We start from the raw sequence: 56027 nt of genomic DNA on the forward strand, positions 1-56027 counted from the left end.
GGCGGACGCTCGCGCCCAGTTGGGCGGCGTCGAGGGGATCGAGATCGTCCCTGGCGCCTTTGGCGACATCTGGCTGCGCGACACCGGCCCGATCTTCGCCAAGCGGCCGGACGGCGACGTCGCGCTGGCCTTCCGCTTCAACGGCTGGGGCGGCAAGTACCAGCTGGCGCACGACGACACCGTGGCCGCCCAGATCGCCGAGGCCTCGGGCGTCCCGCTGGTCGCCCACGACTTCATCCTGGAAGGCGGCGCGGTCGACCACGACGGCGAAGGCACGGTGCTGACCACCGGCCAGTGCGTGCTGAACGCCAACCGCAATCCCGGCTGGACCGACGCGAAGGCGCAGGCCGCCTTCGCCCAGGCCTTCGGGGCGCGGAAGGTGCTGTGGCTGGGCGAGGGCCTGGCCAACGACCACACCGACGGCCACGTGGACAACCTGGCGCGCTTCGTGGCGCCGGGCGTGGTCGCCTGTCCGGTCGCCTTCGGCCGCGGCGATCCCAACGCGGCGGCCTACGATGACGCCGCGCGCCGGCTGCAGGGGATGACCGACGCTTCGGGCCGCAAGCTGGAGGTGATGCGCATCCCGTCGCCCGGCTGGATCGATGGCGATGAAGGCAAGGCCGCCCCGGCCAGCCACATGAACTTCCTGATCGCCAACAAGGCCGTCATCGTCCCGATCTACGCCGAGGCGCCCGGCCGCTTCGCCGTCGAGGCCCTGGAGCACCTGTTCCCCGGCCGCGAGGTGATCGGGCTTCCGTCCCACGCCATCCTGACCGGCGGCGGCTCCTTCCACTGCATCAGCCAGCAGGAGCCCGCCTGATGCCGCGCACGCTGACCGCCGCCGCGATCCAGGCGCCCTTCGGCCTGGACCTGGCGGCCAACATCAAGGCCGTCGAAGGCCACATCCGCGAGGCCGCCGCCCGCGGCGCCCAGGTGATCCTACCGCCGGAGCTGTTCCAGGGGCCCTACTTCTGCGTCGCCCAGGAGGAGCGCTGGTTCGCCGAGGCCCATCCCTGGCGCGAGCACCCTTGCGTCACGGCGCTGGCCCCGCTGGCCGGCGAACTGGGCGTGGTGCTGCCGATCTCGATCTTCGAGCGCGAGGGGCCGCACTACTTCAACAGCCTGGTGATGGCCGACGCCGACGGCTCGCTGCTGGGCGTCTATCGCAAGAGCCATATCCCCGATGGGCCGGGCTACATGGAGAAGTACTACTTCCGGCCCGGCGACACTGGCTTCAAGGTCTGGGACACCCGCTTCGGCCGCCTGGGCGTCGGCATCTGCTGGGACCAGTGGTATCCGGAGGCCGCGCGCGCCATGGCGCTGATGGGCGCCGAGGCGCTGTTCTATCCCACCGCCATCGGCTCGGAGCCGCACGATCCCAGCCTGGACACCGCCGCGCCCTGGCGCCGCGCCATGCAGGGCCATGCGGTCTCCAACGTGATCCCGGTGATCGGCGCCAACCGCACCGGCTTCGAGGCCTGGGACAACTATCCGAACGGCGGCCAGCTGTTCTACGGCTCCAGCTTCATCGCCGACCACCGCGGCGACCTGGTGCAGGCCTTCGGGCGCGAGGACGAGGGCGCGCTGGTCGCCGAGTTCGACCTCGACTTCCTGAAGACCCACCGCGCCGCCTGGGGATTCTTCCGCGACCGCCGCCCGGACCTCTATGGGGCGCTGACCCAGGGCCGGCCGGCTTGATCGAGACTGAACGCCTCATCCTGCGCGGCTGGTCGGACGCCGACCGGGAGCCCTACGCCGACATCATGATCGACCCCGAGGTTGGCCGATGGCTGGGCGGGCCTTTCAGCCGCCAGCAGGCCTATGAGCGGGTCGACCGCTTCACCGCGAGCCTCGCGGAGACCGGGCTGGGGCGGCTCGCCATCGAGCGCAAGGCCGACGGGCGGCTGATCGGCCATTGCGGTCTGGCGTCCTCACCCGTCGTGGAGGACATCCCACAGGGTCTGGAGATCGGCTGGGCCCTGGCGCCCGACGCCTGGGGCTCAGGCTATGCGGTCGAGGCGGCGCGCGCCGTGCTGGCCGACGGCTTCGCCCGGCCGGGCGTCGAAGAGATCTTCGCCTACACCGGCGAGACGAACCTTCGCTCCCAGGCCGTGATGCAGCGGCTGAGCATGCGGCGCGCCGCCGACCGCGACTTCGATCACCCGTCGCTGGCGACGGACCACCCGCTGCGCCGGCACATCGTCTATGTGGCGAAGCGGCCCTAGGACCGCAGCACCGTCAGGCCGTTCTTGATCACGGTGGCGTTGCGCGCCTGCACGCGGGCCTCGAACGAGATCTCCTTGCCGTCCTTCCAGAGGTCGACGGTGATCGTGTCGCCGGGGAAGACCGGGGCGGAGAACCGCGCCTGGTGGCTCGCGATCTGGTCGGGGTCGTAGCCGGTGATCGCCTGCAGCACCGCGCGGCAGGTGATGCCGTAGGTGCAGAGCCCGTGCAGGATCGGCCGCGGGAAGCCCGAGCGCTTGGCGCTTTCCGGATCGGAGTGCAGCGGGTTGCGGTCGCCGTTCAGCCGATAGAGCAGGGCCTGGTCCTCGCGGGTGGCGATGTCCACCGACAGGTCCGGCTTGCGGCCGGGGATCGGATGCGGCTCCGGCTGACCTTCGGATGGGCCGCCGAACCCGCCGTCGGCGCGGCAGAAGCTGGAGCCGGTCAGCGTCGCCACCAGGGCGCCGCTCTCGTCCTTCCAGGTGGTCTGGTTCAGGAGCACCGCGCCCTTGTCCTTCCCCTTGTCGAAGGCGCCGATGGTGCGGCTCTCGGTGGTGAAGGTCCCGCTGGTGGGCAGCGGCTTGTGCAACTCCACCTTCTGCTCGCCGTGCACCAGCATCAGGTAGTTGGGCTGGCTGGGCCGATGGCCCTCCTTGGTCGGCAGCGCCTCGCCGCGCCCGGCGCCGGAGGCGAGCACCGTGGCCGCCGTCGGCACCACCTTCAGGCCCTTCTCATAGACGAAGGCCAGCTCGGTCTCGTCCATCGGGTCGTGACCCAGACCGATGCCGAGCGCGTAGAGCATCACGTCCTTGTCGCCGTAGCTGAAGGTGCGCGGCTTGGCGCCCTGCTCCAGCACGTCGGGATAGAAAATGGGCATGGCGATCTCCTCAGGAACCTATGGGGTCGGCTCTGTCGGCCGTAAGAACAATGCCGGGATCAAAGCCCCTCGCCCGGAGCGGCGCAAGCGGCCAGGCAGGCGATTTGCGGGCCGGCGGCTGATCGGCTAGAGGAGGCGACTTCCCGCGCGGACGGCATCCGGCCCGCGGCTCCTCCTCGACCTCGAAGGCGCGATATGACGACCACCGCCACGTCCGGCATCTCCGGCAACGTCCTCTTCTACCAGCAGCCCGAGCCGCTCTCGCCGGAGACGCATCGCGGCATGGGGGTGAAGAACATGGACGGCCCCTTCGGCTTCGCGAAGGTGGGCCATGCCGTGCCGCTGACCGTGGGCGAGTTTCCGCCGGCGGTCGCCACCGGCCCGATCATCTTCGTGGGCGAGGAGAAGCTGCCGATCCTGGTCATGGGCCTGAACGCCGGCCACAACATCTACGTGCGCGACGACGGCCTGTTCGAGGCGGGCGTCTACATCCCGGCCTACGTGCGCCGCTATCCGTTCATCTTCGCCAACGACGACCAGGCCAAGCAGATGGTGTTGTGCGTCGACCGCGCCGCCGAGTTCATCGTCGACAGCGGCTGGGACATGCCCTTCTTCGAGGCGGACGGCCAAGCCAGCTCGTACACCAAGAACTGCATCGACTTCTGCAACAGCTTCGAGACCGAGCGGCAGCGGACTGCAAGCTTCGTCCAGCTCCTGAAGGATCTCGACCTGTTCGAATCCAAGGTCGCCAGCTTCACCCCGGCGAACCCGGACGGCACGCCGGCCGAGCCGCAGAAGATCGCGGAATATTTCGGGGTCTCCGAGGAGAAGCTCGTGAAGCTGCCGGCGGAGAAGTACATCGAGCTGCGCGACAACGGCGCCCTGCCGCAGATCTATGCCCACCTGGTCTCGCTCCTGGGCTGGGACCGGCTGGTGGCGCTGACCCTGGCCCGCCAGGCGCAGCAGGAGATCGCCGCCAACGCCTGAAGCGGCGGCCTCAGCGGGCGAAGACGCTCCGCGTCAGGCACGAGAAGACCAGCCGGCCGGCCTCGTCCAGGAGGTCGTGCTGGGCGATGACGATGCCCTTGCCCTCGCCCACCGGGTCCTTGGCCATGATGGTCATGCGTCCGCGCAGCAGCTCGCCAGCCGGCGGATTGCGCACCCAGCGGAGCGCATCGACCCCCAAGCGCTTGGTCTGCGGCCAGTCGGTGTGGGCCACCGCGTCCAGCCGCGCCCAGATCGCATAGACCATGGCGTCCGGCGCGCCGCGCTCGGCGGCCCAGCCGGGGGTGAAGCCCTTGATGAACTGGGCCAGCGTCTCGGCCTCAATGGCGGCGGCGCCCAGGGACACCACCTGGCCGATCTGGATATCGTCGAAGGACGCTGGCACGGCGCGCGATTCCCCAATGGATTCGGCGATGATGAGGCCGCTCGCGAGCGCAAGTCGAGCCTCGCTTTGCGCCGAGGCCCAAGGCAGGCCATATAGCCGCCCATGACGTCGGGGAAGATGAGCGGATGATGCGGATCCTGGCAGGTCTGGCGCTGGCCTTGGTCATGGCGCTCCAGATGGCGGCGTTTCCGGCGGCGGCGCAGCCGGAGGGCCTGGCCAAGCACGTCACCGCCCAACTGGTCGCCGACCAGCAGGGCGTCGCCCCCGGCGGGACCGTCCGCGTCGCGCTGCGCCAGCAGATCCAGAAGGGCTGGCACACCTATTGGCGCAACTCCGGCGACAGCGGCGAGGCCACACGGATCAAATGGGACCTGCCGGCCGGCTGGCAGGCGGGCGACTTCACCTGGCCCGCGCCCCGGAAACTGCCGGTCGGCCCGCTGATGAACTACGGCTACGAGGGCGAGGTGCTGTTGCCGGTGGCGATCACCGCACCCGCCTCGGCCAAGGTCGGCGACAAGGTCACGCTGAAGGCCAAGGCCTCCTTCCTGGTCTGCGCCGAGATCTGCGTGCCGGAGGACGACGACCTCAGCCTGACCCTGCCGGTCACCGCCGGCCCCGCCGCGCCCGACCCGACCTGGGCCAAGCCGATCGCCGACACCCTGGCCGCCGCGCCCAAGCCCGCGGCCCTGGCGGCGGTCTTCCAGCCCCGGCCCGGCGGCGTGGCGCTGGCCATCACCGGCGCGGCCCTGAAGGGCGCGGAGTTGGCCCAGGCCTATTTCTTCCCCTTCGACTCCACCGTCATCGACCACGCCAAGCCGCAGGCGATCGAGCGCGGCCCCGACGGCCTGACGCTCACGCTGGCGCCCGGCTACGGCTTCCAGGGCGGCAAGGCCCCGGCCAGCGTCGCAGGCGTGCTGGAGGCCGGCGGCAAGGCCTATGAGCTGACCGCCGCGCCGGGCGCGCCGCCGCCGGGGGCCTCGGGCCTCGGGCCGCCGGCCGCTGAAGGCCAGGGCGGCGACAACCTGGGCCTGGCCGCGGCGGCGCTGTTCGCCGTCCTGGGCGGGCTGATCCTCAACCTGATGCCCTGCGTCTTCCCGATCCTGGCCATGAAGGCCGCGTCCCTGGCCGGCCACGGCGGCGGCGAGAGCCACGCCGAGGCGCGGACGCAAGGGTTGGCGTTCGGCGCGGGCTCGGTGCTGACCTTCCTGGCGCTGGCCGGCGGACTGATCGCGCTGAAGGCGGCGGGCTCGGCCGTGGGCTGGGGCTTCCAGCTGCAGTCGCCGCCGGTGGTGGCGGTGCTCTGCCTCCTGATGCTGGCGGTGGCGCTCAACCTCTCCGGCCTGTTCGAGGTCGGGACCTCCCTGCAAGGCGCGGGCTCTGGCCTGGCGAGCCGGGGCGGCGCGCTGGGCGCCTTCTTCACCGGCGCGCTGGCGGTGGTGGTGGCGGCGCCCTGTACGGCGCCCTTCATGGGCCCGGCGCTCGGCTGGGCGCTGACCCAGCCGCCGGTCGCGGCGTTGGTGGTCTTCCTGGCGCTGGGGATCGGCTTCGCAGCGCCGTTCGTGTTGGTCGCCTTCGCGCCGGGCCTGCTGTCCCGCCTGCCGAAGCCCGGCGCGTGGATGGAGCTGTTCCGCAAAGCGCTGGCCTTCCCGATGTACGGGGCGGCCGCCTGGTTGGCCTGGGTGCTGGCTCAGCAGGCCGGCGCGGACGACCTCGCCAAGCTGTTCGCCGCCGCCGTGGTGGTGGCGTTGGCTGCCTGGCTCGCGGGCCTGGCCCAGCGCCGCGCCGCCCTGGGCGGCAAGCCGGTGATCCTCACCGCCGGCGCGGGCGTCCTGGCCGCCCTGGCGGTCGCCACCGTGGTCTGGCCGCAGGACGAGGCCGCCGAGCTGCAGACCGAGCCCTACAGCCCCGCCCGCGTCGCCGCCCTGCGCGCCGAGGGCCGGCCGGTGTTCGTCAACTACACCGCCGCCTGGTGCGTCTCCTGCCAGGTCAATGACAAGGTGGCGCTGTCGACCCACGCCGTCGCCCAGGCCTTCGCCCGCCATAAGGTCGCCTATTTGAAGGCCGATTGGACCAAGCGCGATGGCGCTATCGCCGCCGAACTGGCCAGCCATGGCCGGGCCGGCGTGCCGCTCTACCTGGTCTATGGAACCAACGGCGGCGAGGGCGTTATCCTGCCGTCGATCCTGACGCCCGACATCGTGGTCAAAGCCGTCGAGGCCGCCGACCGCCACTAGAGTATAAGGAGCCTTGCGATGATCGCCCGCCGCTCGCTTCTCGCCGCCGCCGTCTGTCTGGGACTGGCCGCGCCGGCCTTCGCCGAGCCGCAGCTCGGGCAGCCCGCGCCGCCGTTCAAGGCGCTGGACGCCCAGGGCCACGAGCGTTCGCTCTCCGACTTCGCCGGCAAGACCGTGGTCCTGGAGTGGACCAATTCCGGCTGCCCCTACGTCGGCAAGCACTATGGTTCCGGCACCATGCAGGCCCTGCAGAAGAAGGAGACTGCCGAAGGCGTGGTCTGGCTGACGGTGTCGTCCTCGGCGCCCGACATGCAGGGCTATTTCACCGGTAAGACCGCCCAGGCCTGGGCGGCCAAGGAGCATTGGGCGGGCACCGCCATCCTGCTCGACGGCGCCGGCAAGATCGGCCGCGAATACGGGGCCAAGAACACCCCGCACATGTTCGTCATCGATAAGGCCGGCCGCATCGCCTACATGGGCGGCATCGACGACCGGCCCTACGCCGATCCCGAGAGCCTGAAGGGGGCCAAGCCCTATGTCGCCCTGGCGCTAGCCGACCTCAAGGCCGGGCGGCCGGTGGCCACACCGGTCTCGCAACCCTATGGCTGCAGCGTGAAATACAACTCGGCCGAATAGGCCTGAGCCAAATTCGAGGGAAAGCGCTTGTCCGACCTGACCGCCGCCTGGGCGCGCCTGACCGAAGCCGCCAAGGCGGCGGGGCCGCGCCGCATCGCCTCGCTGTTCGACGCCGAGCCGGAGCGTCTGAAGCGCCTCGTCGTCGAGGCCGCGGACCTGGAACTCGACCTCTCCAAACAGCCCTGGTCGCTGGCCGACCTCGACGCCGCCCTGGCGCTGGCCAAGGCCGGGGGCGTCGAGGCCGCGCGCGAACGGTTCTTCGCCGGCGAGCCGGTCAACAGCTCCGAACACCGCGCCGCCCTGCACATGGCGCTGCGCGCGCCGCGCGGGTCGGATTTCAAGGCGCAGGGCCAGCCAGTCTCCGGCGAGGTGGAGGCTATGCGCGGCCGCATGGCGGCCTTCGCCAATGGCATCAGGTCCGGCGCGCACAAGGGCGCCACTGGCAAGCCGTTCAGGAAGCTCATCCACATCGGCATCGGCGGCTCGGATTTCGGCCCGCGGCTGGTCTGGGAGGCGCTACGGCCCCTCGATCCTGAGATCGAGGTCCGCTACGTCGCGAACGTCGACCCCGCCGACCTGGCCTTCGCCCTGCATGGCCTGGACCCCGCCGAGACCCTGGTGGTCGTCGTCTCCAAGACCTTCACCACCCAGGAGACCATGACCAACGCCAAGGCGGCCCGCGACTGGCTGCGCGCGGCGCTCGGGCCGGCGGGCGACGCACACCTGGTCGCGGTGTCCGCGGCGCTGAAGGAGACCGCAGCCTTCGGCGTGCCGGACGAGCACGTCTTCGGCTTCGGCGACTGGGTGGGCGGGCGCTATTCGGTCTGGTCGCCGGTGGGCCTGTCCTGCGTGATCGGCCTGGGACCCGAAGCGTTCGAGGCCATGCTGGCCGGCGCGGCGGCGATGGACGCCCATTTCCAGAGCGCGCCGCTGGAGCGCAACGCGCCGGCGCTGCTGGCGCTCGCGCACATCTTCAACCGCAACGGCCTCGGTCGGCCGGTCCGCGCCGTGGTGCCCTACGCCCAGCGCCTGCACCTCCTGCCCACCTACCTGCAGCAGCTGGAGATGGAATCGAACGGCAAGCAGGTGACCGCGCTGGGCCAGCCCGTCGCCCACCACACCGCCCAAGCGGTGTTCGGCGACGCCGGCACCAATGTGCAGCACGCCTTCTTCCAGCTGATGCACCAGGGCACCGACGTCATCCCCACGGACTTCATCGCCGTGCGCCACGCCGCCGAGGGCGATCCGGCGGCCCAGCGGATCCTGCTCTCCAACGTCATCGCCCAGGCCGAGGCCCTGATGGTCGGCAAGAGCGAGGCGGCCGTCCGCGCCGAACTGGCCGCCAAGGGCCTTCCCGCCGCGGAGATCGACACCCTGGCTCCGCAGCGGACCTTCCCCGGCGATCGGCCTTCGGCCTTCGTCCTGATGGACCGGCTGGACCCGCAGCATCTAGGCGCCCTCCTGGCGCTCTACGAGCACAAGACCTTCGTCGAGGGCGTGCTCTGGGAGATCAACAGCTTCGACCAGTGGGGCGTGGAGCTGGGCAAGACGCTGGCCACCCGGGTGCTCGGCGAACTGGACGGCGGCGCGGCCGGCGCCCACGACCCGTCCACCGCCCGCCTGATCGGGAAGCTCAAGGGATGAGCGGACCGAAGGTCACGGTCTTCGACAACCTCTTGCCGCCGCCGGAGCACGCCGCCGTCTGGGCGTTCCTCAACCAGGGCGGCTGGACCTACGGCGGCTTCTCCGCCCAGGGGCCGGAGGCCGACCGCTACTTCTACAAGCACTTCGCCGGCTACCGGAACGACGGGCGCGAGGCGCGCGACCTGGCCGCCATCGAGACGGAGCTGCTGGCGACCGCCCCGATCGTGGGCGAGATGTGGAAGGCCCTGCGGAAGGGGCCGTTGCAGGGCCAAGCCCTGTCGCGCTGCTACGCCAACGCCATGTCCGGCGGCGTCGAGGGCGGCCTGCACCTGGACTCCAACATCGAGAGCCACCTGACCGCCATCTACTATCCGCATCCCGCCTGGGAGCCCGACTTCGCGGGCGAGACCCTGCTGTTCAACGCATCGGGCGACGAGATCGTGGCGGCGATCTATCCGAAGCCGAACCGGCTGGCGATCTTCTCCGGGACCATCCCGCACGTGGCCCGGCCCATGTCGCGGCGGCGTTCGGACCTGCGCATCACCCTGATGTTCAAGACCATGCCGGCCGACGCCGGCCCCGCCGGCTGACTTCCTTTGTTCACGATCCTTCGCTATAGCCGCCGCCCATGAGCGGTTCCGCGCACCATCAAGGCCACCATCGCCATCCGACCTTCGCGGGTCCGGACCGGGATCGCTTGGCTTAAGAGCGTCCCTTCCGAGCCCCGCCGACGCGGACGGGGCTCGATCATCGGCCTCGTCCGTCGCTTCCCTTCAACCGGACACGACCATGGACGATCCAACTTCCCCAAAGCCTTCCTTGAGCAGCGGCCCGCCAACGGCTAAGCGCGGGCCCATGACCGACGACGCCGTTCCTTCGAGCCCCGCCCGGCCGCAAGCCCGCTCGCCGCGCGGCTTCATCGACCGCCGCGCCCGCGACCTGGCGGCCGAGCGGAAAATCCTGTCCGCCGTGGCCGAGGTCTATGAGCGGCACGGCTTCGAGGCCCTGGACACCGGGGCGTTCGAATACGCCGATGCGCTGGGCAAGTTCCTGCCGGACGCGGACCGGCCGAACGAGGGCGTCTTCGCCCTGCAGGACGACGACGACCAGTGGATGGCGCTGCGCTACGACCTGACCGCGCCGCTCGCCCGCTTCGCCGCCCAAAACTGGGAAAGTCTGCCCAAGCCGTTCCGCCGCTACGCCTTCGGGCCGGTGTGGCGCAACGAGAAGCCGGGCCCCGGCCGCTACCGCGAGTTCTGGCAGTGCGACGCCGACACCGTGGGCTCGGCGCGGCCGGAAGCCGACGCGGAGATCATCGCCATGGCGGTGGCGGGCCTGGAGGCCGCGGGCCTGCCGGCCGGCTCGGCGGTGGTGAAGATCAACAACCGCAAGCTGCTCAACGGCCTTATGAGCGCCGCGGGCGTCGCCAGTGAAGCGCAAAAGCTCACCGTGCTGCGCGCGGTCGACAAGCTGGACCGCCTGGGTCCGGACGGGGTGCGCCTGCTGCTGGGCGAGGGGCGCAAGGACGAGTCCGGCGACTTCACCAAGGGCGCGGGCCTGAGCGCGGCGGCGGCCGAACGGGTGCTGGCCTTCACCGCGGCCGGGGCGGGTGACCGCAGCGCGACGCTTTCGGCGCTCGCCAACGTGGTCGGAGGATCGGCGGAGGGCGACGAGGGGCTGGCGGAACTGGCGGCCATCGACGCGGCGCTGAGCGGCCTGGGCGTCGGCCCCGACCGCGCGGCCTTCGATCCTGCGGTGGTGCGTGGACTGGAATACTACACCGGCGCGGTCTTCGAGGCGGAGCTGCTCCTTCAGACGACGGACGAGCGCGGCCAGCCGATGCGGTTCGGCTCGATCGGCGGGGGCGGCCGCTACGACGACCTGGTGGCCCGCTTCACCGGCGAGCGCACGCCGGCCACCGGCTTCTCCTTCGGCGTCACCCGCCTGGCGGCGGCGCTGAAGGCGGCGGGCCGCGACCTGGCCGCCGATGCGCGGGGGCCAGTGGTGGTGCTGGTGCTCGATCAGGCGCGGATGGCCGACTACATGGCCGTGGCTGGCGAGCTGCGCGCCGCCGGTATCGCCGCGGAGGTCTACCTCGGAACCTCCGGCATGCGCCCGCAGATGAAGTATGCGGACAGACGGCTCTCGCCGGTCGCCGTGATCATCGGCGGCGATGAGTTCGCCGCCGGAACGGTGACGTTGAAGGACCTCGATCTTGGCCGCGAACTTGCCGCCGGGGTCACCGACAACGCCGCCTGGCGCGCCGAGCGCCCTGGCCAGCTCACCGCGCCCCGCGCCGAGCTGGTCGCGGCCGTGCGGCGCATCGTCGACGCCCAAGCGGGCGGAGGCGCGGCGTGAGGGTCGAGCCCGCCGTTCCGTCCGCGGCGCTGGCGGCGATCCGTGACGCGCTCGCGCCGGCCAGGGCGACGCCGGTCGATGCGCCGATCCTGCAGCCGCTCAACCTGCTGCTCGACCTCGCCGGCGAGGCCATGCGCGCGCGGCTCTTCGTCGTGCAGGCCGAGGGCGGCGCGGAGACCTGCCTGCGCCCCGACTTCACCGTCGCCGTGGCGCGCCAGCACCTCGAGGGCGGCGCGGCGTCCGGACGGTACATCTACGAAGGCCCGGCCTTCCGCTCCGCGCCCAAGGGCGAGCGCGCCGAGGAGTTCCTGCAGCTCGGCGTGGAGCTGTTCGCGCCGGCGGGCGGATCGACGGTTGAGGCCGACGCCGAGGTGGCGGGCCTCGCCTGGCGCGCGGCGGCGGCCGGTGGGCGCGAGGACCTGACGCTCTGGCTGGGCGACGTCGGGCTGTTTTCGGCCTTCATCGCCTCGCTGGGTTTGCCCGAGGCGTTGGCCGCGCGGCTGACCCGGGTGGCCGGCCGGCCGCGCCTTCTGGCCGCCGAACTGGCCCGCGCAGGTCACGAGCCCGCCGCGCGCGGCGGCGGCGAGCTGGCGGCCCTGCTGGCCGACCTGCCGCAGGCCCGCGCCGCGGCCTTGCTGGAGGAAGTCTGGGCGTTGGCCGGCGTCGAGCCGGTGGGGGGGCGCGGGCCGGGCGAGGTCGCCGCACGCCTGGTGCGCCGCGCCGCCGAGGCCGAGGCGCCGGCGCTGACCGAGACTCAGGCCGCCGCCATCCACGCCTACATGGCGATCAGCGCCGCGCCGGCTGAGGGCCTGGACGCTGTGCGACGCCTGGCGGGCGCGGGCGAGGCGCTCTCGGCCGCCCTGGCCGACTGGGACGCGCGGCTGGCGACGCTCGCCGACATTCCCGCCGCGCGGATGCGCTTCGCGCCGGCGCTTGGCCACGCCTTCGACTACTACGACGGCCTGACCTTCGAGGTGCTGAGCGACGTCCTAGGGCCGGATCGGCCGGTGGCGTCGGGCGGCCGCTACGACGGCCTCCTGGCGCGGCTCGGCGGGCCGGCGCAGGCGCGGGCGGTGGGCTGTGTCGTGCGGCCCTGGCGCGCCTTCGCGGGAGGCGAGGCGTGAGCGAGACCGAGCTGATCATCGCCATCCCCTCGAAAGGCCGCCTGAAGGAACAGGTCGAGGAGTGGCTGGGCGACTGCGGCCTGGACCTGGCGGTCAGCGGCGGCGCGCGCGGCTACCTGGCCGGCCTGAAGGGCCTGCCGGGCGCGCAGGTGCGCCTGCTGTCGGCCGGCGACATCGCCGAGGCCCTGGGCGCCGGTGAGGCGCACCTCGGCGTCACCGGCGAGGACCTGCTGCGGGAGCGTGGCGACCTGGACGCGCGCGCCCTTCTCCTAAGACCCCTGGGCTTCGGCCGCGCCGACTTGGTGGTGGCCACGCCGAAGAGCTGGCTGGACGTCGACACCATGGCCGACTTGGAGGAGGTGGCGCACGACTACCTCGCACGCACCGGCCGGCGCATGCGGGTGGCCACCAAGTACCTTGCGCAGACCCGCAGCTTCTTCGCCCGCCACGGCGTGGTCGACTACCGGATAACCGAATCGGGCGGCGCGACCGAGGGCGCGCCGGCTTCCGGCGCGGCGGAGCTGGTGGTGGACATCACCACCACCGGTGCGACTCTCGCCGCCAACGGACTGAAGGTGCTGTCGGACGGCCTGATCCTGAGGAGCCAGGCGCAGCTCGCCGCCAGCCTGAAGGCCGTGTGGAGCGCCGATCATCTGGCCACGGCCGAACGCCTGCTGCGCACGGTCGAGGCCCGAGCCGCGGCGATCGCCAGCGCCACCCTGGTCTGGCCGGCCACCGGCGCGGCCGCCGAGACGGCGGCGGTCGAGCGCCTGGTCGCCGATGGCGCCCTGCGGCGGCCGAACGGGTTGATGATCGAGGCCGGCCGCGCGGCGGGGGCGGCGCAGGCGCTGACCGCGGCGGGCCTTGGCCCCGTGACGGTGTCGCGGCCGGAATTCGTCTTCGAGGTGGAGAGCCCGGCGTTTACCGCGTTGAAACACCGAGTTCTTTGACTGACTCGTCAAAAATCGGCCCAGAATTCCCCTGGCTCGCGAAAAACTGATCGCATCTTGCCGATTGGGGCCGGTGCGGGCGTTGACTCGGGTCAAAAATTGCCCTCTCTTCCCTTCGCGAGAGGCACCTAGGCGCAAGACCTTGGATCTCCGGCGTTTCGGGGAGGAAACGCCCGCTCTATCGGAGCGACTGCTCAAAATAAGGCCCGTTGCGATTATCCCCCGCAACGGGCCAAAATTTTGCCCCCGGTCATATTTTGACGGTTTCGTCAGAAATCACCAGATCCGCACCCGATCGGCCGGCGCCACATACATGGCGTCGCCCGGCTTGACCCCGAAGGCCGCGTAGAAGGCGTCGATATTGCGCATCGGCACGTCCACCCGCGCGCGCTCCGGCGAGTGCGGGTCGGAGACCAGCAGCTGACGCAGCGCATCGTCGCGGGTCTTGCCGCGCCACACCTGGGCCCAGCCCAGGAACACCCGCTGGTCGCCGGTCAGGCCGTCGACGATCGGCGCCGGCTGGCCGTGCAGGGAGGCGTGGTAGGCGTCGAGCGCCAGCAGGAGGCCGCCGAGGTCGGCGATATTCTCGCCCATGGTCAGGTCGCCGTTGATCCTGGCGCCCGGCAGCACCTCGAAGGCGCCGTATTGCTTGCCGAGCTTGACCGTCTCGGCCTCAAACTTCTTGGCGTCTTCCTCCGTCCACCAATCGGTCAGCCGTCCGGACCCATCGTAGTGGCGGCCCTGGTCGTCGAAGCCGTGGGTTGTTTCGTGGCCGATCACCCCGCCGATGGCGCCATAGTTGACCGCCGGGTCACCGTCCGGATCGAAGAACGGCGGCTGCAGGATGGCGGCCGGGAAGACGATCTCGTTGCCGCTCGGGTTGTAGTAGGCGTTGATCGTAGGCGGGGTCATGCCCCACTCGGCCTTGTCCACCGGGCCGCCCAGGCGTCCCACCCGGAAGTCCCAGTCGAAGGTCGAGGCGCGGTTGATGTTGCCGTAGAGGTCGTCGTCCTTGACGGTCAGGCCGGAATAGTCGCGCCACTTGTCCGGGTAGCCGATCTTGACGGTGAAGGCCGCCAGCTTCTCCAGGGCCTTGGTCTTGGTGGGCTGGCTCATCCAGTCCAGGCGCTCGATGCGGCCTTTCATGGCGGTGCGGATGTCGTCCACCAGGGCGACCGCCTTGGCCTTGCTCCCCGGCGGGAAGTAGGCGTCGACGTAGACGCGGCCCAGGGCCTCGCCGATCTGGCCGTCCACGACGTTCACCCCACGCTTCCAGCGGGGCCGCTGGCTGACCTGGCCGGTCAGCGCCGTGCCGCGGAAGGCGAAATGGGTCTCGTCGAAGGGCTTGGAGAGATAGGGCGCGGCCTGGTCGACCAGGGTGAAGGCCTGCCAGGCCTTGAGCGTCGCCAGCGGCGTCTTGGCGTAGATCGCCGCGATCTTCGGGAAGGCGGTGTTTTCCTGGGCCACGACCCGGGCCGCCTTGGTCAGGCCCGCGCCGGTCATGAAGGCGGACCAGTCGAAGCCCGGCGCGAGGTCGGCGAGCTTCGCCGTCTCATAGGGGTTGTACATCTTGTTGTCGTCGCGCTGCTCGGCCTTGGTCCAGGAGGCCTTGGCGATCTCGGTCTCCAGGGCGACGATCGCCTTGGCGTTGACCGCCGGCTGCGGCCAATGGGCGAGCGTCAGCATCTTGCCGACATAGGTCTCATAGGCGGCCTTCTGCTTGGCGAAGCTGGCCTCCAGGTAATAGTCGCGGTCGGGAAGGCCGAGACCCGCCTGGTTCAGATAGACCGCGTAGTGGTCCGGGTCCTTGCCGTCGACCTGGACGGACGCCGCGAAGATCGAGCCGCCGAACACCTGCAGCGACCGGCCCATGGCGCGGGCCACATCGGCCTTGCCGGTCTCGGCCTTGATGGCGGCGAGGTCGGCGGCCAGCGGCTTGGCGCCCAGGGCGTCCACCTTCGCCTCGTCCATGAAGCTGCGGTAGAGCGCGCCCACCTTGCCCTGGTCGCCGGCCGCGCCGCGGTCGGCGGCGGCCTTGTCCAGGAGGACGTGCAGGCGGGCCTGCGACAAGTCGTTCAGGACCACGAAGGCGCCGAAGCTGGTGCGGTCGGCGGGGATGACCAGCGTCTTCTCATAGCCGCCGTTGGCGTACTGAAAGAAGTCCTGGCCAGGGGCCACAGAGGTGTCGCGGCCGGCGAGGTCGAAGCCCCACGCTCCCAGGCGCGGCGCCTTGGACAGGTCGGGCGCTGGCGCGGCGATGGCGGTCTGAGCCGGGGCGGGCTTGGCCGGGGCCTTGGCCTTGACGGCTTTCTTCTTGGGGGCGGGCGCCTTCGCCGGAGCCTGGGCCGTCGTCTGGTCCGGGGTCGGCGGCTCGGCGAGCGCCGGACCGGAGGCGAACAGGGGGGCGAGCAGGGCGGCGGCGGCAGCCGCGCCGAGCCAATGGGTCTTCATCTTGCAGAGGCTCTTTCGAGAGGTTGATGTGACGTGACCATGCCCCGCAAAGGCGGCGCGAGGGTGTTACATTTTGGTCAGGAACTGGGGTGGCGGGAGACCACGCGACGAGCGGTCCGCCACGCGCGTCTAGCGGTTCGCCCCGGGCGTGGGCGCGGCCACGGGCGGCGGGCCCATGCCGGCGCTGACCACGAAGGCGACCTTCAGCCTGGCGCCGCTGGCGAAGGTAAGGGTGGCCGGGGCCCGGTCGCCCGGGTTCAGGGTCTTGGTGAGGCCGATCAGCATCAGGTGATAGGCCCCGGGGCCAAAGGTGGTCCGGCCGCCGGCGGGCACGGCGACCTTGTCCTGCTTCTCCATGGTCATGATCCCGCCGGCCATGGCGCTGGAGTGCATCTCGACCCGCGCGGCGATGGGGCTTTCCACCTTCTCCAGGGCGTCCGGGCTGCGCCCGTGATTGGCCAGAACCATGTAGCCCACGCCGGTGGTCCCGGCGACGGCGGGGCGGCTCCAGGGCTGCAGGACCTCCAGGGTCCCGGCGCTGAAGGCGCTGAGCGGGGCGGCGGCGAGGACCGTGACGGCGGCGGCGATGAGGGCGCGTTTCATGGGTGGGAGCTTACTCAATGATGATGGCCGCCGTCTGGCGCGGCGGGACCGAGGCGCAGCGAGGGCGCGGGATGGGATGGCGCGCCGGCGCCGGCGGCGGGGATATCCGTCCAGCGCTCCTCCTCCGCCCCGCAGGTCTGCACGGCCGGGAAGTAGATCGGCCCTTCCGTGGCGGGCAGGCGCACGAGGACCGCGAAGTCGTCGAACTGGTCGCCGGGCAGGCTTCCGGTCCAGGTGATCGCGCCCGCCGTCCCGTCCGGCCGATGGGCGATGGCGAGCGTCCAACCGGGCTTGGGCTGCGGCCGGGCTGACGCCAGCCCCGGCGGCATCTCCACGCGCAGCGCCGTGGTGGCCGCGGTGTCGTGGCAGCCGTGCCCGACCCGGAAGCGCACCTCCTGGGTGGCGCCGGCGGCGGCCTCGCGGGGTTCGGCGGTGACGTGGGCCTGCGCCTGGACCGCCGAGGCGGCCAGGATCGCGGCGGCGGCGAGAGCGAATTTCATGGTGCGAATCCCAGGTTCAAAAACTGTACTTCAGGTCGGCGATGACCGTGCGCTGCGGGAACGGGTGGAACAGGAAGTACGAACGGCCGCCCAGGTTGTCGACGCCGACGTCGGCGGTCAGGTGCGGGTTGACCCGGTAGCGCAGGTGGGCGTCGGCGACGAAGTAGCCGCCGAAGCCCTGGTAGGTGTTGGCGTAGGGATCGCTGTTGTCGATGGTCGCGAAGGCGCGGTCGCTGTAGCGGGCCGCCAGGCTGAGATCGACCTTCGGCGTCCAGGCGTAGGAGACGACCGCCGCGGCCCGCAGGCGCGGCAGCTGCGGCTCGTCCTTGCCCTGGGCCGCCAGGAAGGCCGGGTCCCTGTCGGTCTTGGCCACCACGTAGGTCGCCCAGCCGGAGAGCTCCAGGCCCTGAACGAAGACGTCCTTGCGGTCGGCGACCACCTCGATCCCCGTGGCGTGGGTGCGGTCGACGTTCTGCACGAAGCTGAACAGGCTGGTCGAGCCGGGCAGCAGGGGCGCGGTCTGCGACAAGAGGGCGTTGTGGATGCGCTCGTCGAACAGCGACACCCGCACGCTGCCGCCGGTCCACAGGCGCTCCGCCGAGATCTCGGAGGAGAAGGCCTGCTCGGGCCGCAGGTCCGGATTGGGAACGGAAAGCAGCGTTCCAGTGGTGATCGCCTGGTAGAGCTCGGTCACCGTCGGGAAGCGGTAGGCGACGCCGACGGAGGCCTTGAGGATCCAGTCCGGCGACGGCGCGTAGGCGAGGGTGGCCTTGGGCGAGACGGCGTCCTTCTTCAGCGACGGCTGGACCGTGTCCAGCGGCGGGGCGACGGAGAGGTTCAGCCCGTCGTAGGCGCGCCAGTGCTCGTAGCGGGCGCCGAGGGTCGCGGTGACCTGGGAGGTGACGCTCCAGGCGTCCTGCAGCCACAGCGCCTGCGTCTCGGTCCGCCCGCGGCTGAAGGTCAGCGTCTGGCCGGCCGACCCGTCGATCCAATCGCCCAGAGCATATTTGGGATTGTTCAGCTTGAAGCCGTCGTCGTGGGCGCCGAAGGTCACGACGTTGCGGCTCCCCGGCGGCCGCCAGGTCCCGCTGGCGTCCAATGTGAACCAGCCGGTGCCGTCGAGCGAGGTGCTGGTCCCCGGGCCGCCGGAGAAGGCCGCGGGCAGGCCGCCGGAGGGCATGCGCTGGCGGCTCTTCAGGGTGTCGAAGCTGGTGGCGATCAGCGCGAAGTCGAAGACGCCGCCCGTGTGGGAGGTGAGCGACAGCCCCTGGGCGAGGTCCAGCTCCTCCAGGTCGTAGACGCCGTTGGAGAAGGCGCTGTCGGCCAGCGTATAGGCGCGCCCGACGATGTTGACCGTCCCGGCGTAGACCGGCTGGCCGCCGGCGTCGCGCAGATAGCTGTTCACGCCGGCGTCGTCGTCGTTGTGGAACAGGCCGAAGCTGTAGGCGGCGGTGAGCGTGGGCGTCAGATCGTAGGTCGCCCGGCCCGACAGATTGTCCTGGACCTGATGCTCGAGGCCCATGGAGCCCAGGACCACGATCGGCGCGCCGGTGCGGCTGGCGTCGCTGAAGGCGCCGGTGACCGGCAGGCCCATCGTGCTGAGGGCTCCGGGGACGGTCGCGGTGGCGTAGGTCAGCGGCTGGGCGTGGCTGTCCAGGTGGTTGTAGCTCAGCCGGAAGGCCAGGGCCCCCAGCCGGTCGCCCAGGTCCCCGGCGAAGCGGCTGGTCCCGTAGGTGGCGTCGTCGCCGTACTTGGCGAACGACTGGACCGCGCCCTGCGCCTCGACCGTGGCCTCGAAAGCCTTGGGCATGCGGGTGGTGAAGGCGATGACGCTGCCGATGGAGTTGCCGGCGTACTGGGCCGCGAAGGGGCCGTAGAGCACGTCGACCCGGTCGATGGCGTCCGGCGCGACCAGGCCCCACTTCGGTGAGGCCGAGGTGTTGTTGTTGCCGATCAGCGAGGATATCAGCATCCCGTCCACATAGATCAGGCTGCGGGCCGAGGCGCCGACGCCCGAGGTGCGGGTGGTGACCGGGGACTGGGTGTCGCCGATGTGCCGCTCACGGATCAGGATGTCCGGCAAGTAACGCAGAGCGTCCTCCGGCGTCACCACATTGACCGTGGCGGCGATCTGGTCGGCGGTGAGGCTGGCCGTGGTGGTCGGGACATTGCTCAGGTCGCCGAGCGGCGACGGGGCGGTCACCACGACCTGGGAGACGGTGGAATTGGCCGGCGCCTCGTCGGCGCGGGCGGCGGTGGCGAGCGCGAGCGCGCAGGCGCCGCTCAGCAGGAAGCTCTTCATGGCATGCGGTCCCCCGAGCCGCCGGGCTGGGCGGCGGCTCGAAACGTCAGTTCGCGCGGCCTCAAGGGACCGCGCGGCGGGTCAGGCGTTTTGCGGGGAAGCGGGCGGGCCCTGGCCCGGCGGGCGCGGCGGGGCGCGGGCGCGCGGCGCGATGAAGCCGGCGGTGCTGATGTGCTCGACTCGGGCCGTCTCGTAGGCGACGGGCCGGACGCCGAGCGCCGGGGCCGCGGCGATGGCGGCCATGGCCGCGCTCAGGCAATCCTGGCAGGGCAGGCCGCCGAACCCCTTGTGGGCCGGGCCCGGATGCGATTCGGGGCCAGCCGCGGAAACTATCGTCGTGCCGGTCGCCGTGCAGAGGGTCAGGGCCCCCGCGGCGCCCGGCGCGGCGGCCGCGGCGGCGGGGATCAGCGCCTGGACCAGCAGGGCGAAGACCGCTAACAGCGCGGCGAGCGCGCGTCGGTCGTGCTTGGCGTTGGGGGCCGGCGGCATGGGCGGTCACTACAGCCGCCCTCGCGAATTCTCAAGCGGGCGCGCCGTCGCGGCCCGGGCCTATGACGTTTACTGTCGGAAGCTCGACGATTCGCCTGCCTGAAAGGCGCCGGGACGGCGCCGGAATTTGGTCCGTATTCCACCTGTGGTTGGAACTAAGCGGCGCCGTCTACGTTGCAGGGTCAGCGCAGTATGGGGCGCGAGTCAGTTGAGGGGGCTAGAAGCGCGTAGCGCGGTCGGAAATCCGGCGCCAGAAGGCGAATCCGCAGCGCGGATCGATCTTCGCGGCGTCCGACTGCGGCGAAATTGCAAATTTACAAGTTATTCCAAGGTTCTTGCTAGAAGCCAGCGAACGGGCGATGTGCCCCGGCCTGGCCTCTGGGATGTCTTGGTCAAGCAAATGAGGGGCTGGCGGAAACGCCGGGCGCGCCAGCTTCCTGAGAACGCCGCGGATCGACTTCGCACCTGTTGTTGATCCCGTGGGTGAACGTCGTATAGCGTCCGGTCAAGGTTCGCGGGTCCGAGAGATTGAGGTTCGAGTGTGGCTTCGGTGACACTTACGCAATCTCCGGGCCTTGATATAAGAAAAGCTGGGTCAATAGGCCGCAGCTCTAGGGCAATGAGAGGGCTCTGATTATGAAGTTCAAACTCCTGGCAGGGGCCGCCATGGCGGCGGTGTTCGCCGCGTCTGGCGCCTCAGCCGAAACCGGTTGGTATGGTGCGGCCGACATCGGCTACCACTGGCCGGAAGGCATGCAGCTGAATTCGTCGAATCTGGCGGCCAACGGCAACCAGTATATTTGGCGGTTCAACCAGGACACCGACTACACCGCCTTCCTGCGCCTCGGCTATCAGGTGGCCGACAACTGGCGGGTCGAGCTCGAAGGCGGCTATCGCCCGGGCAACCTGCGCAACGTCCTGGGCGGCAGCAACCAAGCCGTGTTCGGCCTCTGCGATCCCAACGTGCTGCGCACCGCCGCGGCCCCGGCCTGCGGCTCGCCGCAAGGCAAGATCGAGCCGTGGTCGCTCATGGTCAACGTCATCTATGACATTGGCCCGCACTGGATCGTCGATCCGTTCATCGGCTTCGGCATCGGCGCCCAGAACCTCGACCTGACCACCTTCGGCCAGTTCTCCAACGTCTCCGGCACGGTGACGCCCGCCGGCGGCGCCAACCCGGCCATCCAGACTCTGCAGGTCAACGACAACCAGACGGTGTTCGCCTATCAGGCGATCGCGGGCCTTTCCTACAAGGTCATGGACCGCCTGAACGTCGACCTGACCTACCGGTATCAGGGCACGTCGCCGGCGACCTTCACCTCGGTGGGCAGCGGCGCGCTGCAGCCGGGTAACTTCCAGGGCCGCTACAAGGACGACTCGCTGACGCTGGGCCTGCGGTATTCGTTCGCGGCTCCGCCGCCTCCGCCGCCGCCTCCTCCGCCTCCGCCGCCGCCTCCCCCGCCGCCGCCTCCCCCGCCGCCTCCGCCGCCTCCGCCTCCGCCGCCGCCTCCGCCGGCCTATGAGGCGAAGCAGTTCATCGTCTACTTCCCGTTCGATCAGTACATCCTGACGCCGGAAGCCCAGGCGGTGGTGCAGGAAGCCGCGAACTACGCCTCGGGCGGCCACGCCACCAAGGTGACCGTGGTCGGCTACACCGACACCTCCGGTTCGGCGGCCTACAACATCCGCCTGTCGGAACGCCGTGCGAAGGCCGTGGCCGACGCTCTGGTGGGCATGGGCGTGTCCCAGTCCGCCCTGTCGGTCGACTGGAAGGGCAAGACCAACCTCGCCGTTCCGACCGCCGATGGCGTGAAGGAACCGCTGAACCGCCGTTCGACCGTCGACATCAGCTTCTGATCTCGACGTTCACCGGTTCGGTGAAAGACCTGGGAGCCCGGCCGCAAGGCCGGGCTCCTTGCTTTTGGCGCACAGCCTTCCCATTAGTCCCCGCGAACGCACGGGACGAACATGCCTTTCGATCAGCTGGATTCCGCAAAATTCACCGATGAGCGCCAGGCCGCCACCGCGGCCCTGGCCGCCAAGCCCTTAGGTCCGGAGGACCGCGAGGCGGTGATCCAGGAGGCAACCGCCCTGGTGCGCGCCGCGCGCCGCAGCGCCCGCAAGCAGGGCGTGGTGGAAAGCTTCCTGCAGGAGTTCAGCCTCTCGACCCGCGAGGGCCTGGCGCTGATGTGCCTGGCCGAGGCCCTGCTGCGCACCCCGGACGAGGACACCCGCGACAAGCTGATCGCCGAGAAGATCGCCTCGGCCGACTGGGCGAGCCATGCCGGCGCCTCGGACAGCCTGCTGGTCAACGCCTCGACCTGGAGCCTGATGCTCACCGGCAAGCTGATCGACCCAGACGAGGAGGCGCGCGCCGACCTGTCGGGCTTCATCCGCCGGCTGGCCGGGCGGCTCGGCGAGCCGGTGATCCGCCGGGCGGTGGGCGCGGCGGTGAAGATCATGGGCGAGCAGTTCGTGCTGGGCGCCACCATCGCCAAGGCGATCAGGCGCGCCGCCCAGGACGGCTTCGTCTGCTCCTTCGACATGCTGGGCGAGGGCGCGCGCACCGGGGCCGACGCCGACCGCTATGAGGCCGCCTATGCCGCGGCGATCGGGGTGGTGGGCCAGCACGCCGGCGATCACGGCCCCGAAGCCGGCCACGGGGTCTCGGTGAAGCTCTCGGCGCTGTCGCCGCGCTATGAGGCCCGCCAGCCCGACCGCGTCTGGGGCGAGCTCTATCCGCGGGTGAAGCGGCTCTCGGCGTTGGCGGCCAAGGCCAACATCAACCTGACCCTCGACGCCGAGGAGGCCGACCGGCTGGTGATCTCGCTGGAGATCCTCGATCGGCTGGCCAACGAGCCGGAGCTCGGAACGTGGACGGGCCTGGGCCTGGCCGTACAGGCCTACCAGAAGCGCAGCCCACAGACGATCGAGGCGGTGGCCGGCATAGCCCGGTCCAGCGGCCGGCGGCTGATGGTGCGGCTGGTCAAGGGCGCCTATTGGGACTCGGAGATCAAGCGCGCCCAGGTGGCGGGCCTGCCGGGCTATCCCGTCTACACCACCAAGGCGGCCACGGACCTGTCCTATCTGGTCTGCGCCCGCACGCTCTTGGGCGCCGCGCCGGCGCTCTACGGCCAGTTCGCCACCCACAACGCCCATACGTTGGCCGCCGTGCGCCTGATGGCACAGCAGGCCGGGCTGGCGCCGGAGTTCCAGCGCCTGCACGGCATGGGCGAGGCGCTCTACGCCGGCGCCCGCGACCGCTACGGCGACTTCCCACTGCGGGTCTACGCACCTGTCGGCAGCCACGAGGACCTGTTGCCCTACCTGGTCCGCCGCCTGCTGGAGAACGGCGCCAACACCTCGTTCGTGCACGCCCTGCTGGACGAACGCACCCCGGTGGAGAAGGTGGTCTCCGACCCGATCTCCGTGGTGGAGGCCGCCGGCGGCGCGCCGCATCCGCGTATCCCGCTGCCGGTCGACCTCTATGGTCCGGGGCGGAAGAACTCGACGGGGCTGGATCTCTCCACCGCCGCCACGCATGAGAGCCTGGCCAAGGCCATCGCCGACCTGCCGCCGCTCTCCGCCGGCCCCATCGTCGGCGGCAAGTCCGGTAAGGGCGCCGCCACGCCGCGGGTTTCACCGTCCGACCTTACGCGCACCGTGGGCCAGGCCGCCGACGCCACGAGCGCCGATGTCGACGCCGCCTACGCCCTGGCCGCCAAGGCCCAACCCGCCTGGAACGCCCTAGGCGGCGAGGGCCGCGCGCCGATCCTGCGCGCCATGGCCGACGCGCTCGAAGCCAACCGCGAGCGGCTGATCGCCATCTGCGCGCGCGAGGCCGGCAAGACGCTTGCCGACGGGATCGCCGAGGTGCGCGAGGCCGCCGATTTCTGCCGCTACTACGCCATGCTGGCCGAGCGGCAGTTCGCCCATCCGGAGACCCTGCGCGGGCCGGTGGGCGAGACCAACCAGCTGTCCCTGCACGGCCGCGGCGTCTTCGCCTGCATCAGCCCCTGGAACTTCCCGCTGGCCATCTTCACCGGCCAGATCGCAGCGGCCCTGGCGGCCGGCAACGCGGTGCTGGCCAAGCCGGCCGAGCAGACCCCGCTGATCGCCGCCGAAGCTGTCCGCCTCTATCACACGGCGGGTCTCAACCCTGACCTGCTGCACCTCTTGCCCGGCGACGGCGCGACCATCGGCCAGGCGCTGGTGGCGCATTCGTCCTGCGCCGGCGTCGCCTTCACCGGCGGCACGGAGACGGCCTGGGCGATCAACCGGACGCTGGCGGCGCGCAATGGGCCTATCGTGCCGTTCATCGCCGAGACCGGCGGCCTTAACGCCATGTTCGTGGACACCACGGCGCTGCGCGAACAGGTGATCGACGACGTGCTGATGTCGGCCTTCGGGTCCACCGGCCAGCGATGCTCGGCGCTCCGCATGCTGTTCCTGCCGCACGACACCGCCGACCTGCTGATCGAGGGCCTGGCCGGCGCCATGGACGCCCTGGTGGTCGGCGACCCTGCCGATCCGCGTACGGACGTCGGTCCGGTCATCGACGAGGACGCCCGCGCCGCCCTGGCCAAGCACCGCGACCGTTTGGGGGCGGAGGCGAAGGTGCTGCACGAACTGGCGGCTCCGGACGGGGGCCACTTCTTCGGTCCGGTCCTGGCGGAAATCCCGTCCGCCGCCTTCCTGCAAAAGGAGGTGTTCGGACCGATCCTGCACGTGGTCCGCTACGACGCCGGCAAGCTGGAGGCCGCCGCCGCGCCGCTGGCCGCCGCCGGCTATGGCCTGACGCTCGGCGTCCACAGCCGCATCGAGGCCTTCGCCGAGGAGGTCCGCGCCGCGGTCCCGGCGGGCAACGCCTACGTCAACCGCTCGATGATCGGCGCGGTGGTGGGCGTCCAGCCGTTCGGCGGCGAGGGCCTGTCCGGCACCGGACCAAAGGCTGGCGGCCCCAACGCCCTCCTGCGCTATGCGGTGGAACGCGCGGTCAGCGTCAACATCGCCGCGCAAGGCGGCGACCCGGCCCTGCTCAACCTCAATCCCTGATCGTGGGGTCGGCGGGCGGCGGCGCGTGGCGCATCAGCGCCAGAGGCCGATCCTCGTTGTCGCGGAACACGGCCATCCAGTCCTCCGCCCCGTCCGGGTGGCGATAGATCATGTGCGGCGCGCTGACGAAGCGGACACCGCGCGCCTCCAGTTCGCGGCAGGCGGCGTGGATATCCTCCACGCGGAAGTAGAGGATCGATTCGCCGGCGGCCTTGGCGGTCTCCTGCAGGTAGAGCCGTGTCTCGCCCAGCCGGAAGAACGCCATGCCCGGGAAGGCGTAGAGCAGGTCCAGGCCGAGGATCTCCCGGTACCAGGCCTTGGCGGCCTCGATATCGGCGACGGTGCGGGCGATCTGCGCGAGCGGGCCGACCGTGACGTCACCGGCGCCCTCCGTCGGCTCGCGTTGGAGCGCACTGCCGCTCCAGACGCCGTCCCAGCGGCGCAGCTCAGCCCGGGTGGGCAGGCCCAGCTTGAGCAGGGCGTTGGCCACATGGAACTTCACCGCGTCCAGGCTCACGCCCTGGCGGCGGGCGATTTGCGGGTTGCTCATGCCGTGGCGGACGGCTTCGACCACCCGCCACTCGGCGGGGGTCAGGACGTCGGCGTGCGGCGGGCGACCGCGGGACCTTCGGGCGGTCATACCGGATGCTAGTGAGGATTCGCCGCTTTCGGCGCCTCGCCCATGAGCGCCAGGGCGTTGCCGTCTGGGTCGGTGAACTCCAGGAGCTGGACGTCCGTCGTGGCCAGATGCTGCACCGTCTCCGGCGGCCCGAGGAAGCGGACGCCGCGGTCCGCGAGCGGCTTGGCGCGCGCCAGGCCTGGATCGCTGAAGTAGAGCTCCACCGCCCCGGTGGGCGCGTGGGCGTCGCTCCGCTCCAGCCGCAGGCGGACGCCGCCCGCGTCGAGGAAGGCGGCGCCTGGGACCCGGAACAGCAGCCGGACGCCGAGGACGCCCTGGTAGAATGCAATGGAGCGGTCGAGGTCCTTCGCCGGCAAGGTGATCTGCATCAGCTGGACGTCGGTCAGCGGCCCGGCCGCCTCGCTGGCCACGCCGGCGCTCGCACGGGGCAACAGGACAGACAATATCAGGGCGGTCGCGATCCCGTGGCGGTTCATGCGCATCTCCAGCTGCCGACCTTAAGGCTAGGCCTCCGGCGCCGGAATTTCCCTACCCGACGGACGGAAAGGGGATCGGGCCTTGTTTGACGCCGACGGGATTGCTCATACCGGCGATATGGGGATTGGACGGTTCGCCGGTCACACTCTCGTGAGCGGGGGGTGCGGCGACGTGAGCCAAGTGGTTGATCTGCCGAGGGGCGAGACCTTCCGTTAACCCCCGGTTTACGAAAAAAGCTGGGGGCCGAAGGGCCGTCCTCATTGACGAGTCATTAGGACCAGTGCCCCATATGTGGGTTGTCGGGCGTGTCGCCACACAACATGTAGGGGCGTTGAACACTTTCTCTTCCGAAGAGCGTTCAATAGGGGCATGGGTCAGGGACAATGAGTGAAGCGGCGAAAGTTGGGATTGCCGAGGCGATTGAACGGGTTGTGGACCGCGCCGAACGCCCGCAGCTCACCCTCGTCCGGAAGGTCGAGGTCGACCGGTCGCGCGACGCGCTGCTGACCGATTTCGGTAAGACCACGCTCGAAGACCGCTACCTGCTGGCCGGCGAGAGCTATCAGGACATGTTCGCCCGAGTCGCCACCGCCTACGCCGACGATGCTGACCACGCGCAACGGGTTTATGACTACATCTCGAAGCTGTGGTTCATGCCCTCTACCCCGGTGCTGTCGAACGGCGGGGCGGGCCGCGGCCTGCCGATCTCCTGCTTCCTCAACGCCGTGCCCGACAGCCTGGAAGGTATCCAGAGCGTCTGGAACGAGAACGTGCACCTGGCCTCCAACGGCGGCGGCATCGGCACCTATTGGGGCAACGTCCGCTCCATCGGCGAGAAGGTGAAGGGCGCCGGCCAGACCAGCGGCATCATCCCTTTCATCCGGGTGATGGACTCGCTGACGCTGGCGATCAGCCAGGGGTCCCTGCGCCGCGGCTCGGCCGCCGTCTACCTCGACATCCACCACCCGGAGATCGAGGAGTTCCTGGAGATCCGCAAACCCTCCGGCGACTTCAACCGCAAGAGCCTCAACCTGCACCACGGCATCGCCGTCACCGACGAGTTCATGGAAGCCGTGCGCGACGGGGCCATGTTCGGCCTGCGCTCGCCCAAGACCCAGGAGATCGTCCGCGAGGTCGACGCGCGGTCCCTGTGGCAGAAGATCCTCGAGATCCGCCTGCAGACCGGCGAGCCCTACCTGATCTTCTCCGACACCGTGAACCGCTCCATGCCGCAGCATCAGCGCGAGCTCGGCCTGTCGGTGCGCCAGTCGAACCTATGCTCCGAGATCGTGCTGCACACCGGCAAGGACCACCTGGGCAAGGAGCGCACCGCGGTCTGCTGCCTGTCGTCGGTGAACGCCGAGACCTTCCTGGAGTGGCGCGACCATCCGACCTTCATCGAGGACGTCATGCGCTTCCTCGACAACGTGCTGGAGGACTTCATCCTCCGCGCCCCGCCGGAGATGGCCAACGCCGTCTACGCCGCCAAGCGCGAACGCTCGGTGGGCCTGGGCCTGATGGGCTTCCACACCTTCCTGCAGCAGCAGAACGTGCCGTTCGAGAGCGCGCTGGCCAAGAGCTGGAACATGCGGCTCTTCAAGACCCTGCGCCGCCAATGCGACGCCGCTTCGCGCGCGCTCGCCGCCGAGCGCGGTCCCTGCCCGGACGCCGAGGAGCGCGGCATGATGGAGCGCTTTTCCCACAAGCTGGCCATCGCGCCGACCGCCTCGATCTCGATCATCTGCGGCGGCACCAGCGCCGGCATCGAGCCGATCCCGGCCAACATCTACAGCCACAAGACGCTCAGCGGCACCTTCGCGGTGAAGAGCCCCTACCTGGAGCGCTTGCTCGAGGAAAAGGGCCGGAACACCTCGGAGGTCTGGGACTCGATCCTGGAGAACGAGGGCTCGGTCCAGCATCTGGACTTCCTCAGTCAGGACGAGAAGGACGTCTACAAGACCGCCTTCGAGATCGACCAGCGGTGGGTCATCGAACTGGCCGCCGACCGCACGCCGGACATCTGCCAGTCGCAGTCGGTGAACCTGTTCCTGCCCGGGAACGTCGAGAAGTGGGACCTGCACATGCTGCACTTCCAGGCGTGGGAGCGCGGTTGCAAGTCGCTCTACTACCTGCGCTCGAAGTCGGTGCAGCGGGCCTCGCACGCCGGCGGCGAAGCTATCGCCCAGGTCGACATGTCGGGCATGGCCAAGACCGACTATGAGGAATGCCTCGCCTGCCAATAGGCGCCGCCCGGTAGATTCTGTCCGGCGGTTCTGGTCGCAACGGCGTCTTTGAGGCGGCGTTTCGGCGGCGAGCGCGTCTGTATCAAGATTTGGCGCCCCCGCGGCACGGCTTTTGCACGTCCACAATTGACTCGCGCAAGCTTAGGGCTCGTGCCTAGGCTTTGTTCGGGAACCGCAATCCAGTTTGCGACTTTCGCTCTCGAGAGATCGCAAACGTCCGCAGCGGGGCTGCGGGGTGGGGAGAGACGGGACGATGCGGCCGCTGGCGATGTTAGCCACTGTCGTGACCTGCGCCGCGGCGAGCACCGCCGGGGCCCAGACCCATTCGGACCAAACCCAGAGCTTTTCGAACACGGCGCCGCTGTCGATCCAGCTTCCGGCCGCCGGTTCCGACGACCAAGTCGCGACCGAGGCGCTGCTCAACGGCGCGGCCTTCGCGCCCCGCACTGCGTCCAGCTCGGTCGACCCGATCAGCGACCTCATCAACCACGAGAACTACGACCCCGGCGTGGGCCTGGTGCGCTGGATGACCGGCGCGACCCAGCTGCCGACGAGCTCGGCCGGCGCGGTGGATTCGCTGCGGATCAGCATCGGCGGGACGCTGCGCACGCCGGGCGGCCTGCCGCTCAACATCAGCCACGGCCAGTACGACGCCAGCGCCTATGAGGTGGCCTTGACCCGCGACTGGCCCGCGGCCCTGGCCTACGACGGCGGCGGCTTCGGCATTGAGGTCACCCCGCACGCCGGCGTCGGCATGACCAACCTGGGCGGCTCGGCCGAGGCCGGGGCGACGCTGCGGCTGATGCAGAAGGACGCCGCGATCAAGGAGCGGCTGAACGCCATGGGCGTGCGCGACGGCGACGGCTTCGGCGACAAGGGCCGCTGGTACCTGTTCGCCGCCGCCAGCGGCCGCGCCGTCGGCTACAACATGCTGCACGGCGAGCAGGGCTGGGACCGCGCCGGCGTCACCACCGACCAGACCTCGACCCTGATCGGCGACACCCAGGTGGGCGTCGGCTGGCGCAAGGGGGACGTGCAGACCTCGTTCGGCTACATCCACCGCGACGTGAAGGGCGCCCAGAGCATCCTCTGGGGCGTCGATCCCCGGCCGGACTCCATGGTGGCCTTCTCGTTCCAGATCCGGCCGCACTGAGCCGGCCCAGGCCGACTCAGCCCTCCCAGCCTTCCACGAACGGCGCGCGGGCGGCCCACAGGGCGGCGAGCCTCGGCTCGGCGTCGGCGGCGCGCACCGCCGGGGCCAGGCCGGGCGCTGCGGCGTAGAAGCCCTTCCGCCGCGGGCCCCAGCGTGAGACCATCGCCAGGTAGAGGTCCAGCACGCCGATCTCATCGCCCAGCAGGAAGCGGCCGGCCGGCGTCAGCCCATCGCCCATGATCCGCCAGCAGTCGAGGATGCGCTGCGCCGTCCGCTCGCGCAGCACCGCCTCGTGCGCCGGGTCCGCCGCCAGCCGGCTGGGCTCGTCGCGGATCCAGTAGAGCGCGTAGACCTGGGCGGCGATGAAGGCCATCCAGCGCAGGAACCGCGGCCGCAAGGATGAGTCCAGCCCAGGCGCCAAGCCCGACCCCGGATGGCTGTCGGCCAGGTGGATCAGGATCGCGGCGCTCTCGGTCATCAGCTCGCCGGAGGGCAGGACCAGCGCCGGAACCTGGCGCATGGGATTGATCCGCGCCATTTCCGCGCTGACCGCGACCTCCCGCCAGGTGGCCCGCTCAACCATCCGATAGGGCTCGCGCAGCAGGGTCAGCGCCGCTTCAACCGGGACCGAGCCAGTCCCCGGCGCGCCATAGACCACATAGCCATCGCCCATCGGCGTCCCCATTTCATCCACATGCCTCACGGAACAGTGCACAGCATCTAGAGGTTGGCCCCCTGACGGGCCCCATTAGTGGTGTACCGTTTCTTAACCCAATTTGATTCGTAGCCGAGCCGCACCGATGACCGCCAGCGCCTCCACCTTCCAGACCCTGCCGGGCCTCCTGACCCCGTCGGCGGCCTACAAGCCGTTCCGCTATCCCTGGGCCTATGACCTGTGGAAGCGCCAGCAGCAGGTCCACTGGATGCCGGAGGAGGTGCCGCTGGGCGAGGACTGCAAGGACTGGGCGGCCAAGCTCAACGACGGCGAGCGCAACCTGCTGACCCAGATCTTTCGCTTCTTCACCCAGTCCGACGTCGAGGTGAACGACAACTACATGGAACGCTACGCCCGCGTCTTCAAACCCACCGAGGTGAAGATGATGCTGGCGGCCTTCTCCAACATGGAGACGATCCACATCGCCGCCTACGCGCTCCTCCTGGAGACGATCGGCATGCCGGACAGCGAGTTCACGGCCTTCCTCGATTACCAGGCCATGCGCGACAAGCACGACTACATGCAGCAGTTCGGCGTCGACACCCACGCCGACATCGCCCGCACGCTCGCCATGTTCGGCGGCTTCACCGAGGGGCTGCAGCTGTTCGCCAGCTTCGCCATGCTGATGAACTTCCCGCGCCACAACAAGATGAAGGGCATGGGCCAGATCGTCAGCTGGAGCGTCCGCGACGAGAGCCTGCACTGCGAGGGGATCGTCAAGGTCTACCACGCCTTCAACGCCGAGACCGGGGCGGTGACCAAGGCCGTCGCCGACGACATCGTCGATTGCTGCAAGACGGTGGTGGGCCTGGAGGACAAGTTCATCGACCTGGCCTTCGAGGCCGGCGAGATCGAGGGCATGACGCCCGACGACATCAAGAAATACATCCGCTTCATCGCCGATTGGCGCCTGCGCCAGCTGGCCCTGCCGGAGGTCTATGGCGTGAAGGAAAACCCGCTGCCCTGGCTGCAATCCATGCTGAGCGGCGTGGAGCACGCGAACTTCTTCGAGGCCCGCAGCACGGAGTACTCGAAGGCCGCGACGCGCGGTCAGTGGCAGGGCGGCGAGGGCGTGTGGGCGGCGTTCGATCAGATGCAGGCCAAGCGGGCGGCGGGCGCTGCGGGGATGCCGGCGGAGTAGGAGTTATCCACAAATCGCCAACGCATTGTCCACAGGCCAAGTTAGGTTGTCTGTGGGCGGTTGGTGGTGGGTACTTGTCGTGGCTAAGGAATCGGAGCCTCGAATAGAGGCGGCCGAGCGAGTTCGTTTCTGAAGGAGATAAAACAGGCGAAATTTGAAAAGGTCAGAATTTGGTTCTGACATCCCTTTCGGAGGCTCGCGGCGCAGCCGAGGAAGGAACCGGAGGGGGAAGCGGTCATCGTTTTGGGAACTAGGCCGCTCCCTCCCTCCTCTCAACGACGCTTTCGCATGCGTTGATATTTGCAGCCTACGGCTACCTGCCGAAGAGGCAATCCCAACGATCAAGCTGAAGGCGTCTTTCCTGTTAACAACACAGAGAAAGATTCCATCATGGGTAAAGCCCCTGGATCTAATTCGGGCCGCAACGGCGGCATCTTCCAAGAACAAGGGCCGCGCGGCGGCAAACACGATAACTTCGCCACGGTTCCGGAACGCACCCGGTTTCCGCCCACGACGAGCCCCGGCTCTACGTGGGTGCCGGTGAAGCGCACGCCTCACGGCAGCCGCTAGTTTGCGGGGGTCTGAGGGAATACTTCACTCAGACCCTTCCGCCAATCTCGTCGAATACTACCTAAATCATGAATGATGTTGGGGGTATCAATGCCAAATTTCGGCTTTTCTGCTTTCCTAAAGCTCCTCTCGCAGAACCCGCGTCCGCAGCGTACGCCCGTTCAGCGGATCGTGGGTTCGAGGTCCTCATAGAGGTCGCGCCAGGCGGGATTGAAGCGTTCGATGAGCTCGAGCTTCCAGAGCCTGCGCCAGTGCTTCATCGCCCGCTCCCCTGCGCGGGCGGCGTCGCGGGTTTCGAAGGTCTCGTAGTGGACCAACTGGGTGACGCCGTATCGTTCGGTAAAGCTGGGCCGGACATGGTCGCGGTGCTCCAGCGCGCGGCGGGGCAGGGTCTGTCCGATGTAGAGCGTCCCGTTGCGGCGGCTGGCCAGGATGTAGACGTAGAAGGACATGATCCGTCCCCTGAACAAAAGCACCCGGGTCTTCGCTTCCATGCGAAGACGGATGGTCATTTGTTCACTTTTTGTTCTAAACTTCAAGCAGCAAACGCAGATGGCCCGCGCCCGGGCCACGCCGGACGCGAAGCACCTCTGCGGGCTTGATCAGCTCATCCGCCAGCCGGGCGCCGGCTGCATCCATTGCTTAGTGCGACTCAACGACCCCGTCGTGGACAACCGTCGTGGAGCCGGCGGGCGGCGTGATCACGACCGTCTTTTCATGGGTGGTTCCACAGGCGGCCAGCAGAACCGACGCCGCCAAACTGGCTACAATAATCAACCCGCGCATCGCTCTTCTCCAAAGCCTAGGCGCCGCTCTTAATCCTCCAGCGCCATGGCGGTTCCCGGCGGGCGGCTCTACTGCGTCCCGTCCGGCCGCAGCGGCAGTCCCCAGCGGGGCAGGCGGCCGCGGGCGGCGGCGTAGGCCCAGGCGGCGGCGAGCGCGGCGGCGGCGGCAAGCGCGTAGATCAGGCCGCCTTCGATGGAGGGGGCCTGGCCGACCCACAGGCCCGGGCCGCCCTGGGCGACGTGGACCAGGGCCGGGTCGTGGCCCGGGCGCGCCCCGACGTTGCCGACGCCGACCAGGAAGGTCTGCGTCCAGTCCCAGGCCGCGTGGAGGCCCATCGGGAACCACAGCGAGCCGGTGGCGAACCGCAGGATCGTGAAGACCAGGCTGAGGCCCATGACCGTCACCACGAACCCCGGGCCGAAGCCGCCCAGGGTGAAGTGGAACAGGGCGAAGATCAGGGCGGTCAGCAGCACGGCGGCCCAGGCCGGCATGCGCTCGCCCAGGGTCTGGAGGATGTAGCCGCGGAAGGCGATCTCCTCGCAGAAACCCACGCCCAGCGAGGGGAACAGGCCCAGCGCGGCGCGCGGCCAGGCCATGGACAGGCTGTCGATCCCGGTCACCCGCAGCCAGCCCAGCCCGAATTGGACGGCGAACACCGCGAGCAGCAGGGCCGCGCCGGCGACGAAGCCCAGCGGAAAGCGTCCGAGCGTCGGCGGCAGCGGCGTGGCCATGCCGGCCCAGGGCCTGCGGTTCAGCTTGCTGCGCATCAGCCAGGTGACCAAGGCCACGCTGGCGATCCACAGCACCCCGTGGGAGACGGAGAACGCCCACTTCGGCGCGCCGGGCGCCAGACGCGGCAGCGCCAGGGCCGAGAGCATGGTGGCTCCCAGGTAGAGGACGCCGTAGCCCGCAATGTAGACAAAGCCGATCAGGATCGAGGCCGGCGCGCTCCAGGCGCGCGACGATCCCGGCACGGCGCTCCCACGACCGTTTTCCACACGCTCCCCCTTCTCAAGCCGCCGCGCCAGCGTAGACGGCGAACATGGCGCCCGCCAGCCAGGCGATGTTTCGATGAAGATCGAACTGGCGTCGCGCGCGGGCGACGCCTATCCGATCGGCCAACCCGGCCGGCGCATCTCGAACATGGCGTCGGGGCGGATCTCGGCGTAGTCGCCCATCCGGCCGGCGCGCAGGATAGGGTGGGCCTCGGCAGTCTGGTAGACGCCGTCGCGGATCAGGGCCTTGTCGATGTGGACAGCCACCACCTCGCCCAACACCAGCCAGGCGTCGACCTTGATCCCGTCGGCGCCTTGCAACTGGATCACCTGGGCCAGCACGCATTCGAAGTTGACCGGGCTTTCCAGCACGCGCGGGGCCTTGACCTTGCGGCCCGGCGCGGCGGTGAGGCCGGCCAGCGCGAACTCGTCGACCTCCAGCGGCGCCGGGGCGGAGGTGAGGTTCATGGGTTCGGCCAGGGCCTTGGTGGCCAGGTTCCAGCAGAATTCGCCCGCCGCCTCGATGTTGGCGACGCTGTCCTTGCGGCCCATGGAGGCGAAGCCGATCAGCGGCGGCGTGTAGTTGAAGGCGTTGAAGAAGCTGTAGGGCGCGAGGTTATGGACCCCGTCCGGGCCGATGGAGGAGATCCAGCCGATCGGCCGCGGGCCCACCACGGCGTTGAACGGGTCATGCCGCAGGCCGTGGCCGGCCTTGGGCTCATAGTAGTGGGCGTTCTCGTCGGCCATGGGCGAGATTTAGGGCCTCGGCGGGCGTCGCGATAGCGCCATGCATCCCGCGCGCGATCCACGCGTTTGGCAGCTCGGGGGGCCTGCATGCCAGGAGGCGCGCTCATGTACCGCAACGACAATTTCGTTTCCCGCTTCGAGCGTTACGCCGCCCCGGGGGGCGGCATCCTGGCCGCGGTCATCGCCGTCGTGGTGGTAACCGTCCTGTCGGCGGTGGCGTCCGTGCACGGGGCCTCATAAAACCGCGAATAGACTCGCAATTCGGCGACAGCGTCACCATGTAGAGGGAAGCGCCGTCGGGCGTGTGCCGCCAGACAAGCGGTCGAGCCTTCCCGATGCGGCGCTCCTCGAGACAATCCATGCCCATTCTGTTCGTGGCCGCCGCGCTCTGCGTCGTGTTCGCCCTCGTCGTTCCCTTTGTCGCGGTCCTTAAGCCCGCCGCGGCCCGGCGCCGGTCGTGAGCCGCGCCCCCGGCGACGGCGAGTTCCCGCCCACCCCGTTCCTGTCGCCGCGCAACGTGCCGCTGTGGATGGGCGTCCTCCTGGTCCTGGCGGTGATTGGCCTGGTCCTCTGGGTTCCGCGATGACTGGCGAGGCCGGCGCCGCAGTCGGCCAGAATATGGGCGGCCAAGACGTCGCTGGCCTCGTGGAGCTGCGGCGCGAGAACCTCTATCTGCGCCAGCGGATCGTCGACCTGCAGTCCGACGTCACCAGCCTCACGGCGGAAGGCGATCGTTTGCGCCAGATCCTGGAGCGCCTGCACGGCCGGCGCGCGCCACTGCCCGATCCCTTGAGCGGCGGCCAATAGGGCGCCTGCGGATGATCCGCGGCAAACCCTCAAGTGAACATGCGCCGCCCGGCGCCAGCGCCTCGTCCGCCCAGGACCGCACGATTGTCGACGCCTTTGCGGACCTCGCGCCGGTCATTGCGCCGACCCTGGGCCTTCCGCCCGGGGGCGTCAGCGACCGCCATGCGGTGCTCTCCGACGAGCTGCACCATCGCGTGCAGAACACCCTGGCCATTGTCCTGGCCCTGGCCCGGCTGACCGCGCGCTCGGTCTCGACCACCGAGGAGTTCCAGGTCGCTTTCGGCGACCGGGTCCAGGCCATGGCCCGCACCAACAGCCTTTTGCTGCGCGGCCAGGTCCAGGCCATCGACGTGCGCGCCGCCCTGGAGACCGAGCTGGAGCCCTACCGCAGCGGCGGCGGCGCGGTGACGCTGGATTGCGAGCCTATGGGCATCGATCCCGATGCGGCGCTCAGCCTCAGCCTCTTGATCCACGAACTGGCCACCAACGCGGCGAAGTATGGCGCGCTCTCCGGCCCCGGCGGGGTTCTCGCGATCCGCTGCGTGCGCGGGCCGGACGGCGGGCTGATCGACTGGGTGGAGACCTCTCCCGTCCCGGTCACCGGGCCCAAGCGCACCGGCGCGGGCTCGGTGCTGATCTCGCGGCTGGCCCGCGACCTCGGCGGCGCGGCCGAGCTGGATTTCCGCAGCTCCGGCCTGACGGCGAGGATCACCTTCAGCCTCGATCCCGGCGCGGCGGAGGCCGCGGCCGGGCTGCTCTAGGAGATCCCTCAGGCCTCGACCACCATCTTGCCCACCGGCGCCAGCGAGGCGGCCGCCAGCTTTACATGCTGGACGGCGAAGGGGATGCCGATGATGCTGATCGCCTGCACCACGGCGATGACGATGTGGTGCAGCGCCAGCCACCAGCCCACGACCACCAGCCACAGGACGTTCAGGACACAGCTCGTTGGCCCGTCGTCGCGGTCGACGATCAGCTTGCCGAACGGCCAGTAGCTGAAGCCGGCCAGCCGGAAGGCCGCCGGCGTCCAGGGCAGGCCGATGATGGTGATGGCGAAGAGCAGTCCGGCCACGATCCACAAGGTGCCGGAGATCCAGCCGCCGAAGATGAACCAAAGGACGTTGAGCAACAGGCGCATGGGACCCTCCGGCGAGGCTTGGAGCGTAGCAACAACCGGCGGCTGAGGTCGATCTCGGCCTTCAGGCGCCGGTTTGCGCGGCCTTGACGAGGATTTCGACCGCCGGCGCGATGGCGACGATCAGGTCGGCGGGGGGCCGCTTGGCCAGGAAGGCGAAGACCGGCCGGCTGGTCGCCTCATGCTCGGCCAGGGCGCGCGCCAGCAGCGGGGCGGCCTGCTGGCGCGCCCCGGGGCCGAGGGCTTGACCGTGCTCGATGGCGTCGAGCGCATCCAGGCCCGCCGCCGAAAGCGCGGCCACGTCGGCGTTGACCGGCAGGGCGGCTTCCAGGTCGGGATGGCCCCGGGCCGCCTCGGCGAAGCGGGGCGCGTTGGCCGCCCAGATCCGCAGCTGGGCGCGCAGGACGGGCAGGGCGGCCCTGTCGCCGGCCGCCAGCCGCCTGGCCGCCAGCTCGAAGCGCAGGGCGGCCGCGCCGTCGACGGGCGCGGCGTCGGCCGGCGCGGTCAGGCGCTGCGGCGGCGGATGGCGCTGTCCGGCCAGCATGGCGCGCAGGGTCTGGTTGTGGGTGGCGTACCGGCTGGGCGCGACCGTCTCCAGGAAGGTCGCCACGGCGTCCGGCGCGTCGGGGGCGAGGCGCGTGGCCATGCGGGCGCGGCTGGCGTCGGCCTGGAGCCCGAGCAGGTTGAGCTCGTCCTCGATCACCGGCAGCCGGCGCGCGAGGCTGTCAGGATCGCGCACGTCGCGCGGCGACCAGAACCGTTCGGCCAGCGCCGCGGCGCGGGGCCAGAGGCGCGCGTCCAGCATCTCGTCGGTGACCAACTCGCTCCAGAGCGCCATCTCGCCGCCCAGCACCAGCGTCTCCTGCTCGGGCGTCAGCGGCGGCATGGGCTTGATCTCCAGGGGCCTGGCCGCGCCGCCCGCCAGCGGGCTGAGCGTCTGCAGCCGCGCGACCTCGGCGGACGTCAGGCCGTCGCCCTGCAGGTCGACGGGGTCGACCGCATAGTGGCTGGCCGCCGGCATCAGCTGGTCAAGGTAGTAACCCGCCGAGACGATGGTCGGGTGGCCGCCGGCGACCGCCAGGCCGGTGGCGTTGGCGTTGCGCCAGGCCTGGACGATCACCGTCTTGGGGATCGGCGTGGCGGCGATCTCGTCCCAGCCGACCGCGGTCTTGCCGCGCCGCGCCAGCATCTCGCGCACCCGGCTATGGAAATAGGCCTCCATCTCCACGCGGCTCTTGAGGCCGTGGGCCGCCATGAAGGCCGCCACCGCCGGCTCGTGCGACCATGCCGCGTCGCTGACCTCGTCGCCGCCCACATGGAAGTCGGCGTCGGGGAACAGCCCCGCCATCTCGCCCAGCAGGCCGTCGAGAAAGCGGTAGGTCGCCTCGGACGCCGGGTTCAGGGCGCGGTCGAAGACGGCGAAGGCGTCGGCGGGGTCGCCGGCGGCGGCGATCTCGGGATAGGCCGCGCAGATGGCGCCGGTGTGGGCCGGGACGTCGAACTCCGGCACGATGCGCACGCCCCGTTCGGCGGCGTAGGCCACCAGCTCGCGGATCTCAGCCTGGGTGTAGAACTCGCCGTGCTGGGTCGCCTGCAGCTTGGGATAGCGCAGGCTCTCGACGCGGAAGCCCTCGTTGTCGCTGAGGTGCAGGTGGAGCACGTCGAGCTTCACCCGCTCCATGGCGTCGACCTGCCGCTTCAGGGCGGTCAGCGACATGAAGTGGCGGGCGGTGTCGACCATCACGCCGCGCCAGGCGAAGCGGGGCGCGTCCTCGATCCGGACGAAAGGCGCGTTCGCAGGCTCGGTCCCGACGCCGACGAGCTGGCGCAGGGTGGCCAATGCATGCAGCGCGCCGGCCGGGCCGTCGGCGTCGATCCGCACGCCCTGGGCGTCGACGTCGAGACGGTAGCCTGCCTTGGCCTCCAGGCTCAGGTAGCCGGCGTCGGCGCTGCGGCAGCGGACGGTGAGCGTCGGGCCCGCGCCTTGCGGCTCGGCCAGGCTGCGCTGGCGGGCGATGTCGGCGGCGAAGCGGCTCAGGGCGTGCGAGATCAGTGGCTGCGGGCAGCCGCTGGCCCTCGCGGCGAAGGGCGCGGCGAGCGGCAGGGCGCCGGCCGAATAGGCCACCGCCTTGGGCTGCGGCATGAGCACCGGCTCGGCGCGGGCGGCGCCAGCGGCGAGCGCCAGGAGCCCGGCCAGAGTCCAGGCCGCGGCGCGAAGGGGCATGAGGGATCCCACCGGGCCAAGCTCCAGCAGCGGGACCCGCTTGTCCAGCCGCCGGATGGACATCCGCGCCGCGCGAAATCGTCCGGGCTCAGAACTTCGGGTCGAAGTTGAAGCAGATGGCGTTGGAGAGCCCCAGCATGTCGCCGCTCAGCTTCATGGAGCCGGGGACCTGCGGGTAGGGCGTCGCCGGTCCATGCACCTCGACGCGGTAGTAGCTGCGGGCGGTGGCGGACGGCGTGTCGGTGAAGGTGATCTCGGGCTTGGCGCCGCTGAAGGTGAGGGTGGTGAACTTGTCGCCGTTCTTGACCACCTGGACGGTGTAGGTGGCGGCGGGGTCGGTCTGGCCGACCAGGGCCACGCGGAAGGCGACGGGCTGGCCGGTGGGCTTGGCGTTGTCGCCCTGCATCACGTCCGGCTTGCCGTCGCCGTTGAGGTCGGCGGTGAAGTCCACGCGCGGCGTGTACGGATTGGCGGCGATGGCCACCCGGCCGTTGGTCAGCGCGTCGACCACGGCCTGGCGGGTGCGGGCCTTGGCGAACACCCAGGTGGTGGGGGTGCCGACGTTGTTCTCCGGCGCCTGGTAGCTGAGCGGGGTGGTGAGCTCCGGGCTGTCGGGGACCCCGTGGTGGCTGTCGCTGCCGCCGCGGCAGGGCATCTTGCGGCCCGACTTCAGCATGTCGTCCCAGATGTGCATGTTGATGGCGTTGTTGGCCCAGACCGCCGAGTTCCAGCACTCCACCGAATCCACGAAGTCGTAGGAGAAGGCGAAGGCGTCGTGGGTGCCCGGATGGTTGGCCGACAGGTGGATGCCGAGCTTCTTCTTGACGGCGGCGATCGCCACGTCGCGGTCGTCGGCCACGTCGTAGAGCGCCTGGTGGTCATAGGGGACCGCCGAGATCGCCGTGCCATGGCCGCGGTGGGTGGTCCATTCCGCACCGTAAAGCAGCAGCACCGACTTGGAGACGTACTCCGGGTCGGTCCAGGTGTTGTGGGCGACATCGCCGTTCACGTGGTTGTCGTGGTCGCTGATCAGCAGGTAGTCCATATGGACCGCCTCGGCCAAGGCCACGATCTTCTTCACCGGGTTGTTGCTGGAATCCTTGCTGTGGCGCGAGTGGATGTGCAGGTCGCCCTTCAGCCAGATCCCGTCGGCCAGGCTGGCGACCGGCGGGACGGACTTGGGCGGCTGGTAGGGCGCGGCGCCGGCGCCGGTCGAAACGGCCGCGAGCAGCAGGCCGGCGGCCAGGACCAGTGAACGCATCTGTCGAATCCCCGATGAGCCGCCAACCTTGCGCGGGATTGTTACAGCCTTACGTCGCGGGCCGCGAGCTCAGCTCCGCGCGCGGCGGCCGATCGTCTCGCGGGTCACCGGGGCGACGGCGCGCGGCGCGCGCAGCTCGGCGTCCATGGCGGCGGCGGGCATCGGGCGGGCGAAGAAATAGCCCTGCATGCGGTCGCAGCCGGCGGCGCGCAGGAAGATGGCCTGGGCCTCCTCCTCGACGCCCTCGGCGACGATGCGCACGCCGAGCGCGCGGGCGGCCTGCAGCATGGAGGTCACCAGCTTGGCCACCCTCGGTTCCTTGGCGACGTCGCCGATCAGCGAGCGGTCCAGCTTCACCGTCTGGATCGGCAGGTTCATGATCGCGCGCAGGTTCGAATAGCCGGTGCCGAAGTCGTCGAGAGCCACGGAGACGCCCTTGGCGTTCAACCGTTCGATGTGCCGCCGCGACAGCGCCAGGTCCTGCAGCAGGAAGGTCTCGGTGATCTCGATGGTCAGCGCCGTGGCCGGCAGGGCGGTGCGGCCGAGCCGGCCGATCAGCTTGCGCGAGAAGGCCGGATCCAGGAGGTCGCGCGGCGAGACGTTGAACGAGACCTTCTCGATCAGGCCGTCGGCGACCCAGGTCGCGGCCCGCGCGCAGCCGGCCTCGAACACCGCCTCGTCGATGCGCCCGATCAGGCCCAGCTCCTCGGCGATGGGCACGAAGGCGGCGGGGGCGAGCAGGCCCTGCTCGGGGTGCCGCCAGCGGGCCAGGACCTCGGCGCCGACGATGCGGCCGTCGGCGGCGTCGATCACCGGCTGGAACCAGGGCTCGATCTCTCCGGCCGGGATGGCGCGGCGCAGCTCCGCTTCCAGGGTGCGGCGGCGCAGGTTCTCGGCGCGCAGCTCGGCGTCAAAGGCCGACCAGCGGCGTCCGCCCTGCATCTTGACGCGATAGAGCGCCATGTCGGCGAAACGCTGCAGGTCGCCGGCGTCGGCGGCGTCGTCAGGGAAAACCGCCACGCCTACCGAGGCGCCGGGCGAGACCACGCGGCCATAGATGGTGTGCGGCTGGGCGAGCAGGCTGACCAGCCGCTGGGCGCGCTTGGCGACGTCCACGTCGGCGCCGATCAGGGCGAACTCATCGCCGCCCAGCCGCGCCACCAGCTCGCCAGGCGCGCAGTCGCAGCGCAGCCGCTCGCCCACCTCGGCCAGGAAGAGGTCGCCGGCGTGGTGTCCCAGGGTGTCGTTGAGCGCCTTGAAGCGGTCGAGGTCGACGATGAACAGGGTGACGCGTCCGCCCTCAGCGCGGGCCGCCTCCAGCCGCTCGCACAAGGCCGAGGTGAAGGGGCCGCGGTTGACCAGGCCGGTCAGGGAATCCGTCTGGGCGAGCCTGAGGGTGAGCTCGCGCTCGGACTCCAGCTCGGCCACGCGCGCGGCGAGGTTGGCAAGCTTTCGGACACTGTCGGACACGGGAGTTGGAAGCCTCGGGGCCAGCCACGAATACTACCGTTGAGATAGGCCGCCTGGGGCGAACGCCCCGTTAAACGACATGGCTAACAGGTTCTATGCCGCAGCCTCGGCCACATCTGACGGTTGTGGCGCCTCGATCTGGTTTTCCCACTTGGCGACCACCGCGGCGGCCACCGAGTTGCCCAGCACATTCGTCGCCGAGCGGCCCATGTCGAGCAGGTTGTCCACCGCCAGGATCAGCAGCAGGCCGGCTTCGGGCAGGTGGAAGTAGGTGAGGGTGGCGCTGATCACCACCAGCGAGGCCCGCGGCACGCCGGCGACGCCCTTGGAGGTCACCATCAGCAGCAGCAGCATGGTGATCTGCTGGCCCAGGCTCATCTGGATGCCGTAGGCCTGGGCGACGAACAGGGTCGCGAAGGTGCAGTACATCATGGTGCCGGTGAGGTTGAACGAATAGCCCAGCGGCAGGACGAAGCTCGCCACCCGCTTGGACACGCCCCACTGCTCCAGCGCCTGCAGGGTGCCCGGATAGGCGGCCTCCGAGGAGGCGGTGGAGAAGGCCAGGAGCACGGGGCCGCGCACGGCCTGGATCAGTTTCAGCGCGCGGCGGCCGACCACCAGGACCACGGCGGCGATCAACAGCCCCCAGAGCAGGCCCAGCGACACATAGAAGCCGCCGACGAACTTGGCGTAGGTCGCCAGCACGCCGATGCCCTCGGTGGAGACCGTCGCCGCCAGCGCCGCGAAGATCGCCAGGGGCGCGGTCTTCATCACATAGCTGGTGACCTTCAGCATGATCGTCGCAACCTGCTCGACCACGGCCACCACCGCCGGCGCCCGGTCCTCGAGGGCGGAGATCGCGGTGCCGAAGAACACCGAGAAGATGACGATCTGCAGGATCTCGTTGTTGGCCATCGCCTCGGCGATGGACCTCGGGAAGATGTGGCTGACGAAGTCCTTGAGGTTGAAGGCCGCGGTGTCGACCGCCGCCTTCGCGCCTGGGACGCTGGGGACCGTCAGGTGCAGGCCGGCGCCCGGCTTCAGGATCGTGACCATGATCAGGCCGATGGTCAGCGAGACCAGCGAGGCGGCGATGAACCAGCCGAGGGTCTTGGCGCCTACGCGCCCGATGGTCGAGGCGTCCTCCATCTGGGCGATGCCCGACACCAGGGTGGCGAACACCAGGGGCGCGATGATCATCTTGATCAGCCGCAAAAAGACGTCGGTGATGATCGACAGGTTCTCGGCGACTGCCTTGGCGCCCGCGGGCGAGGCGTACTGGTTCACCGCCCAGCCGACGGCGACGCCCAGCACCATGGCCACGACGATGAGGATCGAGAAAAGACGGTTCATATAGGCCCCGGCCCGGAAATGACGCGGCGCCTTTGTCGCCGGGAACCCGGGCGGCGTCTATCCCGCCAGCGCCGCGCCGGCGCGCGCGCCTCTTGTTCGTGTAGTTCGTGGGCAACCCCGTAGGCGGCGGCCCGTCCCGTCTCGGGGTCGTTCGTGTGGTTCGTGGACCAAACCGGTTCGGCGGGGCTATAAGGCCGGCGCATGACATCGAAGACTGACGCAGCCGGCATCGTGGACCGGCTGGAGGACGAATACCGCGAGACCGTCGAGGCGTTGCGGGGGGCGCTGAAGGCCTTCCTGGCCGGCGGACCGCCGCCCGACCCCGCCCTGCGCGCCGCCGGCGCCTTCGCCTATCCGGAGTTGCGGCTGTTCTGGCCCGCCGGCGAGCCCTACCCGCGCATCGGCCGCGCCTACGCCCGCATCGGCGCGCCAGGCCACTATGCGATCACGGTGACCCGCCCGGCCCTGTTCCGCGACTACCTGGTCGAACAGCTCAGCCTCCTGATGCAGGACTTCAAGGTCGAGGTCGAGGTCGGCCGCTCGCGCCAGGAGATGCCGTTCCCCTATGTGCTGGACGGCCAGGCCGACGCGGCGCTCGCCGACATCGGCTCCGCCGAGATCGCCCGGCACTTCCCGACCACGGAGCTGGCCTTCATCGGCGACGAGATCGCCGACGGGGCCTGGGCGCAGGACGGCGATGCGCCCAAGCCGCTGGCGCTGTTCGACGGTCTGCGGACCGATTTTTCCCTTGCGCGGCTGGCGCACTACACCGGCACGCCGGCAACCCACGTCCAGCCCTACATCCTCTTCACCAACTACATCCGCTACGTGGACGAGTTCGTCCGCTGGGGCTGCGAGCAGATCCAGAACCCGGACAGTCCGTACACGGCGCTGTCGGCGGCGGGCAACGTGGTGGTCGACGCCGCGACCGAGGATCCGGAGGCCGTCGTCCAGGCCGCCGCCTGGCGCAAGCACCAGATGCCGGCCTATCACCTGATGACCAAGGACGGCGCGGGCGTCACCCTGGTCAACATCGGCGTCGGCCCTTCCAACGCCAAGACCATCTGCGACCACCTGGCGGTCCTGCGGCCGCAGGCCTGGCTGATGATCGGCCATTGCGGCGGCCTGCGCGGCAGCCAGACCATCGGCGACTATGTGCTGGCGCACGCCTACCTGCGCGATGACCACGTGCTGGACGAGGCCCTGCCGACGGAGATCCCGATCCCACCGATCGCCGAGGTGCAGGTGGCCCTGCACCGCGCCGCCGAGATGGTCACCGGCGAGAGCGGCGAAGCGCTGAAGGCGCGCCTGCGCACCGGCACAGTGGTCACCACCGACGACCGGAACTGGGAGCTGCGCTATTCCTCCAGCGCGCTTCGGTTCAACCAGAGCCGGGCGGTGGCCATCGACATGGAGAGCGCCACGATCGCCACCCAGGGCTACCGCTTCCGCGTGCCCTACGGGACCCTGCTCTGCGTGTCGGACAAGCCGCTGCACGGCGAGATCAAGCTGCCCGGCCAGGCCAACGCCTTCTACGACCGCGCCATCGGCCAGCACCTGCAGATCGGCCTCGTGACCATGGACCTGCTGCGCGAAGAGGGCCCACGCCTGCACTCGCGAAAGCTACGCAGCTTCGACGAGCCGCCCTTCCGCTAGCGCCTCGCCGCCAACGATCGCAACCGTTACGGAGCCTTAATTTGACAGGCCCGGCAGAACCGCGATTACGTGCGTAATTATCCCATGGTGAAGCCCTAGTTGCGCCACCGCGGGCCGCAGGATGGTCTGCTTGGGGGCGCGTATGGCGAAGTCTGGATTGTGGCTGGCGGGACTGGCGGTCCTGGGCGCGCCGTCGGCGGTCCTCGCGCAGAGCGAACAGCCGCCTCAGCCGCCCGCAGCCGTCGCGCCCGCCGCCGCCACGCCCGCCGCCGGTCCGCCGGCCACAAGCGCGCCGAATGCTCCGGCCACGCCCGCCAAGCCTGCGCCCGCCAAACCGGCGCCGAAGGAGAAGACCGTCGAGGAGGTCACCGTCACCGCCGCGGCGCCCGAGGAGCAGGTCTCCATCGACAAGAAGAGCTACACCCTGGGCAAGGACCTGATGGCCACCACCGGCTCGGTGGGTGACGCCCTGCGCAACCTGCCGGCGGTGGAGGTGGACCCGCAGGGCAACCTGTCCCTGCGCGGCGACCAGAACGTCACCATCCTGGTGGACGGCAAGCCCTCGCCGATGTTCGAGGGCGCCGGCCGCGCCGATGCCCTGCAGCAGCTGCCCGCCGACCAGATCGAACGCGTCGAGGTGATCACCAACCCCTCGGCGGCGCTGAACCCGGAGGGCACCGGCGGGGTGATCAACCTGATCACCAAGAAGAGCCGCGGCGGCGGGGTGACCGGCTCGGCCTATTTCACCGCCACCACCGCGGGGCTGAAGCGGGGCGGGGTCAATCTCGGCTACAACTCCTCCAAGCTCGCGGTCACCGCCTCGCTCTCCGGCAACTATCAGCGCAACAAGCAACATACCGACGACGCGCGGGGCGGCCTCGACGAGGCCAGCGGCGAGTTCCTGAAGAGCGACGACCAGGGCATCGGCCGCAACCTCACCCGCGGCCCCACGGCGCGCCTGTCGGTCACCTACACGCCGGAGGCCAAGGACCAGATCACCGGCGGGGTGACCTACAGCGAACTTCTGGTGCAGGGCCATCCCTTCGACCGCTTCACCGACTTCGATGTGGACGGCGCGCCGGACAGCATCCTCGACCGGCAGGGCGAGCGGCGCTTCCTGGAGACCGACAGCAGCCTCACCGCCGGCTGGACGCACACCTTCGGCGAGGGTCACGAGCTGTCGGTGAACGGGACCTACAACGAGAGCCTGGGGCGCGATCACCGGCTCTATACGTCGGACTCCATCCTGCCGGTGGAGACCATCCCGCTGGAGCTGCAGCGGAACGACAACAGCAACCACCACGAGGAAGTCATCACGTCCTACACCCAGAAGCTGGCGGGCGGGGCGCTGAAGGCCGGCTATGAGCTGCGGCGCGACGACAACGACAACAACTACCTCGACGAGATGGGGCCGGCGCCTTCGGCCCTCGTGCCGCAGCCCGGCCTCGCCAACCACTACCTCTATGAGCAGCTGGTCAACTCGGTCTACGCCACCTACCAGCACAGCTTCGGCGCCCTGGACGTCCAAGGCGGCCTCCGGGGCGAGGACGTCAACTTCACACTGGACCAGCTCACCTCCGGCCAACGCAACGGCCAGCACTACGAGCGCGCCTATCCGAGCCTGCACCTGGCCTACAAGCTGGACGACGAGAAGAAGCTCACCGCCAGCTACAGCGTGCGCGTGCAACGCCCGCCCAGCTTCTTCCTCAACCCCCTGGTGCTGGTGGACGACCCCCAGGACGTGCAGGTCGGCAATCCGAACCTGAAGGTGAAGGAGGTGCAGATCTACGAGGTGGGCTACCAGCAGCACGTCCGGAACCAGGACCTGCAGGCCAACTTCTACTTCCGCAACGCCCACCATGATTTCGCCGACGTCGAGACCCAGATCGCCGGGGGTGTGTTCGAGACCACCTTCGGGAACCTGGGGACCAGCACCGCCTATGGCGTGGACCTCTCCGCCAACGGCAAGATCACCTCGACCCTGAGCTACAGCGCCAGCCTCAGCCCCTACGTCAACCACATCGCCGTCGCCGGCCTCGGCGTCGTCACCGACAGCCGCTCCGTCGGCGGCGTGGGCGGCCGGGTGAACCTGAACTGGCAGGTGCGGCCCAACGACATGATCCAGTTCAACGCCATCCAGGTGGGCCGCCACATCGCCACCCAGGGCGAGTACGAGCCCAGCTTCACCCTCAACATGGGCTGGCGGCACAAGATCAACGACCGCCTGACCGCGACGTTGACGGGCCAGGACCTGCTCGCGTCGAACGATTTCCGGCAGAAGATCAACACGGTGGTCCTGACCCAGGACCTGATCGTGCGCCCAGTGTTCCGCGCGGTGTTCTTCCGCCTCGACTACCGCTTCGGCGGCGGCTCGGCCAAGGCGGCCAAGGAGCCGGGGTTCGAGTACGAGAACGGCGGGGCCGCCCCGGGACCGGGCGGCGGCTAGCGGCCGCGCCCGCCGCGCTCGATCCGGCCGGCGATTCCGGCTAGGGGGAGGCCATGACCCGGCATATCGACTTCGACGGCATCGAGAACTTCCGCGACTTCGGCGGCTACGAGACCGTGCACGGACGGCCGCTTCGGCAAGGCCTGCTCTACCGGTCCGCCAACCACGCCTACGCCTCCGAGGCCGATCTGGCGCGGATGCGCGAGATGGGCCTGGCCACCATCGTCGACTTGCGCCGCAGCGAGGAGCGGACCCGCGAGCCCGGCAAGCGCTGGGCCGGCTTCGACGCGGAGGTGATCGAGAACGACATCGTCTCCGACCACGCCGACTGGGCGACGGTGATGCAGGGGCTGAGCGAGATCACGCCGCAGTGGTTCTACGAGGACTGCATCGGCTACTACCGCCGCGCACCCTATGAGCCGCGGCACATCGATCTCTACAGCCGCTATTTCCGCCGACTGGCCGAGAGCGACGGGCCGATCGTCGTGCACTGCGCGGCGGGCAAGGACCGCACGGGGCTGATCTGCGCGCTCACCCACCATGTGGCCGGCGTCAGCCATGACGACATGATGGCCGACTACCTGCTCACCAATGACGAGGCGCGCCTGGCGCGGAAGATGGATTTCCTCGGCCCCTGGCTGGAGAAGCAGGTGGGGCTCAGCGCCCCGCGCGAAGCCCTGCGCATCGCCGTCTCGGTGAACGCCGACTACCTCGAGACGGCCTTCGCCACGATCGCCGAGCGCGATGGGAGCCTGGACGCCTACCTCGAGGGCGTTCTGGGCGTGGACGCGGCCCTGCGCGAGCGGCTACACGCCCGTCTGCTGGCCTGATCCCAAGGCCGAATTTCCGAGAACCGCCATGCAGAGCTTCCAGCCGCCCCGGCGCATCCTGATGGGGCCCGGCCCGTCCGACGTCAGCCCCCGCGTCCTGGCCGCGCTCGCCCGGCCGACCATCGGCCACCTGGACCCGGCGTTCCAGGCGCTGATGGAGGAGATCAAGGCCGCTCTGCAGCGGCTGTTCAACGCCCCCGACCACGCCTGCGTCCCGCTGCCCGCGCCGGGGACCGCCGGCATGGAGGCGGCCATGATGAACCTGCTGGAGCCCGGCGACCGGGCGGTGATCGCCGTCAACGGGGCCTTCGGCGGGCGGATGGCCGACATGGCCGGCCGCGCCGGCGCCGCCGTCGTCACCGTCGACCACGATTGGGGCCAGCCGGTGGATCCGGCCCGCGTGGAAACCGCGCTTGCCGAGGCCCCGGCCAAGGTGCTGGCCTTCGTCCACGCCGAGACCTCGACCGGCGCGCGCAGCGACGCGGCCACCCTCTGCGGCCTGGCGCGGAAGCACGGGGCGCTGTCGGTGGTGGATTGCGTCACCTCGCTGGGCGGCATCCCGGTGGACGTGGCCGGCTGGGACGCCGACGTGGTCTATTCCGGGACCCAGAAGTGCCTCTCGGCTCCGCCGGGGCTTTCGCCCATCGCCCTGTCGAAGCGGGCGCAGGCGGCCATCTCCGGGCGCAAGGAGAAGGTCCGCAACTGGCTCCTCGATTTCAACCTGCTCATGTCCTACTGGGGCGGCCCCGATGGAAGCGGGGGCGGCGGCCGGACCTATCACCACACCGCCCCGATCAACGCCCTCTACGGCCTGCACGAGGCCCTGATGGCGATCTTCGAGGAGGGCCAGCAGGCGGCCATCGTCCGCCACGCCCGGGTCCACGAGGCGCTGGTGTCCGGCGTCGAGGCCATGGGGCTTTCGATGCTGGTCGCCGAGCCGCACCGCCTGCCGCAACTCAACACCGTGCGCGTGCCGGAGGGCGTCGACGAGGCGGCTGTGCGCGCCCACGTCCTGGCCCACTGGGACCTGGAGATCGGCGCGGGCCTGGGGCCGCTGAAGGGCCAGGTCTGGCGCATCGGCCTGATGGGCGCCTCGGCCACCCCTTGGCACGTGCGCCTGTGCCTGACGGCGCTCGGCGAAGCCCTGGCGGCGCAGGGCGTGTCGGCGGACGCCCAGGCCGCCCTGGCGGCGGCGGACGCGAAGCTCGCCGAATTGAAGTAACGGCAGCCTTTTCCGGTCTGGAATACGCTTTTCAAGCGAACCTAGGACTTTAGTCCTAGGTCCTTGGTCCAATATACGGCGCGCACCGACGCCTCTATCCTTGCCACTGTCAATCAACGGGGGCTTGGGAATGAGTTCTGATATCCGCCGCGCGGCGCTCGCCGCGATCGCAGGCCTGAGCGCCATCGCCGGTTTCGCCGCCGCCTCGCCGGCCGACGCCGCCATCGTGATGACCGTCAGCGGCGTCCTGGAACCCGACGCGTTCGACGGCCTGGGCCTGACCGGCCCGGCGGGCGGCTCGCTGGTGGGCGACCCGTTCAGTCTCCAGGTCATGTTCCGCACGCCCAACTACAACAGCCCGACGGTGGAAGATGGCTTCCTCGCCCAGGGCGGCGCGGACCTGCGGATCTACGCCTTCAGCGCGACGCTGAACGGCGTGGCCACCTCCTGCATGACGATCAGCGTGAACAACTGCCAGCCCTTCAATCTGGGCGGTGACATCGTCCTGATGGGCACTGAGTTCGGCGGCGCCAGCGCCGGGACCCTGCGGCTCGACGCGTCGTCGGTCACCAGCGCGGGCAGCTACGACATCGACCTGAACTTCGAGCTCCTGACCGCCGCGGCCAACTTCTTCGATCTGGACGACTACAACGGCCTCACCATCCCGGTCGGCGGCGGCAACTTCTTCGGCGGCGAGATCGAGATCCTCAATGTGGCGAGCGACCGGGAGACCCTGGCCACGCTGGGCGGGGAGCAGGTCACCTTCGAGAGCGTGGCCAATCCCATTCCCGAACCGGCGACCTGGGCCTTGCTGATCACGGGCTTCGGCCTGACCGGCGCGGCCTTGCGGCGTCGGCGCTCCGCGGCCCGGCGTCCAGTTGGCCTGGCGTTGGGGTTTGCCTAGCTTCAGGCGCAAATCCCCGGCAACCTCCCCCGTAGACCGCAAAAAGCGCGGCGTCGGAGGTGAGGCCTTGGTGGAATCCACGTCGCTGGAGGCGCATGGCGTCTCCGCACCGCTCGACGGGCCGGTCATCGCGGAGTTGGGCGGCGACGGGAAGTTGAACCGAGGCGCGATCGCCTGGGCGATCTTCGAGGGCGGCCGCGACCCCTACGTCATCCTGATCACCATCTACATCTTCCTGCCCTACGTCTCCTCGGTGCTGGTGGGCGACCCGATCCGCGGGCAGGAGGTGGTCAGCCGCTATGCGCAGATCCTCGGCTGGACCGTCATGGCCACCGCGCCCTTCCTCGGCGCCTCGATCGACAAGCTGGGCCGGCGCAAGATCCTGCTGGGCGTGATCGTCGGGCTGATGGTCCCGATCATCGGGGCCATGTGGTTCGCCAAGCCCGGCGGCGTGCTGTCGGTGCCGGTGATCATGGGGCTGTGGGCCGCCGCGACCCTGCTCTTCAACTACTCCGAGGTGCTGCACAATTCGCTCTTGGTGCGCGCGGCGGGCCTGCGCGGAGCGCACAAGGCGTCGGGTCTGGCGCTGGCTCTGGGCAACGCCGCCTCGGTGGTGATGCTGGCCTTCACCGCCTGGGCCTTCGCCCTGCCGGGCAAGGTGCCGTGGAGCTGGGTGCCGCACGCGCCGCTGTTCGGCCTGGACCCCGCGACCGCCGAGCCGCAGCGGGTGGTGGCCCTGATCGCCGCCGGCTCGCTGGCCCTGGGCGCGATCCCGCTCTTCCTGTTCACCCCGGACGCGCCCTCGACCGGCGTGCCCCTGCTGTCGGCCGTGCGCAGCGGCGTCGCCGACCTGATCGCCATGATCCGCACCGTGCGGCGCTACAAGGACGCCGTCGTCTACCTGGTCTCGCGGATGTTCTTCGTCGACGGGATGAACGCCATCCTGGTCTACGCCGGTGTCTACGCCACGGGCGTGATGAAGTGGGGCCCGCTGGAGATGCTGACCTACGGCATCCTCCTGTCGATCACCGCGGCGATCGGCGGGCTGGCGGCGCGCGGGCTCGACGCGGCGCTGGGACCGAAGAACGCGCTTCGCCTGCAGATCACCATGGCCATCCTCGGCAACCTGGCCCTCCTGGGCATGACCCCGACGCGGATCCTCTACCTGTGGTCCTTCGACCCGCACGCCCATCCGGCGATGTGGGCCGGGCCGGTGTTCCGCACCCTGCCGGAGTGGGTTTTCATCCTGATAGGCTTCTCGAATTCGATCTTCATCTCGGGCCAATATGCGTCGAGCCGCACGATCCTGACGCGGCTGACGCCGCCAGCGCAGGCCGGCGCCTTCTTCGGGGTCTACGCCCTGGCCGGCGTGGCGACGAGCTGGCTCGCGCCCACCCTAGTCAACTGGGGCACCCAGGCGACGCATAGCCAACAGGGCGGCTTCGCCATGATCCCGGTGCTGCTGACCGTGGGCCTCGTGGGCCTGGCCTTCGTCAAGGGCGGCGGGCGCGAACCCTAGCCGGTGTAGGCGATGGACGCGGCTTGCCGGGGCTTCAGGTAGAAGCTTTCGCCGAAGCTGAGCGCGGTCGGCAGGGTGATCCGCAGCGGCGAGGTGTAGCTGTACTGCATGTCGGTCTCGATGACGCTGTCGCCCGCCGAGAGCAGGGTGGGCGGGAAGCCGCTGGGGGTGCTGTTGACCGTCAGCGGGGTCATGCCGTTCCCCTGGCTCCAGGCGACCCGCGGCACGCCGCTGGGGTCGGCGACGACGCTGGTGATCCGCAGCTTCATGGCCGTGCTCGGAAACGGCGTCATGATCGAGCCGCCGACCGTATAGATATCCGTGAGCTGCGCGGCGCTGATCGACCCGGTGGGCGACTGGGCGACCAGGTCGCCGACCACCGAGGCGACGTGGGCGGCCCGGCGCTCGGCCATGATGGCCATGGTCATCTCGGCCAGGCCGCAATAGGTCAGCAACATCACCGGGGCCAGCAGGGCGAACTCCACCGCCGCCAGGCCGCGCTCATCTGTGCGCAGGCGCCTCAGCATCCCGCACCTTGCGGCGGATTGGTGTTGTAGGGCTCGTTGCGGAAGGCCGTGGTGCTGGTGAGCAACCGCTTGCCCGAGCCGCCGCCCATGTTCTCGAGCGCGTTGTTCAGCAGCGGGGTGAACAGGTTCCACTCGAAATAGCTGTTCACCAGGACGATGTCGGTGGGCTGGCCCGGGGAGAAGCAGGGCGGGTTCTTGACCGGATTGAAGGTGGTGGGGTTCGGACCGGGCGCCGCGGCCAGGGTGGCGAAGCTGGAAAAGGTCTGGACGCCCACCCACAGCGCGGTGGGGCACTGCGCGCTCAGCCAGCTCATCCGCGAGCAGACCAGGGTCTTGAAGTCGCTCTGGGCGGTGGCGCCGCTGGTCTGGAACTCGCCGGTGCGGATCTCGCGCGCGGCCATGTAAGTGGCGTTGTCCAGGGTCACGTTGGCCAGGAACACCATGGCCAGCTCCAGGAGGCCGAAGGTCATAACCAGCAGGGGCAGGCTGACCATGGCGAACTCAACGGCCGTGACGCCGTGCTCCGCGCGGCGGAAGCGCGCCACAAATCGGCTCAGACGTGTCAGCGAGGGCGTGCGCACGGGAGTCTCTCAAGATCGCACCGTCACGATACCGCTCCGTGACTAATCAAGATTTAAAGAACTCGTAAATCGCCGAACAACCAATAGCCTATAGGCGCGGCTCGCGTGCTTAACGGGTCATTCAGAGTTAACATCAATTCACCAAAGAAAATTATCCTGATATACTTCGCAATTTACTGTCGATTAAGCGAGACCTGCGAACTTGGACGGGCATTAGGGCGAGCAGGCGAACAGCTTGAAGCCCGCAAACGACTGCTCGCTAGAAGGAGACTCAAATGTCGAAGTTCGTGACCCGCTTCCTGAAGGACGAATCCGGTGCGACGGCCATCGAATATGGCCTGATCGCCGCCCTCGTCGCCGTGGTGCTCGTCGGCGCCCTGACCGCCCTCGGCACCCAGCTGTCGACCACCTTCGCCTCGGTGACCTCTTCGCTGACGCCGAAGTAAGCCGACGTCCGATCCAACCCTACAAAACCCCCGACGGGCGACCGTCGGGGGTTTTTCTTTGCGTGCGCCCTTCCCGACGCCGGCGAAACCCTCCGTTCATCGCTGCGCGCCATGCTGGGCGCCTCAACCGGACGCCTGCCGAGCCCGCGCCATGATCCACACCCTCCAGACCCTGCCGCTGCTGGCCTTCCCGGTGCTGGTGATCTGGGCCGCCGTGCGCGACGCGACCAGCTACACCATCCCCAACTGGATCCCGCTGGCCCTGGCCGGCGCCTTCCCGGTGGCCGCCGTGGCGCTCGGCCTGCCTCTCCCGGCGGCGGGCCTGGACCTCGCGGTCGGCGCCGCGGCCCTGATCGCCGGTATGGTCCTGTTCGCCCTGCGCTGGATCGGCGGCGGCGACGCCAAGCTGCTGGCGGCCGCGGCGCTGTGGCTCGGGCTCGGGCCGTCGCTCACCTTCCTGCTGGTCACCGCCATCGCCGGCGGAGCCCTGACCGGCGGCCTGCTGGCCCTGCGTTCGGCCACGCTCAGGCCCTTCGTCCCACAGGGCCCGGGCTGGTTCGCCCGGCTGGCCTCGCCCGGCGAGGGCGTGCCCTATGGGGTCGCCATCGCCCTGGGCGCGCTCGCCGCCTTCCCGGACTCAGCCCTCGCCGGCCGCATCTGAGGCGGTTGCAGGCCTGGCGCGGATGCGCCTAGGAGAATGGCGGTCACCCCAGAACCGCCCGGAAACTTGCCCATGTCCGACGTGATCCTCGACGCCGCCGACGGCTCAGCGGTCCCGGTCCATGCGGTCACTGCCGACGCTGCGGCCGCCGCCCTCGCCACCGCGCCGGCCGTGGCGAAGGCGCTGGCCACGCTCTCGGAGTTCAAGGGCAAGGCCGGCCAACTGCTGATCGCCCCCGACGAGGCCGGCGCCATGACCGGCGTCTGGTTCGGCCTGGGCGATGGCGGCGACCCCATGGCCTTCCGCGCCCTGGCCGCCAAGTTGCCCACCGGAACCTATCGCCTGGCCAGCGCGCCGGAGGGCCTCGACCGCAGCCAACTCGCCCTGGCCTTCGCCCTGGGGAGCTACCGGTTCGACCGCTACAAGGCCCACGAGGGCGACCGCGCGCGGCTGTTCGTCGACGGCGCGGACGTGGAAGAGGCGCGCCACGTCGCCCACGCCTGCGCGCTCGCCCGGGACATGATCAACGCCCCGGCCAATGACATGGGGCCGCTGCAGATCGAGACCATCGCCCGCGAGATCGCCGAGCAGTACGGGGCGCGGATCACGGTGATCGCCGGCGAGGGCCTGCTGGAGGCCAACTATCCGGCCGTCCACGCCGTCGGCCGCGCCGCCGATCCGGCGCGCGCGCCCCGGATGATCGAGATCGCCTGGGACGGTGCGGGGGCGGACAAGCCGCTGGTCTGCCTGGTGGGCAAGGGCGTGGTCTTCGACACCGGCGGCCTGGACATCAAGCCCTCCGCCGGCATGCGGCAGATGAAGAAGGACATGGGCGGGGCGGCGCACGCGCTGGCGCTCGGGCGGATGATCATGGCCGCCAAGTTGCCGGTGCGCCTGGCGGTGCTGGCCCCGGTGGTGGAGAACGCCATCAGCGGCGACGCCATGCGGCCCGGCGATATCCTGGCCTCCCGCAAGGGGCTCTCCATCGAGGTCGGCAACACCGACGCGGAGGGCCGGTTGATCCTGGCCGACGCGCTGGCGCGGGCGGGCGAGCTGAAGCCCGCGCTGACGATCGATCTCGCCACCCTGACCGGCGCGGCGCGGGTGGCGCTGGGGCCGCAGTTGCCGCCGTTCTACACCGACGACGAGGGCCTGGCCGGCCAGATCGAGGCGGCGGCGCGGGCGGCCGACGACCCGGTCTGGCGCCTGCCGCTGTGGAAGCCTTACGCGGACGCCCTCGACAGCGACGTGGCCGACATCAAGAACGACCCCGACGCCTGGGCCCAGGCCGGCTCGGTGACCGCCGCGCTCTTCCTGCAGCGCTTCGCCCCGTCCGGCCCCGATTGCGGGCCCTGGGCGCACCTCGACATCTTCGCCTGGAATCCGCGGGGGCGGCCAGGCCATCCGGCGGGCGCCGAGGCCCAGGCGATCCGCGGCCTCTACCGCATGATCCGCGAGCGCTTCGCCTGATGGACGCTGGCCTGGACCTCGATCCGCGAATCACGCCCCTGCGCGACGGGATCGCCAGCCGCGCGCTGGAGGGCCTGGTCCGCGCCGAGGTCTACCTCGATCCCAAGCGGCTGAGCTGTAGGGTCCCGGCGGCCGGGATCCACCGCGCGCCGGATGCGGCCTCGGAACAGATGGACCAGCTGTTATTCGGCGAGGTCTTCGACGTCATCGAGGAGGAAGGCGGCTTCCTCTGGGGCCAGGCTGGGCGTGACGGCTATGTGGGCTTCGTGGCGGCGGGGGCGCTGGACCGGCCGGCGCCGGAGCCGACGCACCGGGTCGCCGCGGTGCGGACCTACGCCTTCGCCGAGCCCAGCATCAAGGCCCGCGCCTTCGGCCCCTATTCGATGAACGCCCTGGTCGCCGTCGAAGCGGTCGAGGGCCGGCTCGGCAAGGTCGCGGGCGCGGGCTGGATGGCCAGCGAGCACCTGACCCCGGTCGGGACCTTCGAAACCGATTGGGCCGCCGTCGCTGAACGTTTCCTGGGCGCGCCCTATCTGTGGGGCGGGCGCGAGAGTCTGGGACTGGACTGCTCGGGCCTGGTGCAGGCGGCGCTGCTCGCCTGTGGCCGGGCTTGCCCGCGCGACGCCGACCAGCAGGCGGGCCTCGGCCAGGCCATCGAACGCGGTGAGTTCCAGCGCGGCGACCTGGTGTTCTGGCGCGGCCACGTCGGGATCGGCCTCGACGCCGAGCGGATTGTCCACGCCAACGGCTTCCACATGGCCGTGGCGATCGAGCCGCTGGAGACTGCAATCAACCGGATCGACGCCGCCGGCGTCGGCCAGCCCACCCACTTCCGGCGCCCCTGAATTGTCGCCGGTTCCTGGAACAGTATCCTGCCTTGTGCTTTAATGACCTGAAAGTCATTTACTAGCGAGGCCGTGAGCGATCCTCATGAATGAAGCGGGGCCCAGGTGGCGGCGGCGCAAAGAGGCGCGGCCGGCCGAGATGATCGAGGCGGCCCTCGACGTCTTCGCCGAACACGGCTTCGCCGCAGCCAAGCTGGACGACATCGCCCGGCGGGCCGGCGTCGCCAAGGGTTCGCTCTACCTCTACTTCGACACCAAGGAGGCCCTGTTCCGCGCGGTGGTGGAGCAGATCATCGCGCCCGCGGTCAGCCGGGTGCTGGCGATGGCCCAAATTCCAGAAGAGGGGCCCCAGAACGGTCCCTTCGCC

The 56027-nt window shown here is 70.0% G+C and carries 51 protein-coding genes (2 of these 51 running past the window's edge); 31 read left to right on the forward strand and 20 right to left on the reverse strand.

Going from position 1 to position 56027, the window contains the following annotated elements; all coding sequences use genetic code 11:
- The 3 genes in view from E8A49_RS13475 to E8A49_RS13485 are tightly spaced (each overlapping or abutting the next) and all read left to right on the forward strand, a layout consistent with a single transcriptional unit that may run on beyond the window.
- A protein-coding gene (locus E8A49_RS13475) for an agmatine deiminase family protein (RefSeq protein ID WP_293381985.1) crosses the window boundary here: on the forward strand, positions 1 to 820 show its 3' portion. 185 nt of this gene lie to the left of the window's left edge; the window shows 820 of its 1005 coding nt (coding positions 186–1005); the start codon falls outside the window, past its left edge; the stop codon is at positions 818 to 820.
- Positions 820 to 1698: an N-carbamoylputrescine amidase gene (gene aguB, locus E8A49_RS13480; RefSeq protein ID WP_293381989.1), complete on the forward strand. Its 879-nt coding sequence runs from the start codon at positions 820 to 822 to the stop codon at positions 1696 to 1698. The genes E8A49_RS13475 and aguB overlap by 1 nt, the downstream gene beginning before the upstream one ends.
- Positions 1695 to 2225 carry a GNAT family N-acetyltransferase gene (locus E8A49_RS13485; RefSeq protein ID WP_293381992.1) on the forward strand — a complete coding sequence of 177 codons (531 nt, stop codon included), beginning with the start codon at positions 1695 to 1697 and terminating at the stop codon, positions 2223 to 2225. The genes aguB and E8A49_RS13485 overlap by 4 nt, the downstream gene beginning before the upstream one ends.
- Here E8A49_RS13485 and E8A49_RS13490 read toward each other — a convergent pair.
- Positions 2222 to 3100: a MaoC/PaaZ C-terminal domain-containing protein gene (locus E8A49_RS13490; protein ID WP_293381995.1), complete on the reverse strand. Its 879-nt coding sequence runs from the start codon at positions 3098 to 3100 to the stop codon at positions 2222 to 2224. The genes E8A49_RS13485 and E8A49_RS13490 overlap by 4 nt on opposite strands.
- Before the next feature lie 195 nt (positions 3101 to 3295).
- Between E8A49_RS13490 and E8A49_RS13495 the strand changes: the two genes are divergently transcribed.
- Positions 3296 to 4087 (forward strand): SapC family protein, encoded by a 792-nt coding sequence (locus E8A49_RS13495; protein WP_293381998.1) that lies wholly within the window; start codon positions 3296 to 3298, stop codon positions 4085 to 4087.
- Positions 4088 to 4097: 10 nt separating this feature from the next.
- Here the strand turns inward: E8A49_RS13495 and E8A49_RS13500 are convergent, their stop codons facing one another.
- Positions 4098 to 4490 carry an acyl dehydratase gene (locus E8A49_RS13500; RefSeq protein WP_293382001.1) on the reverse strand — a complete coding sequence of 131 codons (393 nt, stop codon included), beginning with the start codon at positions 4488 to 4490 and terminating at the stop codon, positions 4098 to 4100.
- Between the two features lie 128 nt (positions 4491 to 4618).
- Here E8A49_RS13500 and E8A49_RS13505 point away from each other — a divergent pair, with 128 nt between their 5' ends.
- The 7 genes from E8A49_RS13505 (at position 4619) to hisG (ending at position 13436) form a co-directional block, all read left to right on the forward strand.
- Entirely contained in the window at positions 4619 to 6724 is a 2106-nt protein-coding gene (locus E8A49_RS13505) for a protein-disulfide reductase DsbD domain-containing protein (protein ID WP_293382629.1), read from the forward strand.
- An 18-nt stretch (positions 6725 to 6742) separates the two neighbouring features.
- Complete coding sequence (locus tag E8A49_RS13510; protein WP_293382004.1) at positions 6743 to 7360, forward strand: redoxin domain-containing protein; 618 nt, start codon at positions 6743 to 6745, stop codon at positions 7358 to 7360.
- 27 nt (positions 7361 to 7387) lie between these two features.
- Complete coding sequence (pgi, locus tag E8A49_RS13515) at positions 7388 to 9004, forward strand: glucose-6-phosphate isomerase (protein WP_293382007.1); 1617 nt, start codon at positions 7388 to 7390, stop codon at positions 9002 to 9004.
- Positions 9001 to 9594, forward strand: a complete 594-nt coding sequence (locus E8A49_RS13520; RefSeq protein WP_293382010.1) for a 2OG-Fe(II) oxygenase — start codon at positions 9001 to 9003, stop codon at positions 9592 to 9594. Before pgi ends, E8A49_RS13520 begins: the two co-directional genes overlap by 4 nt.
- A 265-nt stretch (positions 9595 to 9859) precedes the next feature.
- Positions 9860 to 11362: a histidine--tRNA ligase gene (hisS, locus tag E8A49_RS13525; protein WP_293382013.1), complete on the forward strand. Its 1503-nt coding sequence runs from the start codon at positions 9860 to 9862 to the stop codon at positions 11360 to 11362.
- On the forward strand, positions 11359 to 12486 hold the full coding sequence (locus E8A49_RS13530; RefSeq protein WP_293382016.1) for an ATP phosphoribosyltransferase regulatory subunit: 1128 nt from the start codon (positions 11359 to 11361) through the stop codon (positions 12484 to 12486). Before hisS ends, E8A49_RS13530 begins: the two co-directional genes overlap by 4 nt.
- Positions 12483 to 13436, forward strand: coding sequence for an ATP phosphoribosyltransferase (gene hisG, locus E8A49_RS13535; protein ID WP_293382019.1), 954 nt, complete (start codon positions 12483 to 12485; stop codon positions 13434 to 13436). Before E8A49_RS13530 ends, hisG begins: the two co-directional genes overlap by 4 nt.
- Before the next feature lie 276 nt (positions 13437 to 13712).
- Here hisG and E8A49_RS13540 read toward each other — a convergent pair whose 3' ends face one another.
- The 5 genes from E8A49_RS13540 to E8A49_RS13560 form a co-directional block, all read right to left on the reverse strand.
- Entirely contained in the window at positions 13713 to 15887 is a 2175-nt protein-coding gene (locus E8A49_RS13540; protein WP_293382022.1) for a M13-type metalloendopeptidase, read from the reverse strand.
- A gap of 129 nt (positions 15888 to 16016) precedes the next feature.
- Complete coding sequence (locus E8A49_RS13545) at positions 16017 to 16490, reverse strand: copper chaperone PCu(A)C (protein WP_293382025.1); 474 nt, start codon at positions 16488 to 16490, stop codon at positions 16017 to 16019.
- Positions 16491 to 16504: 14 nt separating this feature from the next.
- Positions 16505 to 16990 (reverse strand): YcnI family protein, encoded by a 486-nt coding sequence (locus E8A49_RS13550; protein ID WP_293382028.1) that lies wholly within the window; start codon positions 16988 to 16990, stop codon positions 16505 to 16507.
- Positions 16991 to 17006: 16 nt separating this feature from the next.
- A complete protein-coding gene (locus E8A49_RS13555) occupies positions 17007 to 19292 on the reverse strand; it encodes a TonB-dependent receptor (protein WP_293382031.1) in 2286 nt (761 codons plus the stop codon).
- A gap of 81 nt (positions 19293 to 19373) precedes the next feature.
- Positions 19374 to 19781 (reverse strand): DUF2946 family protein, encoded by a 408-nt coding sequence (locus E8A49_RS13560; RefSeq protein WP_293382034.1) that lies wholly within the window; start codon positions 19779 to 19781, stop codon positions 19374 to 19376.
- 636 nt (positions 19782 to 20417) lie between these two features.
- Here E8A49_RS13560 and E8A49_RS13565 point away from each other — a divergent pair.
- Positions 20418 to 21638, forward strand: coding sequence for an OmpA family protein (locus E8A49_RS13565; protein ID WP_293382037.1), 1221 nt, complete (start codon positions 20418 to 20420; stop codon positions 21636 to 21638).
- Between the two features lie 111 nt (positions 21639 to 21749).
- Complete coding sequence (putA, locus tag E8A49_RS13570; protein ID WP_293382040.1) at positions 21750 to 24836, forward strand: bifunctional proline dehydrogenase/L-glutamate gamma-semialdehyde dehydrogenase PutA; 3087 nt, start codon at positions 21750 to 21752, stop codon at positions 24834 to 24836.
- Here the strand turns inward: putA and E8A49_RS13575 are convergent.
- On the reverse strand, positions 24826 to 25476 hold the full coding sequence (locus tag E8A49_RS13575) for a VOC family protein (protein WP_293382043.1): 651 nt from the start codon (positions 25474 to 25476) through the stop codon (positions 24826 to 24828). The two genes, putA and E8A49_RS13575, sit on opposite strands and share 11 nt — an antisense overlap.
- Positions 25477 to 25484: 8 nt before the next feature.
- Complete coding sequence (locus E8A49_RS13580) at positions 25485 to 25952, reverse strand: VOC family protein (RefSeq protein ID WP_293382046.1); 468 nt, start codon at positions 25950 to 25952, stop codon at positions 25485 to 25487.
- 384 nt (positions 25953 to 26336) lie between these two features.
- Between E8A49_RS13580 and E8A49_RS13585 the strand changes: the two genes are divergently transcribed.
- The gene (locus tag E8A49_RS13585) at positions 26337 to 28196 is read left to right on the forward strand and encodes a ribonucleoside-diphosphate reductase subunit alpha (RefSeq protein ID WP_293382049.1); all 1860 of its coding nucleotides are present in this window, start codon (positions 26337 to 26339) and stop codon (positions 28194 to 28196) included.
- A gap of 268 nt (positions 28197 to 28464) precedes the next feature.
- A complete protein-coding gene (locus E8A49_RS13590; RefSeq protein ID WP_293382052.1) occupies positions 28465 to 29349 on the forward strand; it encodes a lipid A-modifier LpxR family protein in 885 nt (294 codons plus the stop codon).
- A 16-nt stretch (positions 29350 to 29365) separates the two neighbouring features.
- On the opposite strand, the gene E8A49_RS13595 is transcribed toward E8A49_RS13590, so the two are convergent.
- Positions 29366 to 30022 (reverse strand): glutathione S-transferase family protein, encoded by a 657-nt coding sequence (locus E8A49_RS13595; protein WP_293382055.1) that lies wholly within the window; start codon positions 30020 to 30022, stop codon positions 29366 to 29368.
- 127 nt (positions 30023 to 30149) lie between these two features.
- Between E8A49_RS13595 and E8A49_RS13600 the strand changes: the two genes are divergently transcribed.
- A complete protein-coding gene (locus tag E8A49_RS13600) occupies positions 30150 to 31205 on the forward strand; it encodes a ribonucleotide-diphosphate reductase subunit beta (RefSeq protein ID WP_293382058.1) in 1056 nt (351 codons plus the stop codon).
- 731 nt (positions 31206 to 31936) lie between these two features.
- On the opposite strand, the gene E8A49_RS13605 is transcribed toward E8A49_RS13600, so the two are convergent.
- From E8A49_RS13605 to E8A49_RS13615, 3 genes are all read right to left on the reverse strand, one after another.
- Positions 31937 to 32287, reverse strand: a complete 351-nt coding sequence (locus E8A49_RS13605; RefSeq protein ID WP_366928823.1) for a GIY-YIG nuclease family protein — start codon at positions 32285 to 32287, stop codon at positions 31937 to 31939.
- 342 nt (positions 32288 to 32629) lie between these two features.
- Positions 32630 to 33535, reverse strand: a complete 906-nt coding sequence (locus E8A49_RS13610) for a type II CAAX endopeptidase family protein (RefSeq protein WP_293382061.1) — start codon at positions 33533 to 33535, stop codon at positions 32630 to 32632.
- Between the two features lie 132 nt (positions 33536 to 33667).
- Positions 33668 to 34303, reverse strand: coding sequence for a flavin reductase family protein (locus E8A49_RS13615; RefSeq protein ID WP_293382064.1), 636 nt, complete (start codon positions 34301 to 34303; stop codon positions 33668 to 33670).
- 105 nt (positions 34304 to 34408) lie between these two features.
- On the opposite strand from E8A49_RS13615, the gene E8A49_RS13620 reads away from it, so the two are divergent.
- The 4 genes from E8A49_RS13620 to E8A49_RS13635 all read left to right on the forward strand — a co-directional run bounded on the left by E8A49_RS13620 (position 34409) and on the right by E8A49_RS13635 (position 35871).
- Positions 34409 to 34543, forward strand: a complete 135-nt coding sequence (locus tag E8A49_RS13620; RefSeq protein WP_293382067.1) for a hypothetical protein — start codon at positions 34409 to 34411, stop codon at positions 34541 to 34543.
- A gap of 217 nt (positions 34544 to 34760) precedes the next feature.
- Positions 34761 to 34889, forward strand: a complete 129-nt coding sequence (locus E8A49_RS13625; RefSeq protein ID WP_293382070.1) for a hypothetical protein — start codon at positions 34761 to 34763, stop codon at positions 34887 to 34889.
- Complete coding sequence (locus E8A49_RS13630) at positions 34886 to 35110, forward strand: hypothetical protein (protein WP_293382073.1); 225 nt, start codon at positions 34886 to 34888, stop codon at positions 35108 to 35110. Before E8A49_RS13625 ends, E8A49_RS13630 begins: the two co-directional genes overlap by 4 nt.
- Positions 35111 to 35121: 11 nt before the next feature.
- On the forward strand, positions 35122 to 35871 hold the full coding sequence (locus E8A49_RS13635; RefSeq protein WP_293382076.1) for a sensor histidine kinase: 750 nt from the start codon (positions 35122 to 35124) through the stop codon (positions 35869 to 35871).
- An 8-nt stretch (positions 35872 to 35879) separates the two neighbouring features.
- Here the strand turns inward: E8A49_RS13635 and E8A49_RS13640 are convergent, their stop codons facing one another.
- The 5 genes from E8A49_RS13640 to E8A49_RS13660 all read right to left on the reverse strand — a co-directional run bounded on the left by E8A49_RS13640 (position 35880) and on the right by E8A49_RS13660 (position 42553).
- On the reverse strand, positions 35880 to 36248 hold the full coding sequence (locus E8A49_RS13640) for a YccF domain-containing protein (protein WP_293382079.1): 369 nt from the start codon (positions 36246 to 36248) through the stop codon (positions 35880 to 35882).
- 61 nt (positions 36249 to 36309) lie between these two features.
- A complete protein-coding gene (locus E8A49_RS13645; RefSeq protein ID WP_293382082.1) occupies positions 36310 to 38469 on the reverse strand; it encodes a family 20 glycosylhydrolase in 2160 nt (719 codons plus the stop codon).
- Positions 38470 to 38557: 88 nt separating this feature from the next.
- Positions 38558 to 39730, reverse strand: coding sequence for a CehA/McbA family metallohydrolase (locus tag E8A49_RS13650; protein WP_293382085.1), 1173 nt, complete (start codon positions 39728 to 39730; stop codon positions 38558 to 38560).
- A gap of 69 nt (positions 39731 to 39799) precedes the next feature.
- Complete coding sequence (locus E8A49_RS13655; RefSeq protein ID WP_293382088.1) at positions 39800 to 41200, reverse strand: EAL domain-containing protein; 1401 nt, start codon at positions 41198 to 41200, stop codon at positions 39800 to 39802.
- 93 nt (positions 41201 to 41293) lie between these two features.
- Positions 41294 to 42553 carry a dicarboxylate/amino acid:cation symporter gene (locus E8A49_RS13660; RefSeq protein ID WP_293382091.1) on the reverse strand — a complete coding sequence of 420 codons (1260 nt, stop codon included), beginning with the start codon at positions 42551 to 42553 and terminating at the stop codon, positions 41294 to 41296.
- Between the two features lie 201 nt (positions 42554 to 42754).
- Between E8A49_RS13660 and E8A49_RS13665 the strand changes: the two genes are divergently transcribed.
- From E8A49_RS13665 to E8A49_RS13690, 6 genes are all read left to right on the forward strand, one after another.
- Positions 42755 to 44209, forward strand: a complete 1455-nt coding sequence (locus E8A49_RS13665; RefSeq protein ID WP_293382094.1) for an AMP nucleosidase — start codon at positions 42755 to 42757, stop codon at positions 44207 to 44209.
- Positions 44210 to 44351: 142 nt separating this feature from the next.
- Complete coding sequence (locus tag E8A49_RS13670; protein ID WP_293382097.1) at positions 44352 to 46655, forward strand: TonB-dependent receptor; 2304 nt, start codon at positions 44352 to 44354, stop codon at positions 46653 to 46655.
- Between the two features lie 53 nt (positions 46656 to 46708).
- Positions 46709 to 47485 carry a tyrosine-protein phosphatase gene (locus E8A49_RS13675; protein ID WP_293382100.1) on the forward strand — a complete coding sequence of 259 codons (777 nt, stop codon included), beginning with the start codon at positions 46709 to 46711 and terminating at the stop codon, positions 47483 to 47485.
- Positions 47486 to 47513: 28 nt separating this feature from the next.
- Positions 47514 to 48707 (forward strand): alanine--glyoxylate aminotransferase family protein, encoded by a 1194-nt coding sequence (locus E8A49_RS13680; protein WP_293382103.1) that lies wholly within the window; start codon positions 47514 to 47516, stop codon positions 48705 to 48707.
- Between the two features lie 130 nt (positions 48708 to 48837).
- Positions 48838 to 49611, forward strand: coding sequence for a PEPxxWA-CTERM sorting domain-containing protein (locus E8A49_RS13685; protein ID WP_293382106.1), 774 nt, complete (start codon positions 48838 to 48840; stop codon positions 49609 to 49611).
- Between the two features lie 70 nt (positions 49612 to 49681).
- Complete coding sequence (locus tag E8A49_RS13690) at positions 49682 to 51130, forward strand: MFS transporter (RefSeq protein ID WP_293382635.1); 1449 nt, start codon at positions 49682 to 49684, stop codon at positions 51128 to 51130.
- On the opposite strand, the gene E8A49_RS13695 is transcribed toward E8A49_RS13690, so the two are convergent.
- Positions 51127 to 51657: a TadE/TadG family type IV pilus assembly protein gene (locus E8A49_RS13695; protein WP_293382110.1), complete on the reverse strand. Its 531-nt coding sequence runs from the start codon at positions 51655 to 51657 to the stop codon at positions 51127 to 51129. The genes E8A49_RS13690 and E8A49_RS13695 overlap by 4 nt on opposite strands.
- A complete protein-coding gene (locus tag E8A49_RS13700) occupies positions 51651 to 52238 on the reverse strand; it encodes a TadE/TadG family type IV pilus assembly protein (protein ID WP_293382113.1) in 588 nt (195 codons plus the stop codon). Before E8A49_RS13700 ends, E8A49_RS13695 begins: the two co-directional genes overlap by 7 nt.
- A gap of 275 nt (positions 52239 to 52513) precedes the next feature.
- Between E8A49_RS13700 and E8A49_RS13705 the strand changes: the two genes are divergently transcribed.
- The 5 genes from E8A49_RS13705 to E8A49_RS13725 all read left to right on the forward strand — a co-directional run.
- Positions 52514 to 52684 carry a Flp family type IVb pilin gene (locus E8A49_RS13705; RefSeq protein ID WP_293382116.1) on the forward strand — a complete coding sequence of 57 codons (171 nt, stop codon included), beginning with the start codon at positions 52514 to 52516 and terminating at the stop codon, positions 52682 to 52684.
- A 151-nt stretch (positions 52685 to 52835) separates the two neighbouring features.
- Positions 52836 to 53345 (forward strand): prepilin peptidase, encoded by a 510-nt coding sequence (locus E8A49_RS13710; protein WP_293382120.1) that lies wholly within the window; start codon positions 52836 to 52838, stop codon positions 53343 to 53345.
- A 72-nt stretch (positions 53346 to 53417) separates the two neighbouring features.
- Positions 53418 to 54815 (forward strand): M17 family metallopeptidase, encoded by a 1398-nt coding sequence (locus E8A49_RS13715; RefSeq protein WP_293382122.1) that lies wholly within the window; start codon positions 53418 to 53420, stop codon positions 54813 to 54815.
- Positions 54815 to 55660, forward strand: coding sequence for an NlpC/P60 family protein (locus E8A49_RS13720; RefSeq protein ID WP_293382125.1), 846 nt, complete (start codon positions 54815 to 54817; stop codon positions 55658 to 55660). The genes E8A49_RS13715 and E8A49_RS13720 overlap by 1 nt, the downstream gene beginning before the upstream one ends.
- 85 nt (positions 55661 to 55745) lie before the next feature.
- Positions 55746 to 56027 carry the 5' end (the start) of a TetR/AcrR family transcriptional regulator gene (locus E8A49_RS13725; RefSeq protein WP_293382128.1) on the forward strand. The gene runs 393 nt beyond the window's last position, so 282 of the gene's 675 nt are visible here — the first part of the coding sequence; its start codon is at positions 55746 to 55748; its stop codon lies off the right edge, out of view.

The organism is Phenylobacterium sp. (assembly GCF_004799515.1).
GTDB lineage: Bacteria > Pseudomonadota > Alphaproteobacteria > Caulobacterales > Caulobacteraceae > Phenylobacterium.

What these genes read in the sequence shown, in the direction of transcription:
- aguB (WP_293381989.1), top strand. Translation starts at nt 820, where the DNA reads ATGCCGCGCACGCTGACCGCCGCCGCGATCCAGGCGCCCTTCGGCCTG.
- E8A49_RS13490 (WP_293381995.1), bottom strand. Translation starts at nt 3,100, where the DNA reads ATGCCCATTTTCTATCCCGACGTGCTGGAGCAGGGCGCCAAGCCGCGC.
- E8A49_RS13495 (WP_293381998.1), top strand. Translation starts at nt 3,296, where the DNA reads ATGACGACCACCGCCACGTCCGGCATCTCCGGCAACGTCCTCTTCTAC.
- E8A49_RS13505 (WP_293382629.1), top strand. Translation starts at nt 4,619, where the DNA reads ATGCGGATCCTGGCAGGTCTGGCGCTGGCCTTGGTCATGGCGCTCCAG.
- E8A49_RS13510 (WP_293382004.1), top strand. Translation starts at nt 6,743, where the DNA reads ATGATCGCCCGCCGCTCGCTTCTCGCCGCCGCCGTCTGTCTGGGACTG.
- E8A49_RS13520 (WP_293382010.1), top strand. Translation starts at nt 9,001, where the DNA reads ATGAGCGGACCGAAGGTCACGGTCTTCGACAACCTCTTGCCGCCGCCG.
- hisS (WP_293382013.1), top strand. Translation starts at nt 9,860, where the DNA reads ATGACCGACGACGCCGTTCCTTCGAGCCCCGCCCGGCCGCAAGCCCGC.
- E8A49_RS13540 (WP_293382022.1), bottom strand. Translation starts at nt 15,887, where the DNA reads ATGAAGACCCATTGGCTCGGCGCGGCTGCCGCCGCCGCCCTGCTCGCC.
- E8A49_RS13545 (WP_293382025.1), bottom strand. Translation starts at nt 16,490, where the DNA reads ATGAAACGCGCCCTCATCGCCGCCGCCGTCACGGTCCTCGCCGCCGCC.
- E8A49_RS13550 (WP_293382028.1), bottom strand. Translation starts at nt 16,990, where the DNA reads ATGAAATTCGCTCTCGCCGCCGCCGCGATCCTGGCCGCCTCGGCGGTC.
- E8A49_RS13555 (WP_293382031.1), bottom strand. Translation starts at nt 19,292, where the DNA reads ATGAAGAGCTTCCTGCTGAGCGGCGCCTGCGCGCTCGCGCTCGCCACC.
- E8A49_RS13560 (WP_293382034.1), bottom strand. Translation starts at nt 19,781, where the DNA reads ATGCCGCCGGCCCCCAACGCCAAGCACGACCGACGCGCGCTCGCCGCG.
- E8A49_RS13565 (WP_293382037.1), top strand. Translation starts at nt 20,418, where the DNA reads ATGAAGTTCAAACTCCTGGCAGGGGCCGCCATGGCGGCGGTGTTCGCC.
- putA (WP_293382040.1), top strand. Translation starts at nt 21,750, where the DNA reads ATGCCTTTCGATCAGCTGGATTCCGCAAAATTCACCGATGAGCGCCAG.
- E8A49_RS13575 (WP_293382043.1), bottom strand. Translation starts at nt 25,476, where the DNA reads ATGACCGCCCGAAGGTCCCGCGGTCGCCCGCCGCACGCCGACGTCCTG.
- E8A49_RS13580 (WP_293382046.1), bottom strand. Translation starts at nt 25,952, where the DNA reads ATGAACCGCCACGGGATCGCGACCGCCCTGATATTGTCTGTCCTGTTG.
- E8A49_RS13585 (WP_293382049.1), top strand. Translation starts at nt 26,337, where the DNA reads ATGAGTGAAGCGGCGAAAGTTGGGATTGCCGAGGCGATTGAACGGGTT.
- E8A49_RS13590 (WP_293382052.1), top strand. Translation starts at nt 28,465, where the DNA reads ATGTTAGCCACTGTCGTGACCTGCGCCGCGGCGAGCACCGCCGGGGCC.
- E8A49_RS13595 (WP_293382055.1), bottom strand. Translation starts at nt 30,022, where the DNA reads ATGGGCGATGGCTATGTGGTCTATGGCGCGCCGGGGACTGGCTCGGTC.
- E8A49_RS13600 (WP_293382058.1), top strand. Translation starts at nt 30,150, where the DNA reads ATGACCGCCAGCGCCTCCACCTTCCAGACCCTGCCGGGCCTCCTGACC.
- E8A49_RS13605 (WP_366928823.1), bottom strand. Translation starts at nt 32,287, where the DNA reads ATGACCATCCGTCTTCGCATGGAAGCGAAGACCCGGGTGCTTTTGTTC.
- E8A49_RS13615 (WP_293382064.1), bottom strand. Translation starts at nt 34,303, where the DNA reads ATGGCCGACGAGAACGCCCACTACTATGAGCCCAAGGCCGGCCACGGC.
- E8A49_RS13620 (WP_293382067.1), top strand. Translation starts at nt 34,409, where the DNA reads ATGTACCGCAACGACAATTTCGTTTCCCGCTTCGAGCGTTACGCCGCC.
- E8A49_RS13630 (WP_293382073.1), top strand. Translation starts at nt 34,886, where the DNA reads ATGACTGGCGAGGCCGGCGCCGCAGTCGGCCAGAATATGGGCGGCCAA.
- E8A49_RS13635 (WP_293382076.1), top strand. Translation starts at nt 35,122, where the DNA reads ATGATCCGCGGCAAACCCTCAAGTGAACATGCGCCGCCCGGCGCCAGC.
- E8A49_RS13640 (WP_293382079.1), bottom strand. Translation starts at nt 36,248, where the DNA reads ATGCGCCTGTTGCTCAACGTCCTTTGGTTCATCTTCGGCGGCTGGATC.
- E8A49_RS13645 (WP_293382082.1), bottom strand. Translation starts at nt 38,469, where the DNA reads ATGCCCCTTCGCGCCGCGGCCTGGACTCTGGCCGGGCTCCTGGCGCTC.
- E8A49_RS13650 (WP_293382085.1), bottom strand. Translation starts at nt 39,730, where the DNA reads ATGCGTTCACTGGTCCTGGCCGCCGGCCTGCTGCTCGCGGCCGTTTCG.
- E8A49_RS13660 (WP_293382091.1), bottom strand. Translation starts at nt 42,553, where the DNA reads ATGAACCGTCTTTTCTCGATCCTCATCGTCGTGGCCATGGTGCTGGGC.
- E8A49_RS13665 (WP_293382094.1), top strand. Translation starts at nt 42,755, where the DNA reads ATGACATCGAAGACTGACGCAGCCGGCATCGTGGACCGGCTGGAGGAC.
- E8A49_RS13670 (WP_293382097.1), top strand. Translation starts at nt 44,352, where the DNA reads ATGGCGAAGTCTGGATTGTGGCTGGCGGGACTGGCGGTCCTGGGCGCG.
- E8A49_RS13675 (WP_293382100.1), top strand. Translation starts at nt 46,709, where the DNA reads ATGACCCGGCATATCGACTTCGACGGCATCGAGAACTTCCGCGACTTC.
- E8A49_RS13680 (WP_293382103.1), top strand. Translation starts at nt 47,514, where the DNA reads ATGCAGAGCTTCCAGCCGCCCCGGCGCATCCTGATGGGGCCCGGCCCG.
- E8A49_RS13685 (WP_293382106.1), top strand. Translation starts at nt 48,838, where the DNA reads ATGAGTTCTGATATCCGCCGCGCGGCGCTCGCCGCGATCGCAGGCCTG.
- E8A49_RS13695 (WP_293382110.1), bottom strand. Translation starts at nt 51,657, where the DNA reads ATGCTGAGGCGCCTGCGCACAGATGAGCGCGGCCTGGCGGCGGTGGAG.
- E8A49_RS13705 (WP_293382116.1), top strand. Translation starts at nt 52,514, where the DNA reads ATGTCGAAGTTCGTGACCCGCTTCCTGAAGGACGAATCCGGTGCGACG.
- E8A49_RS13710 (WP_293382120.1), top strand. Translation starts at nt 52,836, where the DNA reads ATGATCCACACCCTCCAGACCCTGCCGCTGCTGGCCTTCCCGGTGCTG.
- E8A49_RS13715 (WP_293382122.1), top strand. Translation starts at nt 53,418, where the DNA reads ATGTCCGACGTGATCCTCGACGCCGCCGACGGCTCAGCGGTCCCGGTC.
- E8A49_RS13720 (WP_293382125.1), top strand. Translation starts at nt 54,815, where the DNA reads ATGGACGCTGGCCTGGACCTCGATCCGCGAATCACGCCCCTGCGCGAC.